General features: G+C 72.2%; 54 protein-coding genes and 1 pseudogene (1 of these 55 cut by a window edge). 41 read left to right on the top strand and 14 right to left on the bottom strand.

Features of this window, described 5'->3' with window-relative positions; all coding sequences use genetic code 11:
• Positions 1-536 (bottom strand): acyl-CoA dehydrogenase family protein (locus ACH495_RS28395; RefSeq protein WP_396860774.1); only part of this gene is annotated, 536 nt, incomplete at its 3' end.
• 123 nt (positions 537-659) lie between these two features.
• Here ACH495_RS28395 and ACH495_RS28390 point away from each other — a divergent pair.
• From ACH495_RS28390 to ACH495_RS28365, 6 genes are read left to right on the top strand one after another with little or no spacing between them, the layout of a single operon-like run.
• Positions 660-1,631: a nuclear transport factor 2 family protein gene (locus ACH495_RS28390; protein ID WP_396860773.1), complete on the top strand. Its 972-nt coding sequence runs from the start codon at positions 660-662 to the stop codon at positions 1,629-1,631.
• Positions 1,628-2,377 (top strand): nitroreductase family protein, encoded by a 750-nt coding sequence (locus tag ACH495_RS28385; protein WP_396860772.1) that lies wholly within the window; start codon positions 1,628-1,630, stop codon positions 2,375-2,377. The genes ACH495_RS28390 and ACH495_RS28385 overlap by 4 nt, the downstream gene beginning before the upstream one ends.
• A complete protein-coding gene (locus ACH495_RS28380; protein ID WP_396860771.1) occupies positions 2,374-3,084 on the top strand; it encodes a nitroreductase family protein in 711 nt (236 codons plus the stop codon). The genes ACH495_RS28385 and ACH495_RS28380 overlap by 4 nt, the downstream gene beginning before the upstream one ends.
• Positions 3,081-4,037, top strand: a complete 957-nt coding sequence (locus ACH495_RS28375; RefSeq protein WP_396860770.1) for a zinc-binding dehydrogenase — start codon at positions 3,081-3,083, stop codon at positions 4,035-4,037. The genes ACH495_RS28380 and ACH495_RS28375 overlap by 4 nt, the downstream gene beginning before the upstream one ends.
• Positions 4,034-4,756: an enoyl-CoA hydratase/isomerase family protein gene (locus ACH495_RS28370; RefSeq protein ID WP_396860769.1), complete on the top strand. Its 723-nt coding sequence runs from the start codon at positions 4,034-4,036 to the stop codon at positions 4,754-4,756. The genes ACH495_RS28375 and ACH495_RS28370 overlap by 4 nt, the downstream gene beginning before the upstream one ends.
• A gap of 37 nt (positions 4,757-4,793) precedes the next feature.
• On the top strand, positions 4,794-5,282 hold the full coding sequence (locus ACH495_RS28365) for a MaoC family dehydratase (RefSeq protein ID WP_396860768.1): 489 nt from the start codon (positions 4,794-4,796) through the stop codon (positions 5,280-5,282).
• A gap of 22 nt (positions 5,283-5,304) precedes the next feature.
• Here ACH495_RS28365 and ACH495_RS28360 read toward each other — a convergent pair whose 3' ends face one another.
• Genes ACH495_RS28360 through ACH495_RS28350 form a run of 3 tightly spaced genes read right to left on the bottom strand, consistent with a single transcriptional unit; the run spans position 5,305 to position 7,369 of the window.
• The gene (locus ACH495_RS28360) at positions 5,305-5,817 is read right to left on the bottom strand and encodes a flavin reductase family protein (RefSeq protein ID WP_396860767.1); all 513 of its coding nucleotides are present in this window, start codon (positions 5,815-5,817) and stop codon (positions 5,305-5,307) included.
• Entirely contained in the window at positions 5,817-6,635 is an 819-nt protein-coding gene (locus ACH495_RS28355; protein ID WP_396860766.1) for a VOC family protein, read from the bottom strand. The genes ACH495_RS28360 and ACH495_RS28355 overlap by 1 nt, the downstream gene beginning before the upstream one ends.
• The gene (locus ACH495_RS28350; RefSeq protein WP_396860765.1) at positions 6,632-7,369 is read right to left on the bottom strand and encodes an enoyl-CoA hydratase/isomerase family protein; all 738 of its coding nucleotides are present in this window, start codon (positions 7,367-7,369) and stop codon (positions 6,632-6,634) included. Before ACH495_RS28350 ends, ACH495_RS28355 begins: the two co-directional genes overlap by 4 nt.
• Before the next feature lie 191 nt (positions 7,370-7,560).
• On the opposite strand from ACH495_RS28350, the gene ACH495_RS28345 reads away from it, so the two are divergent.
• From ACH495_RS28345 to ACH495_RS28290, 12 genes and pseudogenes are all read left to right on the top strand, one after another.
• On the top strand, positions 7,561-9,084 hold the full coding sequence (locus ACH495_RS28345) for an ABC transporter substrate-binding protein (RefSeq protein WP_396860764.1): 1,524 nt from the start codon (positions 7,561-7,563) through the stop codon (positions 9,082-9,084).
• Between the two features lie 2 nt (positions 9,085-9,086).
• Complete coding sequence (locus ACH495_RS28340) at positions 9,087-9,932, top strand: ABC transporter ATP-binding protein (RefSeq protein WP_396860763.1); 846 nt, start codon at positions 9,087-9,089, stop codon at positions 9,930-9,932.
• Complete coding sequence (locus ACH495_RS28335) at positions 9,929-10,852, top strand: ABC transporter permease (RefSeq protein ID WP_396860762.1); 924 nt, start codon at positions 9,929-9,931, stop codon at positions 10,850-10,852. The genes ACH495_RS28340 and ACH495_RS28335 overlap by 4 nt, the downstream gene beginning before the upstream one ends.
• Positions 10,849-11,748, top strand: coding sequence for an ABC transporter permease (locus ACH495_RS28330; protein ID WP_396860761.1), 900 nt, complete (start codon positions 10,849-10,851; stop codon positions 11,746-11,748). The genes ACH495_RS28335 and ACH495_RS28330 overlap by 4 nt, the downstream gene beginning before the upstream one ends.
• A complete protein-coding gene (locus ACH495_RS28325; RefSeq protein ID WP_396860760.1) occupies positions 11,745-12,536 on the top strand; it encodes an ABC transporter ATP-binding protein in 792 nt (263 codons plus the stop codon). The genes ACH495_RS28330 and ACH495_RS28325 overlap by 4 nt, the downstream gene beginning before the upstream one ends.
• A gap of 17 nt (positions 12,537-12,553) precedes the next feature.
• A complete protein-coding gene (locus ACH495_RS28320; RefSeq protein ID WP_396860759.1) occupies positions 12,554-13,972 on the top strand; it encodes a zinc ribbon domain-containing protein in 1,419 nt (472 codons plus the stop codon).
• Complete coding sequence (locus ACH495_RS28315) at positions 13,962-15,146, top strand: acetyl-CoA acetyltransferase (protein ID WP_396860758.1); 1,185 nt, start codon at positions 13,962-13,964, stop codon at positions 15,144-15,146. Before ACH495_RS28320 ends, ACH495_RS28315 begins: the two co-directional genes overlap by 11 nt.
• Positions 15,143-16,054, top strand: coding sequence for an SDR family NAD(P)-dependent oxidoreductase (locus ACH495_RS28310; protein WP_396860757.1), 912 nt, complete (start codon positions 15,143-15,145; stop codon positions 16,052-16,054). Before ACH495_RS28315 ends, ACH495_RS28310 begins: the two co-directional genes overlap by 4 nt.
• 32 nt (positions 16,055-16,086) lie before the next feature.
• Positions 16,087-16,581, top strand: coding sequence for a VOC family protein (locus ACH495_RS28305; RefSeq protein WP_281940048.1), 495 nt, complete (start codon positions 16,087-16,089; stop codon positions 16,579-16,581).
• The gene (locus ACH495_RS28300) at positions 16,581-18,107 is read left to right on the top strand and encodes a class I adenylate-forming enzyme family protein (RefSeq protein WP_396860756.1); all 1,527 of its coding nucleotides are present in this window, start codon (positions 16,581-16,583) and stop codon (positions 18,105-18,107) included. Before ACH495_RS28305 ends, ACH495_RS28300 begins: the two co-directional genes overlap by 1 nt.
• Positions 18,104-19,146, top strand: a pseudogene (locus ACH495_RS28295) (AMP-binding protein); the annotation flags it as partial. The gene ACH495_RS28300 and the pseudogene ACH495_RS28295, both read left to right, overlap by 4 nt.
• 171 nt (positions 19,147-19,317) lie before the next feature.
• Positions 19,318-19,653: a hypothetical protein gene (locus ACH495_RS28290; protein WP_396860779.1), complete on the top strand. Its 336-nt coding sequence runs from the start codon at positions 19,318-19,320 to the stop codon at positions 19,651-19,653.
• 9 nt (positions 19,654-19,662) lie between these two features.
• Here the strand turns inward: ACH495_RS28290 and ACH495_RS28285 are convergent, their stop codons facing one another.
• On the bottom strand, positions 19,663-20,634 hold the full coding sequence (locus ACH495_RS28285; protein ID WP_396860755.1) for an MBL fold metallo-hydrolase: 972 nt from the start codon (positions 20,632-20,634) through the stop codon (positions 19,663-19,665).
• A gap of 80 nt (positions 20,635-20,714) precedes the next feature.
• Here ACH495_RS28285 and ACH495_RS28280 point away from each other — a divergent pair, with 80 nt between their 5' ends.
• The 11 genes from ACH495_RS28280 to npdG all read left to right on the top strand — a co-directional run bounded on the left by ACH495_RS28280 (position 20,715) and on the right by npdG (position 32,262).
• Positions 20,715-22,262 carry an AMP-binding protein gene (locus tag ACH495_RS28280; protein WP_396860754.1) on the top strand — a complete coding sequence of 516 codons (1,548 nt, stop codon included), beginning with the start codon at positions 20,715-20,717 and terminating at the stop codon, positions 22,260-22,262.
• A gap of 33 nt (positions 22,263-22,295) precedes the next feature.
• Positions 22,296-23,447, top strand: coding sequence for an acyl-CoA dehydrogenase family protein (locus tag ACH495_RS28275; protein WP_396860753.1), 1,152 nt, complete (start codon positions 22,296-22,298; stop codon positions 23,445-23,447).
• A 13-nt stretch (positions 23,448-23,460) separates the two neighbouring features.
• Complete coding sequence (locus tag ACH495_RS28270; RefSeq protein WP_396860752.1) at positions 23,461-24,492, top strand: acyl-CoA dehydrogenase family protein; 1,032 nt, start codon at positions 23,461-23,463, stop codon at positions 24,490-24,492.
• A 73-nt stretch (positions 24,493-24,565) separates the two neighbouring features.
• Entirely contained in the window at positions 24,566-25,663 is a 1,098-nt protein-coding gene (locus ACH495_RS28265) for an LLM class flavin-dependent oxidoreductase (protein WP_396860751.1), read from the top strand.
• Positions 25,660-26,667 (top strand): LLM class flavin-dependent oxidoreductase, encoded by a 1,008-nt coding sequence (locus ACH495_RS28260; RefSeq protein ID WP_396860750.1) that lies wholly within the window; start codon positions 25,660-25,662, stop codon positions 26,665-26,667. The genes ACH495_RS28265 and ACH495_RS28260 overlap by 4 nt, the downstream gene beginning before the upstream one ends.
• On the top strand, positions 26,664-28,226 hold the full coding sequence (locus ACH495_RS28255; RefSeq protein WP_396860749.1) for a class I adenylate-forming enzyme family protein: 1,563 nt from the start codon (positions 26,664-26,666) through the stop codon (positions 28,224-28,226). The genes ACH495_RS28260 and ACH495_RS28255 overlap by 4 nt, the downstream gene beginning before the upstream one ends.
• On the top strand, positions 28,223-29,233 hold the full coding sequence (locus tag ACH495_RS28250; protein WP_396860748.1) for an LLM class flavin-dependent oxidoreductase: 1,011 nt from the start codon (positions 28,223-28,225) through the stop codon (positions 29,231-29,233). Before ACH495_RS28255 ends, ACH495_RS28250 begins: the two co-directional genes overlap by 4 nt.
• Complete coding sequence (locus ACH495_RS28245; RefSeq protein WP_357305127.1) at positions 29,230-30,201, top strand: enoyl-CoA hydratase/isomerase family protein; 972 nt, start codon at positions 29,230-29,232, stop codon at positions 30,199-30,201. The genes ACH495_RS28250 and ACH495_RS28245 overlap by 4 nt, the downstream gene beginning before the upstream one ends.
• Positions 30,202-30,210: 9 nt before the next feature.
• Complete coding sequence (locus tag ACH495_RS28240; protein ID WP_396860747.1) at positions 30,211-31,194, top strand: LLM class flavin-dependent oxidoreductase; 984 nt, start codon at positions 30,211-30,213, stop codon at positions 31,192-31,194.
• Positions 31,191-31,526 carry a VOC family protein gene (locus ACH495_RS28235; protein ID WP_396860746.1) on the top strand — a complete coding sequence of 112 codons (336 nt, stop codon included), beginning with the start codon at positions 31,191-31,193 and terminating at the stop codon, positions 31,524-31,526. Before ACH495_RS28240 ends, ACH495_RS28235 begins: the two co-directional genes overlap by 4 nt.
• 73 nt (positions 31,527-31,599) lie before the next feature.
• Positions 31,600-32,262, top strand: coding sequence for an NADPH-dependent F420 reductase (gene npdG / locus ACH495_RS28230; RefSeq protein ID WP_396860745.1), 663 nt, complete (start codon positions 31,600-31,602; stop codon positions 32,260-32,262).
• A 419-nt stretch (positions 32,263-32,681) separates the two neighbouring features.
• Here npdG and ACH495_RS28225 read toward each other — a convergent pair whose 3' ends face one another.
• The gene (locus ACH495_RS28225; protein ID WP_396860744.1) at positions 32,682-33,365 is read right to left on the bottom strand and encodes an HAD family hydrolase; all 684 of its coding nucleotides are present in this window, start codon (positions 33,363-33,365) and stop codon (positions 32,682-32,684) included.
• A gap of 547 nt (positions 33,366-33,912) precedes the next feature.
• Here ACH495_RS28225 and ACH495_RS28220 point away from each other — a divergent pair.
• Positions 33,913-34,374: a hypothetical protein gene (locus ACH495_RS28220; protein WP_396860743.1), complete on the top strand. Its 462-nt coding sequence runs from the start codon at positions 33,913-33,915 to the stop codon at positions 34,372-34,374.
• A gap of 491 nt (positions 34,375-34,865) precedes the next feature.
• Here ACH495_RS28220 and ACH495_RS28215 read toward each other — a convergent pair whose 3' ends face one another.
• The 7 genes from ACH495_RS28215 to ACH495_RS28185 all read right to left on the bottom strand — a co-directional run bounded on the left by ACH495_RS28215 (position 34,866) and on the right by ACH495_RS28185 (position 40,539).
• Positions 34,866-35,507, bottom strand: coding sequence for a hypothetical protein (locus ACH495_RS28215; protein WP_396860742.1), 642 nt, complete (start codon positions 35,505-35,507; stop codon positions 34,866-34,868).
• A gap of 22 nt (positions 35,508-35,529) precedes the next feature.
• Positions 35,530-36,003: a RidA family protein gene (locus ACH495_RS28210; RefSeq protein WP_396860741.1), complete on the bottom strand. Its 474-nt coding sequence runs from the start codon at positions 36,001-36,003 to the stop codon at positions 35,530-35,532.
• A gap of 11 nt (positions 36,004-36,014) precedes the next feature.
• Positions 36,015-36,839: an ABC transporter permease gene (locus ACH495_RS28205; protein ID WP_281940219.1), complete on the bottom strand. Its 825-nt coding sequence runs from the start codon at positions 36,837-36,839 to the stop codon at positions 36,015-36,017.
• A gap of 3 nt (positions 36,840-36,842) precedes the next feature.
• Positions 36,843-37,622, bottom strand: coding sequence for an ABC transporter ATP-binding protein (locus ACH495_RS28200; protein WP_396860740.1), 780 nt, complete (start codon positions 37,620-37,622; stop codon positions 36,843-36,845).
• The gene (locus ACH495_RS28195; protein WP_396860739.1) at positions 37,607-38,701 is read right to left on the bottom strand and encodes an ABC transporter substrate-binding protein; all 1,095 of its coding nucleotides are present in this window, start codon (positions 38,699-38,701) and stop codon (positions 37,607-37,609) included. Before ACH495_RS28195 ends, ACH495_RS28200 begins: the two co-directional genes overlap by 16 nt.
• A 106-nt stretch (positions 38,702-38,807) precedes the next feature.
• Complete coding sequence (locus tag ACH495_RS28190) at positions 38,808-39,776, bottom strand: LLM class flavin-dependent oxidoreductase (protein ID WP_396860738.1); 969 nt, start codon at positions 39,774-39,776, stop codon at positions 38,808-38,810.
• Positions 39,769-40,539, bottom strand: a complete 771-nt coding sequence (locus ACH495_RS28185) for an N-acyl homoserine lactonase family protein (protein ID WP_396860737.1) — start codon at positions 40,537-40,539, stop codon at positions 39,769-39,771. The genes ACH495_RS28190 and ACH495_RS28185 overlap by 8 nt, the downstream gene beginning before the upstream one ends.
• A gap of 217 nt (positions 40,540-40,756) precedes the next feature.
• Between ACH495_RS28185 and ACH495_RS28180 the strand changes: the two genes are divergently transcribed.
• The 6 genes from ACH495_RS28180 to ACH495_RS28155 all read left to right on the top strand — a co-directional run bounded on the left by ACH495_RS28180 (position 40,757) and on the right by ACH495_RS28155 (position 47,466).
• Complete coding sequence (locus ACH495_RS28180; RefSeq protein WP_396860736.1) at positions 40,757-41,974, top strand: CaiB/BaiF CoA transferase family protein; 1,218 nt, start codon at positions 40,757-40,759, stop codon at positions 41,972-41,974.
• Positions 41,971-42,816: a cyclase family protein gene (locus tag ACH495_RS28175; RefSeq protein ID WP_396860735.1), complete on the top strand. Its 846-nt coding sequence runs from the start codon at positions 41,971-41,973 to the stop codon at positions 42,814-42,816. Before ACH495_RS28180 ends, ACH495_RS28175 begins: the two co-directional genes overlap by 4 nt.
• A complete protein-coding gene (locus tag ACH495_RS28170; protein ID WP_396860734.1) occupies positions 42,813-44,255 on the top strand; it encodes an MmgE/PrpD family protein in 1,443 nt (480 codons plus the stop codon). The genes ACH495_RS28175 and ACH495_RS28170 overlap by 4 nt, the downstream gene beginning before the upstream one ends.
• Positions 44,256-44,338: 83 nt before the next feature.
• Entirely contained in the window at positions 44,339-45,139 is an 801-nt protein-coding gene (locus ACH495_RS28165) for an IclR family transcriptional regulator (RefSeq protein WP_396860733.1), read from the top strand.
• 46 nt (positions 45,140-45,185) lie between these two features.
• Positions 45,186-46,571 carry a phenylacetate--CoA ligase family protein gene (locus ACH495_RS28160; protein WP_396860732.1) on the top strand — a complete coding sequence of 462 codons (1,386 nt, stop codon included), beginning with the start codon at positions 45,186-45,188 and terminating at the stop codon, positions 46,569-46,571.
• A gap of 31 nt (positions 46,572-46,602) precedes the next feature.
• Entirely contained in the window at positions 46,603-47,466 is an 864-nt protein-coding gene (locus ACH495_RS28155) for an amidohydrolase family protein (protein WP_396860731.1), read from the top strand.
• A 25-nt stretch (positions 47,467-47,491) separates the two neighbouring features.
• Here ACH495_RS28155 and ACH495_RS28150 read toward each other — a convergent pair whose 3' ends face one another.
• Positions 47,492-48,667, bottom strand: coding sequence for an MFS transporter (locus tag ACH495_RS28150; RefSeq protein ID WP_396860730.1), 1,176 nt, complete (start codon positions 48,665-48,667; stop codon positions 47,492-47,494).
• A 172-nt stretch (positions 48,668-48,839) separates the two neighbouring features.
• Here ACH495_RS28150 and ACH495_RS28145 point away from each other — a divergent pair, with 172 nt between their 5' ends.
• The 5 genes in view from ACH495_RS28145 to ACH495_RS28125 are tightly spaced (at most 13 nt apart) and all read left to right on the top strand, a layout consistent with a single transcriptional unit that may run on beyond the window.
• The gene (locus tag ACH495_RS28145; RefSeq protein WP_396860729.1) at positions 48,840-50,441 is read left to right on the top strand and encodes an ABC transporter substrate-binding protein; all 1,602 of its coding nucleotides are present in this window, start codon (positions 48,840-48,842) and stop codon (positions 50,439-50,441) included.
• A 13-nt stretch (positions 50,442-50,454) separates the two neighbouring features.
• Complete coding sequence (locus tag ACH495_RS28140) at positions 50,455-51,384, top strand: ABC transporter permease (RefSeq protein ID WP_396860728.1); 930 nt, start codon at positions 50,455-50,457, stop codon at positions 51,382-51,384.
• Positions 51,381-52,295 carry an ABC transporter permease gene (locus tag ACH495_RS28135; RefSeq protein WP_396860727.1) on the top strand — a complete coding sequence of 305 codons (915 nt, stop codon included), beginning with the start codon at positions 51,381-51,383 and terminating at the stop codon, positions 52,293-52,295. Before ACH495_RS28140 ends, ACH495_RS28135 begins: the two co-directional genes overlap by 4 nt.
• Positions 52,282-54,189 (top strand): dipeptide ABC transporter ATP-binding protein, encoded by a 1,908-nt coding sequence (locus tag ACH495_RS28130; protein WP_396860726.1) that lies wholly within the window; start codon positions 52,282-52,284, stop codon positions 54,187-54,189. The genes ACH495_RS28135 and ACH495_RS28130 overlap by 14 nt, the downstream gene beginning before the upstream one ends.
• Positions 54,159-54,658, top strand: partial view of a cysteine hydrolase family protein gene (locus ACH495_RS28125; RefSeq protein WP_396860725.1) — the 5' portion only. It continues 94 nt past the right edge of the window; 500 of the gene's 594 nt are visible here — the first part of the coding sequence; its start codon is at positions 54,159-54,161; the stop codon falls past the right edge of the window. The genes ACH495_RS28130 and ACH495_RS28125 overlap by 31 nt, the downstream gene beginning before the upstream one ends.

The raw sequence follows: 54,658 nt of genomic DNA, 5'->3' as shown, positions 1-54,658 counted from the left end.
GACCGGGCCGTGGGGTCGGTCACCGCGAAGACGGTGTAGTACTCGGAGACGCCCGCGTTGGTGATCCACCGCTTCACGCCGTTGAGCACCCAGTGGTCGCCGTCACGCACCGCCCGGGTGGTCATCGACGCCGCGTCACTGCCCGCCTCCGGCTCGGAGAGGCAGTAGGAGAACATCGCGTCACCCGATGCGACCGGCGTCAGGTATGTCCGCTTCAGCTCCTCGGAGCCGGCCAGCAGCAGCGGCATGGTGCCCAGCTTGTTGACCGCCGGGATCAGTGACGACGAGGCGCAGGCGCGTGCGATCTCCTCGATGACGATCGCGGTGGCGAGGGCGTCGGCGCCGGCGCCGCCGTACTCGACCGGGACGTGCGGCGCGTGGAAGTCGGCGGCGCGCAGCGCGTCGTAGGCGTTCTGCGGGAACTGGGCGGTCTCGTCGGCGATGGCGGCGTGCGGTGCGACCTTGTCGTCGCATACGTCTCGCACGGCCTCCCGCACCGCCGCGTGCTCCTCGGGCAGTTGGTACGCCTCGAACACCGCAAAGACCCCCTCGTCGCTGACCTGGCTCGGATAATACCATCCGGTCGGTATGTAGTACCCCCTTGAGTTGTCCGTCGCCGACGTGTTAGATACCCACCAGTCGGAATGTTGGAGGCCGGGATGACACGCGCGGTCCGGGCGGGAATGGACTTCATCTCCGCGCTCGACCGGGGGAGCCTCGGCGGCCTCGCTCGCCTGTGCGCCCCGGACGCGACCTGGTGGGTCGACACCGGTCCGGACCGGCGCGGTGGCGACCCGGACCTGGCGCCGACCGGCAGCGGGCGTTTCCCGCTGCACGGCGTCATGCGGATGGACGACAAGCTCGCGCTGATGCGCGCGCTCGGCCCCGGCGCGTTCCCCACCGGCTGCCGCCAGATCCCGCGTCGCGTCGTCGCCGGGGACGACACCTGCGTCATCGAGGTCGAGGGGTACGGCGTGCACGCCGGTGGGCTGGAGTACGCCAACCGCTACGGCTTCGTCTTCGACGTCGACCCGGCCGGCGCCGTGGTCGCGGTGCGCGAGTACCTCGACACCAGCCACGCGCAACACGTGGTGGGCGGCGGCGCGGCCGTCCCCCGCAGCAGCCTCGACCGCCGCCCGGCCCGCGCCGCGTCCGGTCCCGCCGCCGCGCCCCGGCCCCTGCGGGCCGCGCTGGCCATGTGGCCGGCCCTGGCCCGGGGCGACCTCGACGCGTTCGGCGCCCTCTTCACCGCCGACGCCACCTGGTGGACCGACTCCGGCCGGCACCGTGACCGGGGCCGGCTGCACGGGTGGGGCGATCTCGACGCCAACGGCCCGTTCCACGGCCGGGTGCCGATGACCGCGAAGCTCGCCGCGATGCGGGCACGTCTCGCCGGCGGCGCGTACCGGTCGGCCGCGGTCGAGGTGACCGCCGACCGGTGGGTCGTCGACGACACGCTCGTCGCCGTCGAGGCCCACGGCGACGCCACGCTCGGCGACGGGTCCCGCTACCAGAACCGCTACCTCTGGATCGTCGACGTGCGTGCCGGTGGCATCGCCGAGGTCCGGGAGTACTGCGACACCCTGCACATCGCCGACCTGATGGGCTTCGACGCGGAGGTCGGCCGATGACGCTGCCGTTCACCGACCTCAACCACGTGCTGACCACCACCCGGTCGGTGCGCCTACGCCTGGACTACGACCGCCCGGTGCCGATCGACCTGATCGGCGAGTGCCTGCAACTCGCCCTGCAGGCGCCCACCGGCGGCGGTGCCGAGGACTGGCGTTGGCTCGTCGTCGGCGACCCGGCGCTCAAGGCCGAGCTGGCGACGCTCTACCACGCCGCCTACCTCACGTATGTGCACGAGCCGCTGCACAGCGAGGCGGGCGCGGAGAGCGAGACCGTCCGGGGACGCCTCGGTGGTGTCGACGCGGACGGCACGGTCAGCGCCCGGACCGCGCGGATCCTGCGGGGCGCCGAGCACCTGGCGCGCACCATCGGCCGGGCGCCCTACCTCGTCATTCCCTGCGCGACCCGGCCCAACCCGGCCACCGGCGGACCCGGCACGAACTCCGCCCTCTACGGGTCGCTCTATCCGGCGATCTGGCAGTTCAACCTGGCCCTGCGGGCACGCGGGCTGGGCACGGTCATCACCACCCTGCACCTGCACCACGCGGCGTCCGCCGCCGCGCTGCTCGGCATCCCCGACGACGCGCTGCAGATCACCATGCTGCCGGTCGCCCACACCCGCGGCACCGACTTCAGGGTCGCGGCCCGCCGGCCGGTGAGCAGCGTCAGCTACCTCGACCGGTGGGGAGTGCCGTTGCCCTACCGGGACAAGCCCGTCGACCGCCTCACCGGGGAGGACCACGTATGAGTACCGCTGTGATCACCGACATCGACGAGGTGCTGACGACCACCCGGGCGGTGCGACACCGGATGGACTTCGACCGGCCAGTGGGCCGCGCCGTCGTCGAGGAGTGCCTGCGCTTGGCGCAGCAGGCGCCGATGGGCTCCAACCTGGAGGACTGGCGCGCCGTTGCGGTCGACGACCCGGCGCTGCGGCGGAAGCTGTCCGAGCTCTACACCGAGATCTGGTACGAGACGGTCGAGCGTCCGCTGGCCGACGGCGAGGCGGCCACCACCACCCGGCTGTCGCCGGCGGTCCGTGGCGACCCGTCGGCCCAGGCCCGGCAGCGCCGGGTCCTCGCCGCGGTGAAGCACCTCGTCGACCACCTGGCCGAGGTGCCCGTCCTGGTCGTCCTGTGCAGCACCAAGCCGATCCCCGAGCGACCGGTCGGCGGCGGCGCGTCCGGGTACTACGGCTCGATCTTCCCGTTCGCCTGGTCGTTCCAGCTCGCGCTGCGATCCCGGGGCCTCGGCTCGGTGCTGGCCACCGCCATGGCGCACCGGGCCACCCGGGTACGGGCGGTGCTCGGCCTGCCCGACGGATGGCGACCGGTCACGCTCATCCCGGTCGCGTACACCAAGGGTCTGGCCTTCCGCCCCGCGGCCCGGGCCGATCTCGCCGACGTGGCGTTCTGGAACGGGCCCACCGAGCGGGCCGGAACGGCGTCGGCATGAGAGCCGCCTACGTCGTCGAGCCCTCCGCCGACCACCCGGTCGACGCGCTGCGCGTCGGCGACCTCGACGCCCCGCCGGCGCCCGCCGGCTGGGTGAGCGTCGACGTGCGGGCCGGCGCGCTGAACATGCACGACATCTGGAGCCTGCGCGGTGTCGGCGTCCCACCCTCCGACGGTCCCCGCGTCCTCGGCAGCGACGCGGCAGGCGTGGCCGGGGACCGTGAGGTGATCGTCTATCCCGTGCTGCCCACCGCGCCGACCGGCCGGACCGTCACCCACGCGACTCTGCTGCCGGACGCCGGCCACGGCGTCCTCGCCGAGCGCGTCGTGGTGCCGGCGGCGCACCTGGTGCCCAAGCCCGCCGGGCTGAGCTGGGCCGAGGCGGCGAGCCTGCCCACGGCCTGGCTGACCGCGTACCGCATGTTGTTCACCCGGGCGGCGCTCTCGCCCGGGCAGGTGGTGCTCGTCCAGGGCGCGGGTGGCGGCGTCGCGACCGCCGCGACCTGCCTCGCCGTGGCCGCCGGCGCCATCGTCATGGTCACCTCCCGCTCCCCGGCGAAACGGGAGCGGACGCTGGCCCTCGGCGCGGCCGTCGCTCTGGACAGCGGCGAGCGGACACCCGAGTTGGCCGACGTCGTCGTCGAGACCGTCGGCCCGGCGACGTTCGCGCACTCGGTCCGCTCGACCCGGGCCGGCGGCGCCGTCGTGGTGTGCGGCGGCACGAGCGGCTTCACCGCCCACCTGGACCTGCCCCGCCTGTTCGCCCGGGAGATCACCGTCCACGGCTCGACCATGGGCACGCTCGACGAACTCCGGGCCCTGGTCGAGTTCGTCGACACCCACCACGTCCGGCCGGTCGTGGACAGCGTCGTCGACCTCGCCGACATCCACCGCCAGGCCGGTCGGATGCTCGCCGGCACCGGCTTCGGCAAGCTCTGCGTGAGTGTGTCGTGAGCTCCGTCGTGGTGACCCGCCGCGGTCCCGCCCTGTGGGCGCGGATCGACCGCGCCGGCGCCGGCAACGCCTGCGACAGCACGGTGCTGGCCGGTCTCGAAGGGTGGCTCGCCGGGGCGACCGATCCGGACGTCCGGGTGCTCGTGCTCACCGGGACCGGCCGGAGCTTCTGCGCCGGGGCCGACCTCGCCGAGGCCACCGGCCTGCTCGGCGATCTGCCCGCGCTGCTGGCCTTCCTCGACCGGGGCCGCCGCCTGGTCCGCCGGATGCGGGCGGCGGAGCTGCCCACCGTCGCGGCGGTCAACGGGGCGGCCTTCGGCGGCGGTCTGGAACTGCTGCTCGCCTGCGACATCGCGGTCGCCGCCGACAGTGCCCGGATCGGCGACCGGCACCTCGCCGTCGGCCAGGTGCCGGGCTGGGGATCCAGCGTGCTGCTGCCGCTCGCCGTCGGTCCGGCGCTCGCCCGGCGGCTGCTGGTCACCGGCGAGACCTGGTCGGCCGCGGAGTCCGCGCGCCGCGGCCTGGTCAGTGGGACTGTCGCCGACGACCAACTGGTCGCGCACGTCGACGCGCTGGCGGCGGCTGTCGCGGCCCTCGACCCGACGGCGGTCCGGCGGATGCTGCGCCTCGCCCGGCCCGTCGTCGCGGACGCGGCCTGGGAGCGCGAGTGGGCGACGCTCACCGCGCACGTCACGGCCCAGGCGACCGGCGTTGAGTGACACTTCCGGACCGACCATGCGAAACGGAGTCCCGCAGATGCGAGCCACCAGACGAACCACCGTACGCACGCCGAACGACCTGCTGGAGCTGGTCGGCGTGGAGCTGGGCGTCAGCGCGCCTCAGGTGGTGACCCAGGGGCAGGTCGACCAGTTCGCCGACGTCACCGGCGACCACCAGTGGATCCACGTCGACGTCGAGCGGGCGCGGTCCGGGCCGTTCGGCACCACTGTCGTGCACGGCTTCCTGACTCTGTCCCTGGTTCCCCGGCTGCTGGCCGACATCCTCGAGGTGCAGACGTTCTCGATGGGTGTCAACTACGGGCTGGACCGGGTCCGGTTCGTCAAGCCGTTGCCGCCGGGCGTCGAGATCCAGGGCGTCGCCACGCTCGTCTCGGCCGCGCCGATCCCCGCCCCGACGGCCGGAGGGGCCGCCGGGGTGCAGGCCAAGGCATCGGTGGCGGTGGAGTTCGTCGACGGGTCGCAGCCCTGCTGCGTGGCCGAGATCCTGTTCCGCTACTACGACTGAGCCCGCGCCGGCGGGCCGGCGCTCACTCGCTCGCCGCGCGCGACGGCGTGACGAACCGACCCCGGTAGAACGACAGCGCCGGCACGTCCGTCGGCTTCAGGTGGACCCGGTCGACGTCGAGCAGGAAGATCACGTGATCGCCGCTGGTGATCACCTCGTCGCGCACCCCGGCGAGGATCGCCGGGGTGCCGGGGAGCAGCGGTACGCCGTCCGGGCCGGGCACCCAGGACACACCGCTGAGCCGTTCGGCGCCGGACAGGCCCGAGGTGGCGAACCGTCGGGCCACGTCCTCCTGGTCCTGGCCGAGGATGTGGATGGCGATCCGGTCGGACCCCATCAGCACGGGGAAGCTCGACGAGTGGCTGGTGACGCAGAAGAGCACCTTCGCCGGTTCGAGCGAGACCGAGGTGAACGAGTTGACGGTCAGCGCGGCGACGGCGCCGTCCGCGGCCACCGCGGTCACCGCGGTGACGCCGGTGGGGAAGTGTCCGCACACCTGGCGGAACTCGGCGGAGTCGAACAGGGGCTCGGCCATCATCGGTTCACCGCCGGGTCGAGGGAGTCGTGGTCGGGCCGCAGCCCGTCTTCGAGCTGGATGAGGCAGAGCGTGTGTCCACCGGGGTCCTTCACCAGGTGCAGCCGCCCGTGCGGGCTGTCCACCGGTCCGACAGTCGGTTGCCCGCCCAGGGCGGCGACCCGGGCCACCGCGTCGTCGAGGGACGCGACCGCGAAGTAGGTGATCCACTTCGACGGGATCGGGTTGGGCCACTCGTTGTCGAGTTCGAGGACGCCGGCGACCGGGACGTCGCCGAGCATCAGCAGGGTGTAGGGCCGCGTGGTGGGTGAGTCGCCGCGCTGCCGGGTGGTGTAGCCGAACAGGGAGCGGTAGTAGGCCACCGAAGCGGCGGGCTCCCCGGTGTCCAGCTCGTTCCAGCACAACGCGCCGACCGAGTTCAGTGCCTGGACGCCGGCGCGGGATTCGCCCTGGTAGAGACCGAAGGCCGCGCCGAAGGGGTCGACGACCGCCGCGCCGGTGCCGGCCGCCGGCAGGTATCGGGGTGGCGTGACCAGTTCGCCGCCGAGCGCCACCGCCTGGCGGGTGGACCGGGTGATGTCGTCGACGGCGAAGTAGGTGATCCAGCCCCGGGGGCGGTCGCCGTGCAGCGCGGCGGCGTCGGAGATCCCGGCGACGTCGCGGCCGTCGACGCCGCACATCCGGTAGGTCGTGGCGCCCAGCCGTTCGGCGCGGATCGTCCAGCCGAGCAGCGAGCGGTAGAACGTCTCGACCCGCTCCGGGTCGGGGGTGCACAGCTCCACCCAGACCGCCTCGCCGGGCTGGAATCGATGGCTCATCCGGAGGCTCCCTGCGTGGTCGGGCCCGCGACGATGGTGCGGGCCGAGATGTCGTACGCCTGGTCGGCGGTGCCGGTGGCCAGGCTCGACTCGACGACGGCGACCACCGCCCGCAGTGTCGGTCCGGGCACGGCCAGCAGCGTGTCGACGAGGTCGTCCACCGCGTGGTCGAGGTCGTCGTCGTCGACCACCTCGACGACCAGTCCCCAGGCGAGCAGTTGCCGGGCGGTCGCGGTCGCCGCGCCGGTCAGCAGGTGGTAGGCGTGCTGGCGGGGTAGCGACCGGGCGATGGTGTGGCCGACGCCGGCGGGGGCGAAGCCGTACCGGGCCTCCGGGAGGGACAGCCGGGCGTCGGCCGCGGCGATCGGCAGGTGCACGGCGCTGAGCAGGCCGGCGCCGAAACCGATGATCCGCCCTCGGACGGCGGCGACGACGGGCACCGGGAGGCGCCGGATCCGGTGCAGCGCCGCGTCGCTGGCGCGTAGGTCGGCGGCGACCGTCTCCGTGGTGGCGCCGGCCAACGCGGCGAAGGCGGTGGTGTCCCAGCCGCCGCAGAAGTGTCGACCGGCCATGTCGAGCCGGATCACCACGCAGCGCTCGTCGGCGGCGGCGGTCTCCAGCGTGTCGACGAGGTCGTGCAGGCCGGCGTGGTCGAAGCAGTTGCCGCGCGCCGCGTTGTCGTAGCGGACCCGCGCGAGGCGGCCGTCGTGCCCATGGGTGAGGGTGATGGTCACGACAGGATCATACATACCGGTCGGTATGAAGACAACGTCGCTGGTTGGCCCGGCTCTGTCACACGAATGTCATGGACGGGATACCCGTGCGACCCGTTGACTTGATACCGGCTGGTCGGTACTTTGTGGCGAACGTCACCGCCGCCTCACGCGGAAGACATGACGGGTCCATCGCTGTGAAGGACACCACGATGATCATGAAGTCCTTGCGTTCCCGGCGCTTCCTGGCAGTCGCCACCGCCCTGACTCTCGCGAGCGCCGGCCTGACCGGATGCGGCGGCTCCGACTCCGACGACGCCGGCGCGTCCGGCACGGCCACCATCCGGGCTCTGCTCGCCGCCCAACCGGCGACGCTCGACCCGATCGTGGGCGCACGCTCCGCCCAGATCGTCTGGGCGACGATGCTCGAACCCCTGATCGACACCGGCGACGACCTGACGCCCACCGACACCGGCCTGGTGACGAGCTGGACCCGCACCGACGCCACCACCTGGACCTTCAAGGTCCGGCCGGACATCAGCTTCAGCAACGGCGAGAAGGCCGACGCGGCAGCGGTCGCCAACACCATCACGCTCACCCGGGACAGCGCCGCGTCGCAGCTCAAGTCCTACTTCGGCAACGTCACCGCGATCGAGGCGCCGGACGCCACCACCGTCGTGGTCAAGACGAAGACCCCGCAGTACGACATCCCCGACCTGCTCACCACCGTCTACCTGGTGCCGCCGAAGTACTACCAGGAGAAGGGCTCGGAGGGCTTCGCCGCCGCACCGGTCGGCACCGGCCCGTACGTCTGGGGCGGCGCGAACGCCGGCCGCGACATCTCGGTCAAGCGCAACCCCGACTACTGGGGCACCAAGGCGACGAACGAGGGCGTCACCTTCACCTGGGCGAACGAGGCCGCCCAGCGGCTCGCGTTGATCCAGAGCAAGAGCGTCGACGTCTCCTTCGACCTGCCGCCGGCGCAGGCGAGCGCGGCCAAGGCGGCAGGCGTGAACGTGGTGAGCACCGAGACCGCCATGAAGATCATCGCGTTCCTCGACTCGACAAAGGCGCCGTTCGACGACCCGAAGTTGCGCGAGGCGGCGGCGCTGGCCGTCGACCGCGACGCGATCGTCAAGGGCATCTTCGACGGCCAGGCGGTGCCCGACGCCGGCCTGCTCAACGTCCGACCCGGTCAGCAGCCGACGCAGAGCGTGACCGCCGACCCCGCCAAGGCCAAGGAGCTCGTCGGCGGCGCGACCCCGAGCGTGCAGATCAGCTATCCGGCGGCGCAGTACACCAACATCGAGGAGGTCTCGCAGGCCGTCGGCGGCAGCCTGGAGAAGGCCGGCTTCAAGGTGACCTACGTGCCGCTCGACTACGGCACGCTGGTCAAGCGGATCATCGGCCGCCAGGTGCCCGGCATCGCGATCTTCGCCGGCGTCCCGAACGTCGCCGTGCCGGACTACTTCGTCAGCGGCTTCATGAAGACGAAGTCGATCACCGGCAACTGCCCCGACCCGCAGATCGACGCGCTCGCCCAGCAGGCGTTGGAGCAGGACGGCGCCGAGCAGGCCACCCCGATCTACGAGCAGCTCAACACCATCGGCGTGGTCCAGAAGCACTGCTACGTCCCGCTCTACCGGCAGGTGTTCAACTACGCCACCGGCCCGGGTGTCTCCGGAGTGGTGTTCGGCCCGCTGAACACCGTGGACTTCACGAAGACGACCCGCTGACGATGGCCGAGGTAGTGGAGACGGGGGTGCCGGGCGACGTCGGCCGGCACCCCCGCACCCCGGCGGTGGACCCGCCCGTGCTGGTGGTCGACGACCTCGTGGTGGAGCACCGCAACGACCGCACCGGTGAGGTCTTCCGGGCCGTCGACCGGGTGTCGCTGCGCATCGGGGCCGGCGAGAGCGTGGCCGTCGTCGGCGAGTCCGGCTCCGGCAAGACCACGCTCGCGATGGCCGCCACCGGCCTGGGCCCGCGCGGCGGAGGCGACATCCGGCTGCTCGGCCACCCGCTGCACGCGACCAGCCGCAGCCAACTGCGTCGGCTTCGCCCCGACGTGCAGGTGGTGTTCCAGGATCCGCACGGCTCGCTGGACCCCCGCCAGTCGGTCCGGTCCGGGCTGCGGGAGCTGCGCTCGCTGCAACCCGAGCGGACCTCCTGGATCGGCGACGCCGACCTGCTCGGCCGGGTCCGGCTCGCCCCGGACCTGCTCGACCGCTACCCCCACCAGCTCTCCGGCGGTCAGGCGCAACGGGTCTGCATCGCCCGCGCCCTGCTCATGCGCCCGCGCCTGATCGTCGCCGACGAGCCGACCTCCGGCCTCGACGTCTCCGTCCAGGCCGACGTGCTGGCCCTGCTCCGGCAGATCCGGGCGACCACCGGCGCGGCACTGCTGATGATCAGCCACGACCTGGCCGTGGTCCGCTCGGTCTGCGACTCGGTGCACGTGATGTACCGGGGCCGGGTCGTCGAGGCCGGGCCCTGCGAGACGGTCTTCGGCACACCCGAGCACGACTACACCCGCGAACTGCTCGCCGCGATGCCCGGCGCGCGATGGAGGTCCCGCCGATGAAGGCCCGCACCGTACGCCGCGTCGGCGGCCGGCTCGCCTCGCTGTTCGCCTCCCTGCTCATCGCGCTCAGCCTGGCGTTCCTGCTCGGCCGCCTCTCCGGCGACCCGACCGCCACCATCCTCGGCCCGATGGCCCCGCCCGAGCAGCGCGAGGCGCTGCGCCACCAGCTCGGCCTGGACCTGCCCGTCGTCGTCCAGTACCTCGACTACCTCCGGGGCGTCTTCACCGGTGACCTCGGCCAGTCGCTGCAGTTCTACCAGTCGAACGTCTCGATGATCGCCGACCGGTTGCCGTACACGCTCCAGCTCGTCGGCGCCGGCATGGCGCTGGCACTGCTCGTCGGCGTCCCGCTCGGGGTGCTCGCGGCGACCCGGGAGGGCACCTGGTGGGACCGGGGGGCCTCCACGCTCGCGCTGCTCGGGCAGTCGGTGCCGGTCTTCTGGTTCGGGATGATGCTCGTGGTGCTCTTCGCCGTGCAGCTCGGCTGGTTGCCCGCCGGGCAGTCGGGCAGCCCGAGGCACCTGGTGCTGCCCGCCCTCACCATGTCGGTCTACCCGATGGCGCACATCGCCCGACTCACCCGGGCGTCGATGAGCGACGCGTTGGCGGAGCCCTACATCGACTCCGCCCGCGCCCGGGGCATCAGCGCCGGCCGGGTGGTGTGGCGGCACGCCTTCAAGAACGCCATGATGCCGATCCTGACCATCGTCGTGCTCCAGACCGGCATCCTGCTCTCCGGCGCGGTCGCGGTCGAGTACGTCTACTCCTGGCCGGGGCTCGGGCAGCTCGCGTTGCAGGCCATCCAGTTCCGCGACTTCCCGCTCGTGCAGGCCATCGTCGTCTTCGGCGCGCTGGTCTTCGTGCTGCTGAACCTGCTCGTCGACGTGCTGCACTCCATCGTCGACCCGAGGGTGCGGTGACCACCGTGAGCCAACTCGAACTCGACCCCGTCGCCGCCACCGTGCCGCCGCCCAGGCGGGCCGGCCGCCGCGGGCGTACCTCGGTCTTCTGGCTGGCGGTGCCGCTGGTGGTGGCCGCCGTCGCGGTGTTCGTGCTGCCCCTGACCGGCCTGCTGCCGGAGGCCGGTCAGGACCTGGCCGCGACCCGCCGGCCGCCGGCCTTCCTCGACGGCGGCACCTGGGCGCATCCGCTCGGCACCGACAAGCTCGGCCAGGACCTGCTCACCCAGTTCGTCTCGGCCGGCCGGCTGACCATCGTGATCGGCCTGGTCGGCGCGCTCGTGGCGATCGGCCCCGGCACGCTGCTCGGTCTGCTGGCCGGCTACTTCCGGGGCGGCGTCGACCGGGTCATCTCGATCCTCATCGACGCCCAGCTCGCCCTGCCGTTCATCCTGGTCGCCCTCGCCATCATCGCGAACCGGGGCAGCTCGCTGCCGGTGCTGTTCCTGGTGCTGGCGCTCACCGGCTGGGCGGTGTGCGCCCGGGTCACCCGCGCGGCGACGCTGGCGATCCGGGAACGCCAGTTCGTCATCGGCCTGCGCGCCGCCGGCGCCTCGGAAGCCCGGATCGTGTTCCGGCACATCCTGCCCAACCTGGCCGGCACCATCGTCGCGCTCGGCACCCTCCAGGTCGGCACCGCGATCCTGGTCGAGAGCGCGCTGAGCTTCCTCGGCCTGGGCGTGGTCCCCCCGATGAACAGCTGGGGCTCGATGCTGGCCTCCGGCCAGGACGAGCTGAGCCAGGCCTGGTGGATCGCGTTCTTCCCCGGCCTCGCCATCACAGTGCTGGTGCTCCTGGTGAACCTCCTCGGGGACGCGCTGCTCACCCACCACGACCCGCGGAAGAGGCGCCGATGACCGCACTGCTGGAGCTGTCCGGACTGTCCGTCACCGCCCGGCTCGCCGACGGCGAGCTGCGCCTGCTGGACGACGTCGACCTGCGGATCCGCCGGGGCCAGATCGTCGGCGTGGTCGGCGAGTCCGGCAGCGGCAAGACCACCCTGGCCCGCGCCGTGGTCGGCCTGCTCGACCGCAACGTACGGGTCGAGCGGGGCAGCATCGCGCTCGCCGGTGACGTGGTGGTCGCCCCCGGCGTCGACCGGACCGACCGGGTCCGGGGCAGCGCCGTGGGCATGGTCTTCCAGGACGCCTCCCGGTCGTTGAACCCGCTGATGAAGGTCCGCACCCAGCTCGCCGAGGTGCTGCGTCGCCACGTCCGCGACATCACCCGGGCCGAGGTCGAGCGGCGCTCGGTGGAGGTGCTGGCGCAGATGCGCATCACCGACCCCCCACGCGTCCTGGACAGCTATCCCCACCAGCTCTCCGGCGGGCTCCGGCAACGGGTCGCCATCGGCCTCGCCGTCGTCACCCGCCCCGCGCTGGTGATCGCCGACGAGTGCACCACCGCCCTGGACGTGACCACCCAGACCAAGGTCGTCGACCTGTTCCGCACCCTGGTCGACGAGCTCGGCATCGGCCTGCTGTTCGTCACCCACGACCTGATGCTGGCCAGCGACCTCTGCCACCGGATCGCGGTGATGAGCGGCGGCCGGGTCGTCGAGCAGGGCGACGCGACGGACGTGCTGGACCACCCGCGGCAGGACTACACCCGGCGCCTGCTCGCCGCCATTCCCTCGTGGAGCTGAAGGAGAACGCGCGCCCCATGTCCGAACAGCCCGGCATCGACGCCTACGCGGCCTACCTACCGGCGTACGCGCTCGACGACACCAGACTGGACGCGACCGAGCCGCCGCGTGCCGGTGGCCCGGTCCGCGGCGTCGCCGCGTACGACGAGGACGCCGTCACCATGGCCGTCGAGGCGTTGCGGCACATCGCCGCCGACACCCCGGCGGGCCGGCAGCTGCTGCTCGCCACCACCAGCGCGCCGTACGAGGCGAAGACCTCGGCCGGGATCGTGCACGAGGCCCTGGGACTGGACCCCGGCGTGACCGCGCTCGACCTGCGCGGCCACCGCGCCGGCGCGTCCGCCCTCGACCTGGTGCTGCGGGCCGGCGCCACGGCGGCGCTGGCCGACGTGCGGACCACCCGGCCCGGCGCGCCCGACGAACTGGCCCAGGGGGACGCCGCCGCGGCGTTCGTCGGTGGCCTTCGGGCCGCCGTGCTCCTCGCGCGCGTCGGCCGGACCGCCGAGGTGCTGGACCGGTGGCGGCTGCCCGGGGAGCGGCACGACCGGGTCTGGGACGAACGGTTCACCGCCGAGATCCTCGTCGCCGCCGGCCTCGACGCCGCCCGCCGGGCCTTGGCCGAGGCGTCCCTCGACACGGTCGACCAGGTGGTCGTGTCGTCGTCGAACCCGCGGGCCGCGACGGCGCTGCGCCGGGCGCTCGGCGGCTCGGGGCAGGACGCGGCCATCGAGCGGGCCACCGGCTTCACCGGCGCCGCCCACCCCGGGCTGCTGCTCGCCGCCGCGCTCGACGAGGCACCGCCCGGTCAGAGCATCCTGCTGCTGTCCGCCACCGAGGGCGCCGATGCGTTCGTGCTGCGGGTCGGTGCCGGGGTGCGCGCGGCGCGCGGCGGGCCGTCGGTACGCGCGCAGCTCGCCGCGCGGCAGCGCCTCGGCTACGGCCGCTACCTGCGGTGGCGCGGGCTGCTCGACGTGCAGGGACCGGCCCGGCCGGCGGCGCCGGCGCCGGCCGCCCCGCCGATGCACCGGCGGGCCGGCTGGAAGTACCGGCTGGAGGGCAGCCGGTGCGACACCTGCGGCCGGGTCACCACGCCGCCCGGTCGGGTCTGCGCGTCCTGCGGCGTCGACGGGTCGGGCGCCGCGACCGCGAAGGTCTCGCTGCGCGACCGCACTGCCCGGGTGGTCTCGGCCACCCGGGACCACCTGACGACCATGCCGGAGCCGGAGGTCGCCATCGTCGTCGCCGACTCCGACGGCGGCGGCCGGCTCAGCGCGTACGCCACCGACGTCCCGCCCGGCGACGTCGTGGTGGGCATGCCGATGACCCCCACCTTCCGGCGGCTCTGGACCACCGACTCGATCCACAACTACTTCTGGAAGCTCCGCCCGGCCCGTCCGGAAACCGCGCCAGGGAAGGACACCGCTGATGGCCAGTAGGCGTACCGCGCAGGACGTCGCGATCGTCGCGATGGGCTGCACCCCGTTCCGGGACCACTGGGACCGCTCCGCCGACGACCTGCTCGTCGACGCCGTGCGGGAGTGCGTCGGCTCGCTGCCCGACGTCACGCTCGACGACGTCGACGCGTTCTGGGTCGGCACCCAGGGCTCGGGCATGTCCGGGCAGACCCTGGCCCGCCCGCTGCGGCTGGTCGGCAAGCCCGTCACCCGGGTCGAGAACTACTGCGCCACCGGGTCGGAGGCGTTCCGCAACGCGGCGTTCGCGGTCGCGTCCGGGGCGTACGACATGGTGATGGCGACGGGGGTGGAGAAGCTGAAGGACTCCTCGTACTCCGGCCTGTCGGCGGTGTTCCCGCCGGCCGACGGCACCGACGTGGACTGGACCGCGCCGGCCGGGTTCTCCCTGCTCGCCCCGGCCTATCAGGAGGCGTACGGGGTGGACGCCGGGCAGATGCGGGGCGCGCTGACGAAGGTCGCCATGAAGAACCACGCCAACGGCGCCCGCAACGAGCGCGCCCAGTTCCGCAAGGCGGTCTCCGCTGAGACCGTGGAGAACTCGCCGCGGATCGCCGGGCCGCTCGGGGTGATGGACTGCTCGGGCGTCTCCGACGGCGCGGCGGCGGCGATCCTGGTCCGGGCCGAGGACGCCCACCGGTACACCGACAAGCCCGTCTTCCTGCGGGGGATGAGCTTCGTCGCCGGCTCGGGGGCCGGGCTGGCCGCCGACGGCTACGACTTCACCACCTTCCCCGAGGTGGTCGCCGCGGCCGGCGAGGCGTACGCGCAGGCGGGCGTCACCGACCCGGCGTCGGAGATCTCGCTGGCCGAGGTGCACGACTGCTTCACCCCGACCGAGGTGGTGCTGATGGAGGATCTCGGCTTCTCCGCGCGCGGCAAGGCGTGGCGCGACATCCTCGACGGCCGCTACGACCTCGACGGGGCGCTGCCGGTCAACACCGACGGCGGCCTGAAGTCGTTCGGCCATCCGATCGGCGCGACCGGGCTGCGGATGATGTTCGAGTGCTTCACCCAGCTCCGGGGGGAGGCCGGTCCACGGCAGGTGCCCGACGCCCGGCTGGCGGTCGCGCAGAACCTCGGCGGGCAGCCGGGCTCCTGCGTCGCGTTCGTCGCGGTCCTGGGGAACCAGCGATGAGCGGCCGGGTCACCCTCGACGGCCGGGTCGTGATCGTCACCGGCGCCGGCAACGGCATCGGCCGGGCGCACGCGCTGGCCCTCGCCGAGCGGGGCGCCTCGGTGGTCGTCAACGACCTCGGCGGCACGGTCCACGGCTCGGGTTCCTCGGGCGCGGCCGAGCGGGTCGTCGCGGAGATCCGCGCGGCCGGCGGTGTCGCCGTCGCGTCGACCGACTCGGTGGCCACCGCCGCCGGGGGCGCCGACCTCGTCGGCCGGGCGATCGACGGGTTCGGCCGGATCGACGCGGTCATCCACAACGCCGGCATCCTGCGCGACCGGACGCTGGCCAAGATGGCCGACGAGGACGTACGCGCGGTGCTCGACGTGCACCTGGCCGGCGCGTTCCACGTGCTGCGCCCCGCCTGGCCGCACCTGGTCGAGCGGGGGTACGGCCGGATCGTGCTGACCAGTTCGTCGTCCGGCCTGTTCGGCAACTTCGGCCAGGCCAACTACGGGGCCGCCAAGACCGGCCTGATCGGTCTGATGAACGTGCTCGCGTTGGAGGGCGCCCGCCGGGGCATCCTGGTCAACGCGATCGCGCCCACCGCGGCGACCCGGATGACCGAGAACCTCCTCGGTGAGCTGACCGACCGGTTCGACCCGCGGCACGTCGCCGCGGTGGCCACCTTCCTCGCCTCCGAGCAGTGCCGGCTCAACCGGCACATCCTCACCGTCGGGGGCGGCCGGGTCGGGCGGATCTTCCTGGGCGTCACCCCCGGCTGGTACGGCGGGACCGAGCCGGCCTCGCCCGACGACATCCTCGACGCCGTCGACGACATCTGCCGGCTCGACGACTTCATCGTCCCGGACAGCGGCGCCGACGAGGTCACGCTGATCCAGCGGGTCCTCGGCGGGCCGTCCGCCTGAGACGACGCGGACCACACAGAAAGCGAGTCATCATGCCGGTCAGCGAAGTGCACCACGTGGCCATGACCGTCTCCGACGTCGACCGCGCCGCGGACTTCTACGAGCGGGCGCTGGGCTACCGCCGGACGTTGCGTACCGAGGTCGGCGGCCCCGGGATCGAGGTGTCGCTGGGGCTGCCCGCCGGCACCACCGGCCGGGTCCAGTACCTCCAGGGGCCCAGCCGGATCGGGCAGCTCGAACTCATCGAGTGGAACGGCGTCAAGACCCGCACGGCCACCGCCGGGCACCTGGAGCTGGGCACCTTCCTGCTCAGCTTCGAGGTGCCGCGCGACGAGCTGGACGAGCTGCACCAGCGGCTGGTCGACCTGGGCGCGGAGTGCCTGTCCGCGCCGAACCGGGTGCTGCTGGAGAACTACGGCCACATCACCGCCTTCGCCGCCCGCGACCTCGACGGCAACCTGCTCGAGTTCGTGTCCCTGCCGTCCCGGGAGGAGATCCTGGCCCGGCGGCGGGGGAGCGACGACTGATGGCCGGCAGCAACGTCACCGAGACGCTGCGCCGCCAGGCGTTGCGCCGCGCCGACTCCGAGGCGCTGGTCGACGGCGACGCCCGCTGGACGTACGCCGAGCTGGACGCGGACGTCGACCGGCACGCGGCGGCGCTGCGGGACGCCGGCCTCGGCGACGGTGACCTGGTCGGGGTGCTGGGGCGCAACACCGCCACCTACGTCATCGAGCTGCTGGCGCTGAGCCGGCTCGGCGCGATCTCGGTGCCGCTGAACTGGCGGCTGCACGTCGACGAGCAGGCGTACGTCATCACGCAGGCCGGCATCACCGGCCTGCTCTACGACGACGACTTCGCCGACGACGTGGCCCGGTTGGCGACCGCGACCGGGCTGCGGACCCTCGTCGCCAACGGCGATCGGGTGGTCGCCGGCGCCCGGCGGCTGGCCGACCTGCGGGACCGGCAACCGTCGGGGGTGCGGGTGGCCGACGCGGAGAAGGGGCCCGCCGACATCCACCGGCTGCTCTACACCTCGGGCACCACGGCGCGGCCCAAGGGCGTCATCCACACCTGCGGGAACCTCACCGCGAACCACTTCGCGCAGATCCTCGAACTGGAACTCACGTCCGCCGACCGGATCCTCGTCTCCGCGCCGCTGTTCCACGTCAGCGGGCTGGAGGCGCCCGGCCTGGCGACGTTCGTGGCCGGCGCGACGATGGTGCTCACGCCGACGTTCACGCCGGCCGACATCGCCCGGATCGCGGCCGGGGAACGCGTCACCGGCATGGTCCTGGCCGCGCAGATCCTGTTCGGACTGCTCGACCTCGACGAGCCGCCGGACCTCTCGTCGCTGCGCTACCTGCTCTTCGCCGGCGTGGCGCCCGGCGTGCGGCGCGAGGTGAAGCGCCGGCTGCCGCACGTGCGCCTGGTCGACACGTTCGGCATGACCGAGCTGTGCAACGGGGTCTGCTACCTGGACGCCGCCCACGAGGAGTCCAAGCTGGGCGCGCTGGGGGCGCCGTTCCCCGGCGTGCACATCCGGATCGTCGACGAGCACTTCCGGCCGGTCGGCCCCGACGTCGAGGGGGAGATCATCGTGCGGGGGGAGAAGGTCTCTCCCGGCTACTGGAAGGACGACGAGGCCAACCGGCGTACCCGGCGTGACGGCTGGTTCCTCACCGGCGACATCGGGCGGATCGACGCCGACGGCTACCTGTGGTTCGTCGACCGCCGCGCCGACCTGATCAAGTCCGGCGGGGAGAACATCGCCGGCGCCGAGATCGAGCGGGTCCTCGCCCAACACCCGGACGTGGCCGAGGTCGCCGTGATCGGGGTGCCGGACCCACGGTGGGACGAGGTCCCCAAGGCGTTCGTCATCCTCACCGAGGGGGCGGTCACCACCGCCGACGAGTTGCGCGAGCACTGCCGGGCCAGCCTGGCCCGGTACAAGGTGCCGAAGTACGTGCAGATCGTGGCGTCGCTGCCGCGAAACGACTCCGGCAAGGTCCTGAAGAAGGGCCTGCGCGAGGCCGAGGCGGCCCGGGGATGAGCACCGCGAACCTCGCCGCGATGCTGGCCGGCAACGCCCGCCGGTTCGCCGACGCCGACGCGCTCGTCTTCGAGGGCCGCCGGTGGACCCACCGGCAGCTCGACGACGACGTCAACGCCCTGGCCGCCGGCCTGTCGGCCGAGGGCGTACGCCGGGACAGCCGGGTGGCGATCGTGGCGAACAACGTGCCCGAGTTCCTGCTCCTGTCGCTGGCGCTGGCGAAGCTCGGCGCGGTCTTCGTGCCGCTGAACTATCGGCTCACGCCCGCCGAGTGGCCCAACTTCTGGGGCACGCGCGGGTCGAGGCGGTCGCGACGGTGCCGGAGTACGCGGGGCTCACCGGCGCCGCCGTCGCCGGCCTGCCGGACGTACGCCGGTTCGCGCTGGAGCCGATCGACGGCGGCTGGCTCGACCTGCGGGCCCTCGTCGAGGCGAACCGGGGTGCCCGGGTCGCCGACGCCGACCTCGACGACACGGCGCTGCAACGGATCGTCTACACCTCCGGCACGACCAGCCTGCCCAAGGGCGTCCTGCTCACCCACGGCAACGTGAACATGAACATGCACGCCCAGATCGTCGAGCTCGGGCTGCGGCCGACCGACCGGGTCCTGAACGTCGCGCCGCTCTACCACGTCGGCGGCACCGACCTGCCCGGCTACGGCATCTGGCACGTCGGCGGCTGCATGGTGCTGCACCGGCGGTTCGAGCCGGCGGCGGTGCTGCGGGCGATCGAGACGGAACGGATCACCGGCATGGTGCTGGCGGCGACGATGCTCGACATGGTCCGCCGGGAGGCGACCGCCGGGGCGGACCTGTCGTCGGTGCGGTGGCTCATCTACTCCCAGGTGACGTCCGCGTTGTTCGGCGTGGCGCGGGGGCTGTTCCCGAACGCCCGGCTGATCGAGGGCTACGGCCTCACCGAGACGTGCAGCGGGCTGACCTATCTCGACGCCGCGCACCAGGAGTCCAAGCAGGGCTCGGTCGGCATTCCGGTGCCGTGGGTGCAGGTCCGGGTGGTCGACCCGGACGGCGACGACGTGCCGGTCGGCGTGGACGGCGAGGTGGTCGCGCGGGGACCGAAGGTGAGCCCCGGCTACCTCGACGACCCGGAGGCGACCCGCGGCGCGTTTCGGGACGGCTGGTTCCACACCGGTGACATCGGCTGCTTCGACGCCGACGGCTACCTCTACATCCGCGACCGGCTCAAGGACATGATCCGCAGCGGCGGGGAGAACATGTCCAGCGCCGAGATCGAGAACGTGCTCGCCGACCATCCGCTCGTGCTGGCCGCGTCCGTGGTGGCGGCGCCGCATCCGGTGTGGCTGGAGGTCCCGGCCGCGTTCGTGATCGGCCGGCCGGGGTTGAGCCCGGAGGCGCTGATGGCGCACGCGCGGCAGCGGCTCGGCCGGTTCAAGCTCCCGAAGGAGGTCTACCTGGTGCCGGAGTTCCCGACCAACCCGTCGGGCAAGGTGCTCAAGCGGGCGCTTCGGGAGCTGCGGTCCTCGTTGCGGCCGGACTGGACGTACGACGAGGCCCGGCGGGACTGAGCGGTCCGGTCACCGGGCGGTGTTCGCGGCGTGGCGCAGCAGCGCGAGCGTGTGCACGAGCGCGAACCGCCGGGTGCCGCGACCCAGCTCGTCCCACGGCTTCTTCCAGGTCGTCCGCCGCGCGAGGTCCCAGGCGGTCGCGCCGTCGCCGATCAGGCCGCGCACGGCCTCGACCTCGTCGCGGTGGAAGGCCGCGAGCGCGTCGGCGCGGGCGGCGACGTCCCGGTACGGGAACTGGTGCGCGGGGCAGGCGATCTCGGCGCCGAGGTCCCGGATGCGTCGGAGCGACCGGAACAGGTCCGCGGCCGGGTCGTCCTCGGGGCGGCTCACGATGGCGAGCTGGGTGGGTCCCTCGGCCATCATGGTGTCGCCGGTGAAGACCAGGCCGCGGGTGTCGAAGTAGACAGTGTGCCCGTAGGTGTGCCCGGGGGTGGGCACGGCGTGGATGGTCACGTCGCCGAAGCGGAACTCCGTCCGGCCGGTCAGGCCGACGTCGAGGCGCAGGCTCTCGTGGTGCACGGCGACCTCGACCGCGTCGGCGTACATGCCGTCGACGACGTCGGGTGGGGCGCCGGTGAGGCCGAGCGCGGTCCGGAGCTGCTGGAGGAAGCTGCCGCGGCGCCGGTGCATGGTGGCGAAGTCGTCGGCGCCACCCATGACGATCCGCGCGCCGGAGACGGCCCGCAGCCGGTCGGCGAAGCCGACGTGGTCCGGGTGGTTGTGGGTGAGCAGGACGGTGGAGATGGCGTCGACCCGGTGCCCGATGGACGCGAGCGACCGCTGGAACGACGCCCAGCAGCTCGGGTGGTCGTAGCCGGCGTCCACGAGGACCGGGCCGTCGCTCGTGTCGACCAGGAAGACGGTGATGGACCGCAGGGCGCTGCCGTGCAGGGGGACGGGGACGGCCCAGACGCCGTCGACGACCTCGGTGGGGGCGGGCACCTGGCGGGCTCGCCAGCTGGCGGCGTGTACGTCGCTCACGGGTATGGACATCGTCCGGGGGCTCCCTTACTGTGAGGCATCAACATACCGGATGGTCGGAATCTAATTCAAGGAGTCCGATGAGCGAGGAGCGGACCGGGTTTCGGTTGTGGGCGACCGCGGAACCGGACCTGTGCGCGATCGTGACCGCCGATGACCGGCGCATCTCCTACCGGGAGCTGTACGCCGAGGTGAACCGGATCTCGCACGGCCTGCGTACCCGGGCGGGCCTGCGGCCCGGCGACACGGTCGCGGCGGTGATGACGAACAGCGTCGGCCTCGTCGCGCTGTACCTGGCCGCGATGCAGTCGGGGCTCTACCTGGTGACGCTCAACTACCACCTCACCGAGCCCGAGGTGGCCTACATCCTCACCGACAGCGCCGCCAGGGTGGTGGTGGGCTCCGAGCGGGTCGAGGACGTCGTGGTGGCCGCCGCCGCTGCCGCGCCCGGCATCCAGGTCTACCTCGACGGCACGCCCGCCGGTGACCGGGCCCGACCGCTGTCGGCGCTCACCGAGGGCATGCCCGCGACGAGCCCGCCGGACACGCCGGCCGGGTCGCTGATGATGTACACCTCGGGCACCACCGGCCGGCCGAAGGGCGTCAAGCGCCCGCTCAGCGGCGTCGACGCGGACACCGGCGCGCTCACCTACGTCTGGCTGTTCCGGGAGTTCGGCATGGAGCGCGGCGCGTTCGCGTCCTGGCTGGTCTCGGCGCCGATGTACCACTCGGCGAACATCACCCCGGCGATGGGCGCGCTGCACGCCGGCGGCACCATGGTCCTGATGGACGGCTGGACGCCGGAGGGCTTCCTGCGGCGGGTCCAGCAGCAGCGGGTGACCGGGACCAGCATGGTGCCGACCCACTTCTACCGGCTGCTGCAACTGCCCCAGCCGGTACGCGACGGCTACGACCTCTCCTCGCTGCGCTACGTGCTGCACGGCGCCGCGCCCTGCCCGCGCGAGGTCAAGCAGCGGATCCTCGACTGGTTCGGCCCGGTGGTCTACGAGTACTACGGCTCCACCGAGGTGGGCACCACAGTCGCGCGCCCGCACGAGTGGCTGGCCCACCCGGGCACGGTCGGGCGTCCGGCCTCCATCTCGACCCTGCGGATCCTCGACGAGATGGGCAACGAGGTGCCCGTCGGGCAGACCGGCATCGTCTACATGCGCCAGGGCGACGACCGGGTCGAGTACCACAACGACCCGGGCAAGACCGACGGCGCGCGCCGCGACGGCCTGATGACCGTCTGGGACGTCGGCCACGTCGACGCCGACGGTTTCCTCTACATCACCGGGCGCGCGGCCGAGCTGATCCTGGTCGGCGGCGTCAACGTCTACCCGGCCGAGATCGAGGCGGCGCTGATGGGCCACGACTGGGTCGCCGACGCCGGCGTGGTCGGCGTGCCCGATCCGGAGTTCGGCGAGGTGCCCCAGGCCCACGTCGTGCTGCGGGACACCGCGCCGGATCCGGACGCGGCCGTCGAGGAACTGCGCCACTACCTGGCGGGCCGGTTGGCGAAGCCGAAGCGCCCGCGGTCCTACGTCCTGCGCGACGCCCTGCCGCGGGACCCGAACGGCAAGCTCTACAAGGCCCGGCTCACGCGCGTCGAGGAGCCCAGCGCGTGACCGGCGTGACCGACGACCCGCTGGGAGGTGGGCATGGACTTCGCTGACAGCGACACCGACCTGGCGTTCCGGCGCGAGGTCGGCAGGTGGCTCGACGAGGCGCTGGCGGACGTGCCCGACCAGGAGGAGCTGTCCCAGGAGGAGCGCGAGCACTGGTCGCGGGTGTGGCAGGACCGGCTGTGCGCCGGCAACTGGGCCGGCCTGTCCTGGCCGGTCGCGCACGGCGGCCGGGGGCTGGACGCGCTCGCGCAGGCCATCTTCAACGAGGAGGCCGCGGTACGCGGGGCGCCGTACCCGCTCAACGGCGTCGGCATGATGCTGGCCGGGCCGACGATCATCGCGCACGGCACCGACGAGCAGCAGGCCCGGCACCTGCCCGGGATCCTGCGCGGCGACGAGTACTGGTGCCAGGGCTTCAGCGAGCCCGGCTCCGGTTCCGACCTGGCCAGCCTGAGCACGGCGGCGACCCGGGTCGAGGGCGGCTGGCGGATCAACGGCGCCAAGATCTGGACGTCAAACGCGCACAACGCGTCGAAGTGCCTGCTGCTGGCGCGTACCGACACCGACGCGCCGAAGCACCGGGGCATCACCTACTTCCTCGCCCCGATGGACGGGTTCACCGTCCGGTCGCTGGTGATGATCAACGGGGACACGGAGTTCAACGAGATGTTCCTCGACGACGTGTTCGTCCCCGACGCCGACGTGCTCGGCGGCGTCGGCAACGGTTGGCAGGTCGCGCTCACCACGCTCGCGTTCGAACGCGGCAGCATGGCGTTGAACCTCTGGGTGTGGGCCCGCCAGGCGGTCGACCGGGTGGTCGACGTCGCGCTGGAGCGGGGCACGGCCGACGACAGCGCGTTCGTCGACGCGGTGGGCGCGTTGCAGTGCGACGCCGAGGCGGTCCGGATCGGCTCGATGCGGATGCTCGGGGAGAGCCGCGCCGGCGGGGTCCCCGGGCCGGAGACCTCGGCGTTGAAGAGCCTGTGGGCCGGCGTGGTGCAGCACGCCAACCGGCTCGCCGTACAGCTCGACGACGCCGGCGGGGTGCTCGTCGACGGTGACGGCGCCGCCGCCCGGATCCGCCGCTACCTGCGGGCCCGCGCCCACACGATCGAGGGCGGCACGGAGGAAGTCCAGAAGTCGATCCTCGCGGAGCGGGTGCTGCACCTGCCCCGCTCACGCTGAGCGGAGTCGCCGGATGCGCGCAACATTCACCCAGGAGCAGCAGGAGATCGGCAAGACCGTGGGCTCGCTCGCGGACGGCGCCGGCGGCACGGCCCGCGACGCGCTGTCCGGCCCGTGGCGGGCCCCGGCGTGCGACGGACCGCTGCTGCGGGACTTCGCGCTGCTCGGGGTGCCCGAGTCGGCCGGGGGCGTCGGGTCGAGCCTGATCGACCTGCTGGTCGCCGTCGAGGCACTCGGCGAGCGGCTGGCGCCGAGCCGGTTCCCGGCGCACGCGGCGGCCGTCCAACTGTTGTGCGGCGACGGGCGGCGTACCGACGCGCTCCCCGACGGGGTGCTGGACGGTGGCCGGGTGCTCACCCCGGCGATCGACGTGCCGGGTGGTTCCGGTTGGGCGGACCGGTCGTCACCGGACCGGCTGGCCCGGACCCTGGTGCCGTACGCGGCACAGGCGGACGGTGTGGTCGCCCTCGGTCCCGACGGGGTGTGGGTCGCCGACCCGGCCCGGGTGACCGCGCGGCAGTCGCTCGACCCGTCGATGCCGTTGTCGGACGTCGCGCTGGCCGCGCCCGAGCGGACGCGGCCGGTCGGGACCGGCGCGTGGCGGGCCACGCTCGTGGTGGCCGCGCAGTTGTGCGGGGTGGCCCAGGGCGCCATCGACCTGGCCGCCGAGCAGGCGCGGACACGCCGGCAGTTCGGGCACGTGATCGGGTCGTTCCAGGGGGTGGCGTTCCCGCTCGCCGAGGCGGCCACCGCGCGCAAGGCGGCGTGGGACCTGACGCTGTACGCCGGGTGGGCGGTCGACAACGGCCGTCCGGACGCCGAGATCCAGGTGCACGCCGCGAAGGCGGCGGCGGGGCGGGCGGCGATCTTCGCGGCGGAGCGGTGCATCCAGGTGCACGGCGGGATGGGCATCACCATGGAGGCGGACCCGCACCTGTTCCTGCGTCGCGCGTTCGTGTTGGACGCCTGGTGCGGACGGGGCTCGTGGCATCGGCGGCGGACCGGGGAGCTGCGCATCCGGGCGCGCCGGACAGATCGCGCCTGACCTGCGGAACCCTTGCCCGGCTTCGGCCGGAGCAGTAACATACCGGCTGGTCGGAATAAATGAGGAGAAGGCCGTGAAGTTCGGAATCATGAACCTGTTCCCGGTGGCCGACGGCGCATCGGACCACCAGGTGCTTCGAGAGACCCTCGAGGAGATCCAGCTGGCCGACGAACTCGGCTTCGACTCGATCTGGCTCGCCGAGCACCACTTCTCGAAGTACGGCATCCTCGGCAGCCCGCTGAACTTCGGCATGGCGGTCGCGGAGCGGACCACGCGGATCACCATCGGCACCGCCGTCCTCGTGCTGCCGCTGCACCACCCGCTGCGGCTGGCCGAGGACATCGCGGCCCTCGACGTGCTCAGCGGCGGCCGGGTCTCGATCGGCGTCGGCCGTGGCTACCAGCCCGCCGAGTTCGCCGGCTTCGGCGTCCCGCTGGCCGAGTCGAAGCAGCGCTACCAGGAAACCCTGGACATCCTGCGGCTCGCCCTGTCGCAGGAGAACTTCTCCTACCACGGCGAGATCTTCCACTACGACGGCGTCACGACCTATCCGCGGCCGTTCACCCCGGGCGGCCCGCCGATCCTGCAGGGCACGGTCTCGCCGGAGAGCTTCCGGGACCGCGGCGCGGTGGGCGAGTCGATCATCACCTCGCCGAACTTCACACCGTTGGGCATCATGCAGAAGAACTTCGACCTCTACCGGCGGAGCATGGGGGAGAACGGCTTCGACATCTCCACCTACGACCTGCCGTTCATGCAGCAGGTCTGGTGCGGCGACAGCCGGGAGGGCCTCCGCGAGGCCGCCCAGGCGGCGATGAACTACTACAAGTCCGTCGGCAAGGTCATCCCGGGCTCGGCGGAGGCCATCGAGAAGGAGCGGTCCTACTACGCGGCGGTCGCCAAGAACATCGAGCTGCTGACGCTGGAGCAGACGCTCACCCACGGCGGCAACTTCGGCTCGGCCCAGCGCGTCATCGAGACCATCGAGATGCTGCGCGAGCAGCTCGGCATCAACCACTACATCGGCTGGCTGCGTATCCCGTCGCTGGACCGCCGGGAGGCGCTGCGGTCGATGGAGGAGTTCGCCGACAAGGTCATCCCGCACTTCCGGGCCCAGGGCGCCGACCGTGCCGCGGTGAGCGCGCCCGCCGCCGAGGCGGTCCTCGGGTGAAGGTCAGCTGCTTCCTGAGCGCCCAGTTCGACCCGTCGGCCTCCGCCACCGAGGGCATCGACGGCGTGCTGGCCCAGGCGGTCGCCGCCGAGGCGGCCGGCTTCCACGCCGTCTACCTCGGACACCACTTCCTGGCCCGGTCGGCGTTCGTCCAGCCCGTCCCGTTGGCCGGCTACCTGGCCCACGCCACCGGCCGGGTCCGGATCGGGTTCGGGGTCCTGCTGGCGCCGCTGCTGAACCCGGTAGCGCTCGCCGAGGACCTGGCCTCGCTCGACGTGCTCTCCGGCGGCCGGCTCACCGTCGGCATCGGCGCCGGCTACCGCCGCCGCGAGACCACCGCGTTCGGGGTGGCCTGGGAGGACCGGCTGCGGCGCCTGCGGGAGTACGTCCCGATCCTGCGATCGCTGTGGAACGGCGAGACGATCGACATCGCGGGTAGCTGGGGCGAGGTGCCCGGCGCGCACCTGGCGCTGCGCCCGGCGCAGGCCGGCGGTCCACCGCTGTGGATCGGCGCGTTCGCCGAACCCGCGGTGCGCCGCGCCGCACGACTGGACGCCCCGTGGCTGATCGGCCCGAAGGGCGACGACGACGAACTGGCCCGGCTGCTCGCCCTCTACCGGGCCGAGCTGACCGAGCGTGGCTTTCCCCTGGAACGGGAGTACCCGATGAGCCGCGAGGCGTACCTCGGCGACAGCTATCCGGCGGCCGTCGCGGCCGTCCGCCCGCCCCTGCAACGCCAGTACGCGGGCTACAAGTCCTGGGACGACGCCCAGTCCCTCGACCTCGACCGGTATCTGGCCGAGGACTGCCTGGTCGGGTCCGCCGACGAGATCGTCGCCAAGTTGCGCCGCTGGGAGACCGAGCTGGGCATCACCGAGGTCTCGCTGCGGCACCAGTTCGTCGGCGCCGGGCAGGACGAGGCGATGGAACAGCTCGCCCGCTTCGGCGCCGAGGTCATCCCGCGGGTCAGCACCCCCGCCGCCGCCCCCGAGGCCCTCCGGTGACTGCCGCCAACCTGGCCCGGATCCTCGAAGGCCGGCACGCCGACCGGGGCGACCGGCCCGGCCTGTACGGCGAGGACGGCCGGTCGTGGACGTTCGAGCAGATCGACCTGCTCGCCGGCGGCGTCGCCACCGCGCTACGGGCCGAGGGCGTCACCGCCGGCGACCGGGTCGCCTGCTACCTCACCAACGGCCCCGAAATCGTGTTCTTCCTCTTCGGGGCGTGGAAGATCGGCGCGGTGCCGGTCACCGTCAGCAGCCTCTACAACGCCGCTGAACTGGCCGAGTCGACCGCGAAGACCGCGCCCCGGCTCCTGCTCGTCGACGACCGTCGCCCGGACGTCGTGGCCGACCTGCTCGGCGCCGCGCCGGACGGCGTACCGTTCCCGGTCCGCTCCGTCGCCGGCGCGCTGCCCGGCGCCCCGGAACTGCCCTGGCGGCGGGAGGTCCGGGTGCCCGGCGTCGACGTCGCGCCCGAGGCGGAGGCCTGCATCCTGTTCACCGGCGGCACGACCGGACGGCCGAAGGCGGTCAGTGTCACCCACGGCGGTACGCGTGAGTCGCTGACCCGGCTCGCCCGGGTGACCACCGGCACCGACGCGGAGGGCACCGCGGCCCGCGACGCCAAGCCCAACCTCATCGCGTTGCCGCTGTTCCACAGCGGCGGCCAGCACTCGCTGTTGTTCGCCTTCTTCGTCGGCCGGCCGGCGGTGGTCTGGGAACGCTTCGGCGTGGACCGGCTCGCCGACCTGATGGCACGGTTCGCGTTCGACAACTTCTTCTTCCTGCCCACGATGGTCTACGACATCGTCCACGCCGAACGGGACCTGCCGTTCCAGGGCGTCAAGTCCGTCCTGGTGGCCGGCCAGGCGATCGCGTGGCCGGTGCGGCGTGCGTTCGAGCAGCGCTACCACGTGCCCATCCTGGTCAACTACGGCTCCACCGAGGCCGGTCACATCGCCGGCTGGACCGGGCGGGACATGAAGGCCGGCCGGTGGAAGCCGGGCTCCGCCGGCCGGGTCTACCCGGGCGTCGAGCTGGAGATCCGCGACGACGCGGGTGCCGCGCTGCCGACCGGCGCGGAGGGCGAGGTGGTGGTCCGGTCCGCGCTGACCCGGGGCTACGTCGACGACGCCGAGGCGTCCGCCGAGCTGGTCCGCGACGGCTGGGTGCACACCGGCGACATCGGCTACGTCGACGACGACGGCGTGCTCTTCCTGGTCGGTCGCAAGCGGGACATGATCAAGTGCGGGGGCTTCCAGGTGTGGCCCGAGGAGATCGAGGACGAGCTGCGCGGGCATCCGCTGGTGCGCGACGTCCGGGTGCTCGGCCGGCCGGACGACCGGCTCGGCGAGATCCCGGTGGCGCTGGTGGTGCGCGAGGACGACGACGCGGTCGGCGACGACGCGCTCGCCGACCGGCTCGTCGCGTACGCCCGGGACCGGCTGGCCCACTTCAAGGCGCCCCGGCGGATCGAGTTCGTGCCCGCCCTGGAGCGCAGCACGACCGGGAAGATCAGCCGCGTGTCGGCTGCCGTGCCGGACGGAGGCGTGAGCCGATGAGGTTCGGCATCATGGCGTCGCACCAGTACCCGCACGGCGACGACCTCGGCAGGCACCTGAACGACCTGTTCGGCACCGTCGAGCTGGCCGCGGAGCTGGGCTACGACTCGGTATGGACGATCAACCACTTCCAGTCCAACCTGGCCACCCCGCAGCCGATCTCGATGATGGCGAGCCTGATCCCGCGCTCGGGCGACATGATGCTCGGCACCGGGATCCTGCTGCTGCCGATGTTCCACCCGGTGCACATCGCCGAGGAGTTCGCCACGCTGGACCACCTCTCCGGCGGGCGGGTGGTCCTCGGCGTCGGCGCGGGATACCGGGAGAACGAGTTCGCCGCCTTCGGGGTCGACCCGGAGACCCGGTTCCGCCGCTTCGACGAGAGCCTGCGGCTCATCCGCGCGCTCTGGACCGGGGCGCCGGTCACCCACGAGGGCGAGTTCTATCCGCAGGTCGACGCCACCATCGGGGTGCGGCCGCTGACCCCGGGCGGCCCACCGATCTGGATCGGCGCCGGCGGCAAGAAGGCGGTCCGCCGGGCCGCCCGGCTCGGCGACGCCTGGTACGCGCCGGGCAACTCGCCGAGCCGCCGGTTCCTCCCCGAGCACCTCGCCGTCTACGACGAGGCGCTGGCCGAGTACGGCCGCGACCCGGCGACGGTGCAACGGCCCGTCGGCGTCGAGCTGTACTGCGCGCCGAGCACCGAGCAGGCCGTCGCGGAGGCGTTGCCGCACGCCCGGGTCGAGTACTCGACGTACGCCGAGTATCCGGCGCTGCGGTGGCAGCGGGACCGGTTCGACGAACTGGTCCGCAACACGCTGCTGCTCGGCTCGCCGGAGTTCCTCATCGAGCGGATCTCCGCCCTGCGGGACCTGGGCTTCGACCACCTCATCTTCCGCCCCGGCTGGCTGGGCATGCCGACCGAGAAGCTCCGCGCCTCGCTGCGGTTGTTCGCCGCCGAGGTGATCCCCGCCTTCCGCTCCACCCGAGAAGAGGAATCGCCGTGAAGAAGACCGAAGCCGAGCTGCTGGAGAACCAGTGGGACGTGGCGAACATGGAGGTCGACCCCGAGGTTCTCGCGACGTACGTGCGCTACGACGTCGACGAGCAGCGGGCCGTCGCCACCATCACCTTCGACCGCCCCGACCGGCTCAACGCCATCCCGGTGGCCGCCTTCGAGCGGGTCGGTGACCTGGTTCGGGAGGCCGAGACCGACGACCGGGTCAAGGTCATCGTGTTCAAGGGGGAGGGGGAGCACTTCGGGACCGGCGCCGACGCCGCCGAACTCGGCCACTACATCGGCTACAAGACCGGCACCGACAAGGCGTCCCGGCGCCGGCCGGCGCAGCGCCAGCGCATCCTGCCCGACCGCAACGTGCTCAGCTCCGGCTTCACCCGCCCGATCATCGAGTCGCTCAAGGCGACCATCTGCCAGGTGCAGGGCTACTGCTACGGCGGCCACTTCCAGATCGCGCTCTCCGCCGACATCGTGATCGCCTCCCCGGACGCCCGGTTCACCCACCCGGCGTTCCGCTACCTCGGACCCGCGCCGCAGGACATGTACCACTGGATCGAGAAGGTCGGCCTGACCACGATGAAGGACGTCATGCTCACCATGCGGGCGATCGGCGCCGAGGAGGGTGAACGCAAGGGCCTGGTCACCAAGGTCGTCGAGCGCGACGAACTGCAACGGTGGGTCGACGACTACGCCGACGCGATCGCGGTCATGCCGCTCGACTCACTGATGATGGGCAAGTCGATGATGCAGGTGGTGATGGAGGCCCGGGGCAAGGGCCTGGGGGCGATGACCGGCTGGGTCGGGCACGGCTGGGCCACCAACGTCAGCTTCGCCGACGGCGACTGGAACTTCCTCAAGGAGCGGCGGGAGAAGGGCATCGCCCAGGCGCTGGCCGACCGGGACCGGCTGGTCGCGCCGTACTTCCGGCTCAGCGACGCCCGGTCGCGGGAAGAGTAGGCGACCGACGTGAAGTTCGGCATCCTGCTCGACCACCAGTACGCCCCCGGCGACGACCTGCGCCGGCGGGTCGACGAGACCGTCGAGTACGTCCAGCACGTCCGCGACCTGGGCTACGACTCGGTGTTCGGCATCCACCACTACCTGTCGTCACTGAGCACCCCGCAACCGCTGCCGCTGCTGAGCCGGCTCATCGACCACTCCGGGACGATGCAGCTCGGCACCGGGATCCTGATCCTGCCGCTGGGCCACCCGGTGCACTGGGCCGAGGAGATCGCCACCATCGACCAGATGTCCGGCGGCCGGTTCGTGCTCGGCATCGGCTCCGGCTACCGCGACGTCGAGTTCGCGTCGTTCGGCATCGAGCGGCGTACCCGGGTCTCGCGGATGACCGAGGCCCTCGCGGTGATGCAGCGGTTGTGGACCGGCGAGACAGTCCACCACGAGGGCCGGCACTTCCGGCTCGACGGGGTGCGGTGCAGCGTGCTGCCCGCGCAGCGGCCGCACCCGCCGGTCTGGGTGGGCGCCAACGGCCCGGCGGGGATCGCCCGGATCGCCCGGCAGGGGCTGCCCTGGCTGGCCCCGTCGAACGTGCGGCGCAACTGGGCGGTCGGCAACCTGACCGACTACCGCGAGCAGCGCCGGGCCGCCGGCTTCGACGAGGAGGGGGCGGTCTTCCCGATCCACCGCGACCTGTGCGTCGCGGATTCGTTCGACGACGCGTACGCGACGGCCGGGGACGCGGTCCGCCGCTCCTACGGCGAGTACGTCCAGTACGGCATGGACTTCTTCGAGTCACAGTGGGACGCGATCAAGGAGAAGGCGTTGTTCTTCGGCTCGCCCGACGACATCGCGGCGAAGATCCAGGACTTCGCGGACGCCGGCTACAACCACTTCGTCTTCCGGGCCCAGTGGCTCGGCCTGCCGATCGAGCGGTCGATCGAGATCGTCGAGCGGTTCGCCCGCGAGGTCATGCCGAGGTTCCGCCGATGAGGGTCGGACACGTGATCGTTCCCGCCGACGACCTGGACGCCCAACTCGACTTCTACACCCGTCTCGGGCTGACGGTGCGGTTCCGCGACGGCGACCGGTACGCCGCGGTCACCGACGGCACCGTGACCATCGGCCTGGCCGATGCCTCCCAACAGCCAGTCGCCGGCCGGACCCTGCTCAGTGTCCAGATCGACGACCTGGACGCCTGCGTGACGCGGCTGGTCGCGGCCGGCGCCACCGTCACGGCGCCGGTGACCGGACCGCACGAGCGGCGGGCGCTGGTCGTCGACCCCGGCGGCAATCCGCTTGTCATCTACGAGCGGCTGACCTGACCCATCGCCGTCGCCGGGCCGGCCGGCGACGCCACCACGTCCCACCCGCCACCGGGTGAGGGAAGGACATCACATGACCGTCAGCGAGGCGCTCCGTGGCCGCACCGTCGCCGTCCTCGGCGGCACCGGCCCGCAGGGGCGTGGCCTGGCCCGGCGCTTCGCCGCGGCCGGACTCGACGTGGTGCTCGGCTCGCGTGCCGCCGAACGTGCGGCGGAGGCGGCCGCAGCGTTGCCCGGCCGCGTGCGGGGGTTGTCGAACGCCGACGCGGCGGACGCCGGCGACATCGTCGTGGTCGCCGTGCCGTGGGCGGGCCACGCTGAACTGCTCACCGAACTCGCCCCGGCGCTGGCCGGGAAGATCGTGGTCGACTGCGTGAATCCGCTGGGCTTCGACAGGCAGGGCGCCTACGCCCTCGACGTGCCGGAGGGCTCCGCGGCCCAGCAAGCCGCCACGATCCTGACCGCATCACGGGTCGTCGGCGCGTTCCACCACGTCTCCGCCGTGATCCTGGAGGATCCCGCCCTCGACACCGTCGACACCGACGTCCTCGTGCTCGGTGACGACCGCGAGGCCACCGACCTGGTCCAGGAACTCGCCGCCGCGATCCCCGGCGTCCGCGGCGTCTACGGCGGCCGGCTGCGCAACGCGGGTCAGGTAGAGGCGTTCACCGCCAACCTCATCTCGGTCAACCGGCGCTACCGGGCCCACGCGGGCCTGCGTGTCACCGACGTGTGACCCCGGCACAAGGAGCACGCCTGACGGAGTTCGCCCGCCGGCCGGCGTGCGGGAGGACAGCAGCTTCACGGCCCGACAGTCCGCAGGCACGTCGGCGAAAGCCGTCACACCGTGCGGCCGTCAGGCGTTGAGGTCGGCCCGCTGTGCGGAGGTCAACAGTTGTACCCGGGCGTTGTCGTGCCTCCGGGAGTAGACCGCCAGCCACCGCGGGGACCGGCCGTCGGACAGGACGTCGATATCGGTTGCTGCCGCGGCCATCGCCGCCACGACTGCGGGCGGCGAGTGCTCGGCCGCGACGTGCAGGGCCGAGTCATGCCGAGCGGCATGCAGCGGTCGACTCCCGCCGCTTGACGAGCCCGCACCGGCGACCTCGCTCGCCTGGTCGGCCGTTGACGGAGGACCGGGCGTCCGACGGCGTGCTAGCCAGCAGACGTCGGCAGTGAATGCTGGTCGAGATGCTCGACCGCGTCGACGATGTCGGGAAAAGCGTCGATGAAGGCATCGACGTAGCGGGGATCGAAGTCCGTCGGCTTCCGGACCCCGCTCTGCAGGCAGCCGACGAAGTGCATGCCGGCGCCCCCGGCGGCTAGTGCGTCACCTGGTGAATCCCCGACGTAAACGCACTGCCCGGGTGGTATGTCAGTCGCTGCGAGCAATTCATCGAAGGCGCGCGGATCCGGTTTGCGGAAACGCGTGTTGCCGGCGTGGTAGATGCCGCTGACCCGCTCGGCCAAGACATGATCCGGCTCCAGCATGTGCCGAACCTCGTCCTCGGTCCGCGACGTCAACAGGAACACCGACCGGCCGGTCATCACGAATTCGTCCAGCGCACGCAGGTTCTCCGGGGGAATCAGATCCAGACGACCGTCGGCGATGTACGCTTCCAGCGCGCTCTGATAGAGCGTCGAGAACTGCGCCAGGTCCAGACCGGGTGAACGTCGGGGCATGGCGTCGAGAAGCGGCTCGCCCCAGGTGGATAGATGCACCTCCCGTCGCATGGGGGGCCGGCCCATCGCCGCCAGGATTTCATTCTCCAGAGCGAACGAGGCGGCCTGAGTGAGGCACAGGGTGTCGTCGACGTCCACGATCACAGCGCGAATCACGAGCCAAGCCTAACGGCCCCGGCGGTTGCCCACACTCATCGGGAAGCGGAGTTTCCCGGTCCGTCTGCCGCGTCAGGACGGCGGCGAGCCGGGGCTCCTGCGGCAGCTACCGGGACGCGATGCCGCTGTGCCTGGGGAGCGTCATGTCGACAAAGGTACGTGCCAGCGACCGATGGCCGCACCGCACCCCTGCCGGGTACGAGATCCGCCTCGGTCGACGGTCGCCGCGCCGATTGTCGCCGGCGGCAGATTCCCGATCTTGCACGTGTGGCGGCACCTCCCGCCCGGATTCGGGCTGTCGAGGGCCACCGCGCACCGCCAGCCACCTGCTTCTGCCTGACGGCGGCAAGACCCGCCTGCGCGCCGACCGGATCGCCGCTGACCTACCCGCCACAAGAGACCCTCGTCCTGCACCACGTCGAAACCAACCGCTACGCAGATGAAGATGGCTGAATTACGACGGCGCTCGGGAATGGCCGCGATATACAATCGCGGCAAGGTGGAGCCAAGGCCGAGATTCCGGCACCGGTGTGAGGGAGGGGGCAGGATGTTCGGCAGGATGTTCGGCAGGATGATTGATTCGACGAACAACATCAACGATCTGAGGGACCAGCTCAGACCCGACCTGAGTCGGGAATCGCTCGGCGTCGGGCCCGACTTCCCCGGGATCGCCCCGAACCCGCTGCTGAGCAGTGATGCGCGGAAGCGCAATGCGGAATTGCGTTCGGGGGCGCTTGCGCTCGGCGTTCTCGTCGACTGGCGGGAGGTGAACAGCAACCCTCGCGTGGTCCTGATGTTCGACGTGGAGACCGCCGACGGCATCTCGTTCCGCGGCATCGCAGACGAAGACCTCACGATCACCGAGCTCACCCGACTCGCCCCGGGGCAGACGTTGCCCGTGCGCTACCGGCCGGCGGTCATGGACCACTACGTCGCCCTTGCCCGGGACGCGGACCCCGCCCATGTGCAGCAGCTCTCTGACGAGATCGCGAGTCGCAAGCGGACCTGATCCGAAGCCACTGAGCGTGAGCATGCCGCTGGGCCACCGGACTACTGGGGGTCAAGGGGTCGTCGGTTCGAATCCGGCCGTCCCGACAGTAAACGAGCAGGTCAGGGTCTTGATTCACTTCGGTGGGTCGAGGCCTTCTTGCTGTTCCGCCTCGACGTTCCGCACCACGAGCTGGCGGCGGACCGCGACGTCCAGCGCGGTGCGGAGTCGGCCGAGCGTCAGGCGGACCGACGGGACGCCCGATCCGGTCCCTGGCTTACCGCCCCGGCGTCGACCCTTCGTGAGCCCCTCACCGCCGCCGAGTGCACCGCCGACGAGCCCACCATCGCCAGCGCCCCTACCAACAGATCCCCGCCGTCCTCAACGCCGAACCCGACGGCATGCGCGCCGAGGACATCTACCTCGCCCTCGGCATCGGGCCCTCAGCGGAACACGTCAAAGGCGCCCGCGCGAAGCTCAAGGGCATGGTCAACCGACTCCGAACCGCCCTCTCAGCCCTCGGATTCGGGGCTGGCGCGCCGCCACAACCACACACCCGTCAGGACGCAGGCGGCTCCAGCCACCGCGATGCCAACCTTTGCCGCACCGGAGACGTCGTCCAGGAAGGGAAAGGCGCGGGAGGCTGCCAGCGCCAGGAACGCGACGACGAAGAGAACGAGGGCAAGAGCGCGCTGACCGGTCATGGGTGCCTTCCGGGGGGTCGGGACATGCTCGGCCACGTCGGGGTCGCCCCGGCGCGCGGGCATCTCGTCACCATGATCGCAGGTGTGCGATGGGAGGACGGCCCGAGGCTTGCGCTTGCTGGACGCGCACGAGCGATGGTCAATACCCGGCACGTCACCGCGACGGGGATTCCGTCGGCGGCCAGCTCGTTCACGAGCGGGCGGAGGCTTCGCGCCAGCATCGATGTCGGCTTGGCGCAGCCACGTGGACCACGTCATCGGATGGACTCCGAAGTCCTTCACGATCTGCTCGACCGTCACGCCCGGATCACTGTCACGGGCCACCCGCACGACATCGTCACGGCACTGTCGTACCTTCCGGATGTCGACCACGGCCGTCGGCGTGCAGACCCGGCGGCGCGGCCGGTCGGCGCGGTGCGGGTGGACATCGGCAGTCGCGTTCGCCGCCACGGACCTGGCGCACGCGCCAGGGTCAGGACCGCAACGGGCGCACCTCGACGATCATCTCCGTCTCGCAGCAGATGTCCAGCGTCAGCGCGGCGACGGTGACCGCCGAGCGGGCATGCCGTCCGCGCTCGCCGTACAGGTCCATGAGCAGGTCCGAGCAGCCCTCGGCGACCACCGACGGTTTGTTGAAGCCGGGTTCGCCGTAGACGTACGCGTTGATCTTGACGATCCGGACCACGTCGTCCAGGTCACCGATCTCCCGGCGCAGCGAGGAGAGCAGCGCGAGCGCGTTGTAACGGGTCGCCGCCCGCGCCTCGGCGACGCCGATGGCCACGCCGACCGGGCCCTTGAAGGGATAGCCCCCCTCGTGGAACGGACCGTGGCCGGCGAGGTACACGAGGTTGCCGGTGCGGACCGCGCGGACCCGGCGGGTGCCCGGCTTCTCCGGCAGCACCGGCAGCTCCAGGCCGAGCTCCGCGATCTTCTTCTCGATCTCCATGTCGCTGCTCCTCAGTTCCCGTCCCAGAAGACGATCCGCTTGCGGGCCAGCTCGATCAGCTTCGTCATGCCGATGCCCATCAGCCCGAGCAGGATGAGGATCGCGAAGACGGTGGCGATGTCGAGCCGGAAGTTGGCCTGGAGGATCAGCACGCCCAGCCCCATCTGACCGCTGACGAACTCGCTGACGATGGCGGCGATGACCGCGTACACCGCGGCGATCTCCAGACCGGCGAAGATGAACGGCAGGGCGCTGGGCACGATCACCAGGCGGATGGTGAGCGCCCGGCCCGCGCGGAGCGAGCGCATGAGTTCGAGCCGCTCGGCCGGCACCGAACGCATCCCCGACACGGTGTTCACGAAGATCGGGAAGAACGTGACGAGGACGGCCAGCGCGACCTTCGACTCGATGCCGAAGCCCAGCCAGACCACCATCAGCGGGGCGATCGCGATCTTCGGTACCGCCTCGATCATGACGATGTACGGGCGGATGATCGCCTGCGCGGTGGGGGAGATGGCGACCAGGCCGCCCAGCAGGAGGCCGATGACCACGCCGCCGCCGAACCCGAGCAACACCTCCTGGAGCGTGCGCCAGAAGTGCGGGTAGAAGCTGGCCGGGCCGGTCTGCGCGAGCCCGCGCCAGAGCGACTGCACGACGCTGACCGGGGTGGGGACGAGCACCGAGTTGACCTGGGTGACCCGGACCGCGACCTCCCAGCCGACGATGATCAGCACCAGGGAGACCGGAAACCAGAGTCGCGCGGTGAGGCGTCGCTCGGCCGGCTCCGCGCCGCCGGGGAGTTTGCGGGCGGACAGGACTTTCTCCGACACTGCCATGCGTCACTCCGGTCGGTCGAGAAGCTTGCGGATCTGGTTGGTGTACGCGCCGAAGTCCGCCGAACCGGTGACCTCGAGTTCGCGCGGCCGGGGCAGGGTGACGTCGACGATCTCGCGGATCGTGCCGGGGCGTCCGGTCATCACGATGATCCGGTCGGAGAGGAACACCGCCTCCGCGATGCTGTGCGTGACCAGCAGGATGGTCTTGCCGGTCTGCTGCCGGACCCGCTCCACCTCGAGGTTCATCTGGTCCCGGGTCATCGCGTCCAGCGCCCCGAACGGCTCGTCGAGCAGCAGCAGCCGGGGATCCTGCAACAGCGAGCGGGCCAGTGCGGCGCGTTGCTGCATGCCGCCGGAGAGTTCGCCGGGGTACTTCTCGGCGAATCCGTCCAGCCCGACCATCTCGATCAGGGTCCGGGCCCGGGGCCGGACGTCCCGGAACCGGCGTCCGGCCACGATCCCGGGCAGGGCGACGTTCTGTTCGACGGTCCGCCACGGCAGCAGCACCGCCTGCTGGAACATCAGGCCCACGTCGGTTCCCGGCCCGGCGCCGGCGGCGTTGACGTCCACCGTGCCCTCGGTCTCGCCGGTCAGGCCGGCGACGATGCGCAGCAGGGTCGACTTGCCGCACCCGGACGGGCCGAGGATGGCGACGAACTCGCCCTCGGCCACGTCGAACGACACGTCCTGGAGGGCGACGACCGGGGTGCCGGTCCGGGTGCCGTACACCTTGGACAGACCCCGGGCCGACACCACCGGCGTCCGGGTCACGAGGTCGGCCACGAGGTCGCCTTGGCCTGGACCGCCGCCGCGTCGATCGCGCCGATCTTGGCGGCCACGTCGTTGGTGTAGAACGCCGAGACGTCCTTGACCTTGTCCTGGACGCCGAGGAACTGGACGTACGCCTGCCACGACTCCGCGGTGAACTGGCCGTACGGCTTCTCCGCCGAACCGTCGTCCTCGATCACGTCGATCCGGCGTTTGAGCACCGGCAGCGCGGCCTGCATGGCCTTGGCCCGGTCGCCGGTGGGGGCGAACTGCGGGTACTGCTCCCAGTGGATACGGATGGCCGCCTCCGGGTTCGCCTTGGCGAACAGCACGGACTTGGTGTAGGCGCGGGCGTATCCCGCCGCCGCCTCGGGGTTCTCGGTCAGCCAGGCGTTGCGGGCCAGCAGCCCGGCACCGAAGAGGTTCGCTGTCACGCCGGGCTTGTCGAGGTAGCGGAACTGGTATCCGGCGGCCTCCAGCGCGGCGTACCGCACGTCGTTGATGACCAGCGCGTCGATGTCGCCCTTCTTGAGCGACTCGGCCGCCGCCGCCTCGGTGCCGACGGCGACGAAGTCGACCGAGGCCGGGTCGACGCCGGCGGCGCGCAGGCCGGCCTTGGCGAAGAGTTCGAAACTGCCGCCCAGCGAGGCCAGGCCGATGGTGGCGTCCTTCAGGTCGGCGAAGGACCGGACCGGACTGTCCGGCAGGACCGTCGCGTCGAAGAGGAACTTCGGTGCGACCTCGTAGAAGTACCGCAGGTCGAGGTTGCGCCCGTCCGCGGCGGCCTGCACCAGCACGTCCGGGCTGGGCGCGGAGATGTCGGCCTGACCGGCGGCGAGCAGTTGCAGGCAGGCGCCGGTGCCGCCGGCGACGGGCAGCATCTCGAGGGAGATCTTCTCCTCGGCGAAGTAGCCGAGTTTCTCGCCGATCCAGAACGGCGCGCCGCTGGCGGCGAGCGTCTCGGCGCAGTAGACGTAGCGGACCTTGCTGACTCCGTTCGCGTCGGTGCCGCCGCCCGCGCCGTCGTCGCCGCACCCGGTGGCGGAGAGCGCCACGGCGAGCACGCCGGCGAGGAACAACCGCTTTCTGATCATCCGACTACCTCCACGACCGTTCCGGATGGGCCCCCGACTGTCATGTTCCGTTTAGTGGAACATCGTTTCTATGGATGATGAAGCTAGGGAGTGGTCGGGATCGCTGTCAAGACATCGCCCGGACGGCGGTGGCGAAGTCGGCCATCTGTGCCAGCGCGTCGTCGCCGCTGATCCGACCGGCGAACTTGACCACCAGATCGGTCACCCCGACCTCGGTCTCCAGTCGCCGCACCCAGTCGACGCAGGTGGCGAGGTCGCCGACCACGTACCGGTCCGCCAGCCGGCTCGCGAAGTCGCCCACGCTGGCCTGGGTCACCATGGGATTGCCCCGCAGCAGGTGCAGCTCGTGCGAGACGCGCAGGTACTCCTCGGCGTCCCGCCGGGCCTGCCCGTCCGTCTCGCCCAGCACCACGTGCCGGACCAGCGGGCGGAACGCGGCCGGTGGTCGGCCCGAGGCGGCCCGGTGCTGGTCCACGGTCGCGAAGCCCCGGACGACCTCGTCCACGGTGAGCGCCGCGTCCGGGAACCAGGCCTCGCCGTGGCGGGCGGCCCGGCGCATCGCGGCGACCGACCGGCCGCCGACCCAGACCGGGACCGGCCAGGCGGGACGGGGGGAGAGCGTGAAGTCGGCCAGGGTGCGGTCGTCGTCCCGGTAGGAGACCGACTCCTGGTGCCAGAGCCGGTCCATCAGGGCCAGGTGGCGGTCGGTGACGGCGCCCCGCCGGCGGGCGTTGGCGCCCAGCGCGGCGAACTCCGGCTCGTCCCAGCCGATCCCCGCGCCGAGCACCGCCCGGCCCTCGCTGAGGTTGCTGAGCAGGGCGAATTCCCCGGCCAGCCGGACCGGGTCGGCCAGCGGCAGGATCAGGATGTTCGTGCCCAGCCGGACCCGCTCGGTCCGGGCCGCGACCGCTGCCAGCACCAGCTGTGGCGAGGGCCAGTAGGTGGGGTAGCCGTGGTGCTCACCGAGCCAGACCGAGTCGTACCCCATGGCCTCGGCGGCGACCGCCTGGGCGACGGTACGGCGCACGTCCGACCCGCCCTCGGGCAGCCGGACCCCGAGCCGGAGCCTAGCCACGGTCCACCGCCGGGTAGCTGGCCTGGTCGAACACCCGCATGTCGTGGCCGGGGAGCACCACGTCGGCGTGTTCGGCCAACCGGTCGAAGGACCGGTAGTAGTCCGCCAGGTCCACGTGGGTCCGGGACGGGACCACCCGGTAGGGCCCGGCGCCCCGCCAGTTCTCGAACTGGGCGCAGTGGTCCCCGGCGAGGGCGTACCGGCCGGCGGCGGTGTCCACCACCAGGGCGGTCATGCCGGGCGTGTGCCCCGGGATGTGCAGCAACCGCAGACCGGGACGGAGCGTGACGTCACCCTCGATCAGCCGCGTCCGGTCCATGGTGGCCAGCCAGCGGGGGGTGAAGCCGAGCGCCGGGGCCTCGTAGGCGGCCTGGTGCACCGGGTACGGCGCGATGGCGTACGCGACCTCGCTGCGCTGCACCACGAACTCCGCGTTCGGGAACAGGTGGTTGTTGCCGCAGTGGTCGTAGTGCAGGTGGCTGAGCACGACCGTCCGGACCGTGGCCGGGTCCACGCCGGCGGCGGCGAGCGCCGCGGCCGGTTCCTCCTCGGCGGTGCGCTCGAACGGCCGGTGGTGCCGGGTCACCCACTCCGCGTCCGGCGAGCCGGTGTCCAGGACCGTCACCTCGCCCCGGTCGTCCCGGACCACCCAGATGATGTGCGGGCTGTCCACCGTCTCCCCGGGGTGCTGCCCCCAGAGCAGGTCGGCGCGTCGGATGCCGGGGGCGCGGCCCACCCGTACCGGCACGATCTGCGATGTCATCGTCCTCCCGTCCCGACGGGCCACCCGCCGATTGCTCAACGTCGGACCGGTTGGTGGAACACCATTCCGGAGAGCGGTACCGTAACAGCGCGGGAGGGCGAAGCCCAGGGCTGGCGGATCGCCGCTTCATCTCCTTGACCAGCGGGTCCGGCACTCGGTACGGTTTGAGGAACGACGTTCCTGCTAACGGAACGACCAAACGACGGGAGTGGGCCGGGTGGGTGGGCAGGAGTCGCGGAGCCGGCGGGCGCTGGACGGTGTCCGGGTGCTCGACGTGTCGACGATCCTGGCGGGTCCGTTGACCTGTCAGATCCTCGGCGACTTCGGCGCCGACGTGATCAAGATCGAACACCCGCGGCACGGGGACGGCATGCGGGGCCACGGCCTCAGCAAGGACGGCGTCGGCCTCTGGTGGAAGATGATCGGCCGGAACAAGCGGACCGTCGGGCTCTACCTGGGCGACCCGGATGGTCAGGAGATCTTCCGGGAGCTGGTCCGCACCGCCGACGTGGTGGTGGAGAACTTCCGCCCCGGCACGCTGGAACGCTGGGGCCTGGGCTGGGCGGACCTGCGGGCGCTCAACCCCGCGCTGGTGCTGCTGCGGGTCACCGGCTTCGGGCAGACCGGCCCGTACGCCGCCCGCCCCGGCTTCGGCACCCTCGCCGAGTCGATGAGCGGCTTCGCCCACCTGACCGGGGCGCCGGACGGACCGCCGATGCTGCCCGCCTTCGGGCTGGCCGACTCCATCGCCGGGATCACCGGCGCGGCGGCGGTGCTGACCGCCCTCTACGCGCGGGCCACCGGCGACGGCACCGGCCAGGAGATCGACCTCGACATCCTGGAGCCGATCATGACGGCGGTCGGCCCGAGCGTCATCTACGTCGACCAGCTCGGCGTGGTCCAGCAACGGACCGGCAACCGGTCGCTGAACAACGCCCCGCGCAACACGTACCGGACCGCCGACGGGCACTGGGTGGCCATCTCCACCTCGGCGAACTCCATCGCCGAGCGGGTGCTGACCCTGGTCGGGCACGCCGAGGTGATCGGCGAGGAGTGGTTCGCCACCGGCGCCGGCCGGGCGCGGCACGCCGACCTGCTCGACGGGTACGTGGCCGACTGGATCGGCGCGCGGACCCGGGCCGAGGTGATCGAGTCGTTCACCGCCGCCGGGGCCGCCGTCGCGCCGGTGTACGCGCCTGACGAACTCCTGGCCGACCCGCAGGTCAGGGCGCTGGACATGATCACCCAGGTGCCCGATCCGGACCTGGGCCAGATCCGGATGCAGAACGTGCTGTTCCGGATGAGCGCCACCCCCGGTGAGATCCGCTTCACCGGGCGGGGCGTGGGGGCCGACACCGACGAGGTGCTCGGCGACGAACTGGGCATCGGCGCGGAACGACTCGCCGAGCTGCGAGACCGGGGAGTGCTGCGATGACCGTGGAGACCATCGGAAGCGAGCGGCGCGGCGACGTCCTGCTCGCCGCCGTCGAGGCGGGCATCCGGGTCTTCGACCTGGGCCGGCCGCTGCGCATCGGCATGCCCCAGTCGCCGAACCACCCGCCGTTCTGGCACACCCTGCCCCGCCGGCACGGCGACAGTTACCGGGCCGACGGGATGTCCGCCGCCAACGACCTGATCTCGCTGGGCACCCACGTCGGCACGCACATCGACGCCCTCGCACACGTCTCCGTCGACGGCCGGCTGCACGACGGCAGCGACGCGATGCGGGCGCAGACCGGCGGTGGCTTCACCACCGGAGCGATCGACGAACTGCCCCCGCTGGTGGGACGCGGGGTGCTGCTCGACGTACCGGCCGCGCTCGGGGTGCCCGTCCTCGACCCGGCGTACGAGATCACGCCCGCCGACCTGGACGCCACCGTCGCCCGGCAGGGCACCCCGGTCGGACCGGGCGACGTGGTCCTGGTGCGCAGCGGCTGGGGGCGCCGCTACGACGACCGCGAGGCCTACCTCGGACACGCGACCGGGGTGCCCGGCGTCGGCGAGGCCGGGGCCCGGTGGATCGCCGCCCGCAACGTGCGGCTGGCCGGTGCGGACACGATCGCCTTCGAACGCCTCGCCGCCGGGTCCGGGCACGCCCTGCTGCCCGCGCACCGGGTGCTGCTCGCCGAGCACGGGATCAACCTCATCGAGGCGATGGCCCTGGAGGAACTGGCCGAGTCCGGGGTACGGGAGTTCACAGTCGTCCTGGCGCACCTGAACATCGTCGGCGCGACCGGCAGTCCGGTCCGCCCGCTCGCCCTGGTCGTGTCCGGATGACCGCCACGTCGCCGGTGGCCACCCTGGGCGGGCAGCTCGCCGAGTTCGCCGCGGCCCACGGCCCGGCCGGCGTTCCCCTGCCCCCGCCGGTGGTGCGCAGCGTCGCCCAACGGGTGCTGGACGTGCTGGGCATCGCGGTCGCCGCCACCACGCTGCCCACCAGCGTGGCCGTGCTCGACCTGGTCGCCGAGCGGGGCGGCCGGCCGGACGCCCGGGTGATCGGGCTGCGCCAGCGGGTGCCGGCCAGCGAGGCGGCGTTCGCCCACGGTGTGCTCGCCCACTCGCTCGACTACGACGACACCCACCTGCCGTCGGTGCTGCACCCCAGCGCCAGCGTGGTCCCGGCGGCCCTGGCCGTCGCCGAGCGGACCCGGGCCACCGGCGCGGAGGTCGTCGCCGCCATCGCGGTCGGCCTGGAGATCTGCGTACGGGTGGGGATGGCCGGTTACGACGCCGCCACCGGGGCGAACCGGTACTTCGACCGGGGACAGCACGCCACCTCGATGTGCGGGGCGGTCGGCTCGGCCGCCGCCGCCGCGAAACTGCTCGGTCTCTCCGCCGACGGCGTGCTGCACGCCATGGGCATCGCGGCCAGCATGGCCTCCGGGATCATCGAGAGCAACCGCACCGGCGGCACCGTCAAGCGGATGCACTGCGGCTGGGCCGCGCACGCCGGCGTGTACGCCGCGCAGCTCGCCCAGCGCGGGATCACCGGCCCGGCGACCCTGCTGGAGGGGCGCTTCGGCTTCTTCCAGGCGTTCCTCGGCGGCGAGTTCGACGCCGGGGCGGTCACCGACGGGCTCGGCCGGCGGTGGGAGGTGCCGGGGATCTTCTTCAAGCCGTACCCGGCGAACCACTTCACGCACGCCGGCATCGACGCGGCGCTGGCGCTGCGGGACGCCGGCCTGCGCCCGGCCGACGTGGCCAGCGTCGAACTGGCCGTGCCGACCGCCACCGTCCGCACCATCGGTGAGCCCCTCGACGTCAAGCAGGCCCCGGAGACCGGCTACCAGGCGCAGTTCTCCGGCCCGTACACCGTCGCGGCCGCGCTGCTCGGCGGCGGCGGTCTCGGTCTGGGTCTGGACGACTTCACCGACGACCTGGCCCGCGACCCGGTCCGGCGGCGCCTGATGAGCCGGGTCACCGTGGTCGCCGACCCGCGCTGCGACGCGATCTTCCCGCACCAGTTCCCGGCCGTGCTGCGCGTGCGCACCACCGACGGCCGGCTGCTCGAGGAGGCCGTGCTCGCCAACCGGGGCGGATCGCGCCGCCCGCTCACCGACGACGAGGTCGCCGGCAAGTTCCGCGACAACGCCGGTCGGGTGTTGCCGCCGGAGCGGGTGACCGCGGTCGCCCGGGCCGCCCGGGCGCTGCCCGACGCGGCCTCGGTGGATGACCTGCTCAGCCCGCTGATGTTCGAGAACGGCATTCCGCTGTGAGGAACTACGTCGCCCTCGGCGTACAATCTCGTTCGCCGCGTCACGGACCGGAGTGGTCCGACGCCGCAGCGGAAGGACTCTCAGTGACCGAGACCAGCAAGACGATCCTCACCGTGGGCCGTGCGATGGAGGTGCTCACCCTCTTCACCGAACGGAGGGAGTCCACCCTCGGGGTCACCGAGATATCCAAGGCGCTCGGGCTGTCGAAGGCCGTCGTGCACCGGATCCTGTCGACCCTGCTGGAGAAGGACTACATCCAGATCGAGCCGCAGACCCGCCGGTACGCGCTCGGCCACGCGGCCCTCAAGCTCGGCCTGACCTACTTCGAGGGCATCGACGTTCGTCGAATGGCGCAGCCGATCCTGCACGAGCTGGTCACGGCCACCCAGGAAACCTCCACCCTCTCCATCCGCAGCGGCTGGACCCGGATCTACATCGACCAGGAGACCCCGCCCACCGACATCCGCATGTCGGTGCGGCTCGGCCATCCATACCCGCTGCACGCCGGTTCGTCGTCGAAGGCGCTGCTGGCCTTCCTCGACCCCGAGGAGCAGGACGCCTACCTCGCCACCGGCCCGTTCGAGCGGCTGACCGACACCACCATCACCACGCCCGAGCAGCTCCGCGCCGACCTGGACCGCATCCGCAAGCGCGGGTACGCCCGGTCGCTGGGGGAGCGCCAGGCCGACGCCGCCTCGGTGGCCGCCCCGGTCTTCGACCACCGGGGCAAGCCGACCGCGGCGATCAGCGTGTGCGGCCCACTGCGCCGCTTCGAACCGAAGATCGACGAGGCGGCCGACGCGCTGCTGGACGCCGTACGGCGACTCTCGGCCCTGATGGGCCACCGGGAGTCGGAGATCATCGGGCAACGCTCCACGGAGTGATGCCCGCCAGCGGTGGGGCCGGACTGCCCCGCGGGAGGGAACAGCGGTGTCGGTGCCATCCGCGCTCGACCCATCGGGCGACTCGGTGCTCTACGCGGACCCCGGCGAGGTGGACCGGCTACGTGACCCGCTGATCGCGGCGCAGGTCCACCTGCTGGCCCGGCACCACCCCCACTACCGTCGACTCTTCGCGCGCACCGGCGTCGACCCGGACCGGGTACGCGGGGTCGCGGACCTCGGCCTGCTTCCGGTCACCGGCAAGCAGGACTTCCTCGGTGACCCCGAGTCCTTCCGGTTGACCGCCCCGGCGGACCTGCCGGTCGCCGAACGCACCCTCGCGTACGTCATCTACACCACCGGCACCACCAGCGGCGCGCCCGCCCCGCTCTACGTCACCACCAGCGACGACTGGGCCTACCTGCTGCACGCCCGGCGCTGCGCCCGGCTGCTCGGTCTCGGCGCCGACGAGGTGATCGCGAACCTCTTCCCGCTCACCCCGTTCCCGATGGGCGCCCGGATCCGCGCCGACCGGACGGCGGCGGCGATCGGGGCGACCATCTTCCAGGGGCACACCGGCCGCCCCTCGCCGGACTGGCCGGTGCACCGCCGGCTCGACGAGGCGATCGACCTGGTGGCGGCACACGGCGCGACGGTGCTGTGGGGGGTCGCCGGGTTCGTCCGCCGGGTGCTGATCCGGGCCGCCGAACGCGGGCTGCGGCTGCCCACGGTCCGCTGGTGCTTCGTCACCGGCGAGGCGACGAGCGCCGCCGGCGTCGAGGATCTGCGCGCCCGGCTGCGCGCGGTGGGCGCGGAGACGGCCCGGGTGGCCAACCGCTACGGCTCGACCGAGGGCTGGTCGATGATCGAGTGCGGGGAGGGGGCGGGTTGGCACAATCCCACCCCGGGCCTGATCCACCTGGAGACCGTCGACGCGGCCAGCGGGGAGCCGGTGCCCGACGGGGAACCCGGGCTGCTGCTCATCACCCACCTGCGGGCCCGGGGCACCGCCTTCCTCCGGTACGCCGTCGGCGACATCGTCCGGCTGACCCGGGAACGGTGTGCCTGCGGGCGGACCGCCGAGCGGATCGTCTCCCAACCGGTCCGCACCAAGGACCTGGTCAAGGTCAACGGCACCCTGGTCAACCTGACAGTGCTCGGCGACGCCCTGGTCGACCTGGCCGGCGTCGCCGAGTACCGGGTGGTCCTCGACCACCTGCGCCCCGGCGACGCGCTCTCCGGCGACGGCGTGGTGGTCGAGGTCGCCCCGGTCGCGGGCCGGGACGCCGACGCGCTGGTCCGGGCCGTACGGTCGCGGATCCGCGACCTGACCCATCTCACTCCCGAGGTGCGGGTGGTCGGCGTGGACGACATCTACGACCCGCTGGCCGACGCCAAACCCCGTCGTCTCGTCGACCGCCGTCACGTCGGCTGACGTCGTCGACACGTAGCTGTTCAGAGAGGTCGTGACCGTGTACACCGGTGCCATCGACGTGGTCGTCAATCCCTACACACCCGAGATCGTGGCCGCGCGACCGGCCTGGTCGAAGGACTTCCTCGGCCGCAAGATCGGCGCCGGGGACCGGCTGCCCGGGACGACGATCGAGGAATATCTGGCCAAGATGGACCGGGCCGGGATCGCCCGGTCCTTCCTGATCGCCGCGAAGCTCGGCCCGGCCGGTGACGTCAACAGCTTCGCGCTCCAGGTCGAGACCGTCGCCGAACTGGTCGCCGCGCACCCGGACCGGTTCAGTGGCCTGGTCGGGCTGGACCCGACCGCCGGCATGGCCGAGCTGCGGCACCTGGAACGGGCGGTCACCGAGTACGGCTTCGTCGGCGCGCACTCGTACCCGCACTGGTTCGGGCTGCCCCCGGACCACCGGCGCTACTACCCGATCTACGCCAAGTGCGCCGAGCTGGACGTGCCGATCCAGCTCCAGGTGGGCCACTGCCTGCGCTACGACGACGCCCGGCCGCTGCGCAGCGTCGGCCGGCCGATCACCCTCGACACGGTCGCCTGCGAGTTCCCCGAGCTGAAGCTGGTCGGCATCCACACCGGGTGGCCGTGGACCGAGGAGATGATCGCGGTCGCGTACAAGCACCCCAACGTGTACATCGGGGTGGACGCGTACGCCCCGAAGCACTGGCCGGCCGCCTTGGTGCACTACATGAACACCTTCGGCCGGGAGAAGGTGCTCTTCGGCACCGACTACCCGGTGATCGACCCGGAACGCGCCATGACGGAGTTCGCCGAGCTGGGCCTGCGGCCGGAGTCGGCCACGGCGGTGCTGCGCGACAACGCCCTGCGCCTCTACGGACTCACCGACTGACCCACCCCGTCGCCGGGGGCGTGCGTCACCGACGCCGGCCGGCCGCGGTGAGGGCGACCAGCGCGACCGCGGCGGCGGCGCCGCCGACGGAGAACGCGGCCATCGGGCCGACCACGCCGACCAGCAGCGCGCCCAGGGCGGGCCCGGTGGACTGGCCGAGCCGGGAGGACGCCGACCACGCGCCGATGAGCATGCCCCGGCCCTCGACCGGCTGCCGGGAGACGGCGTGCACGGAGGCGTTGTACGCGCAGCCCACCCCGACGCCGAGGAGCACCACGGCGACCGCCACCACCCACACGGCCGGGGCGGCGGCGGTGAGCAGCAGGGAAACCGCGCACAACCCGAGCCCGATCCGGGCGACGTGCCGGTCGGCGGTCCGGCCGGCGAGCAGGGCCAGGGCCGCCGAGGCGGCGAGACTGCCCACGTTGCCGAGTCCGACGAGCAGACCCCGGGCCGCCAGGGGCACCTCGAAGACCCGGTCCAGGGCCAGCGGCAGCATCGCCGCGGTGGCCGCGGTCATCAGGCCGATGACGACGGTGGTCAGGGTCAACGCGCCGACCACGGTGCGCAGCTCGCCGGCACGCCGCAGGTCGGCCAGGAGCCGGGCGGAGCGGTGGTCCCGGGTCGCCCGCCGGCCGGGGCCGAGCCCGAGCACCCGGACGGTCCCGGGCACCAGCAGCGCGCCCAGCGCGTAGAGCCAGAACGCGGCGCGTGGGTCGCCCAGGCTCGCCACCGCGCCACCGGCCATCGGTCCGACGGTGGAGGCGGTGGTCAGCACGAAGGTGTTGACCGCGAGGCCGCGCTGCCGGGCCGCGCCGGTCAGGGTCTCGCCGATCACGGTCGGGGGGATGGTGAGCAGGCCGGCGAAGCCGATCCCCTGGACCGCCCGGAGCGCGACGGCCGTGCCGAACGAGTCGACGAGCGCGCAGGCGGTGCCGGCGACGGAGAACAGCAGCAGGCAGCCGAGCGCCACCCGACCGCGGCCGAGCCGGTCGGAGAGGCCGCCCAGCGCCACGGTCAGCACGATGCCGGGCACCGCGATCACGCCTTGGAGGAGCCCGACGGCGGCCTCCGAGACCTGGTACGCGGCGGCGAGTTCCGCCATCGCCGGGGCGAGCGTTCCGTAGCCGGTGGCGCCGACCGCGGACAGGGCGGTGACGGTCAGGATCCCGCCGGTACCGAGCGGTAGGGAAGGCGCCACAGGCGGTCCATTCAGCGGAACGATGTTTCGCTGAACGTACCGTAAACCCGAGGATGGGTCCATAACGGCACGTCAGGCCGTTGACACTGCGGAGAACCCAGACCTAGTGTGTAGAAACGCTGTTCCGCTAAGCGGATCGAATGTGCGAATCGCATGGGAGAGGGGTGCCGGGATGAGTCCGAAGACGGGAGTTCTCGGCCGGTTCAGAGCCCTGAAGGTTTCTGCTCTGGTCGGGGTGGTGGCCCTCCTGGCCACGGCCTGTAGTTCGTCCAACGGGGACAGTGCGGCGGAGGCGGACTCCTCCCCGGGAGCAGCCGGGGCGGACATCGTGGTCGGGGTCGGGGTGATCAACCCCGACCTGGACGCATTCTCCGCCACGTCCCCGCCGCGTTCCTTCTACGCCTACCCGGTCTGGTCCCTGCTGACCCGGGTCGACACCCTCGGCGAGGGTGCCAAGGTGGTCCCCGGCGTCGCCGAGTCGTGGACCCGAGTCAACGATCTGACCTGGCAGTTCGTCCTCCGCAAGGACCTGAAGTTCGCCAACGGCGAGCCGGTCGACGCCGCCGCCGTCGTCTACTCCACCAAGTTCATGCTCGACCCGAAGAACGAGGCGAGCATCCGCGGCAAGCTCGGCATCATCAAGCAGGTCGAAGCGGTCGACGCCAACACCGTCCGGTTCACCATGAGCGCGCCGGAGGCGATCCTGCCCCGACTGCTCGGCGCGATGCCGATCGTCCCGCCCAAGGAGCACGCACGGGTGGGCGCCAAGGCGTTCAACGCCAAGCCCATCGGCACCGGCGCGTTCATGGTCGAGAAGTTCGTCCCCGGCAAGGAACTCGTGCTGGTGCCGAACCCCAACTCCGGACAGGGCAAGGCGCTGCCGGCCTCGATCACCTTCAAGGCGATCCCGGAGGACGCGGCCCGGGTGGCCGCCCTGCGCGCCGGTGACGTCGACATCATCACCAAGGTCCCGATCGACGGGATCAAGCCGCTGGAGTCCGGCGCCTTCACGGTCTACGACGCGGTCGAGCCCCGCACGTACGTGGTGGACCTGTTCACCGACTCCGGGCCGCTGACCGACGTGCGGGTCCGGCGGGCCATCGCCCAGTCCCTCGACCTGGACGCGCTGGTCCAGGGCGTGATGGGCGGCAAGGGTCAGGTCGGCCAGGGCCAGTTGGCGCCGAGCTTCATGTCCGGCTACTGCAAGGACGTCACCCGGTACCCGTACGACCTGGCCGCGGCCAACAAACTGATGGCCGAGGCCGGCGTCTCCGGGCTCAAGCTGAAGTTCCAGACCTCGCAGGGGTTCATCCTCAACGACACGCTGCTGGCCCAGGCGATCGGCGAGATGGTCAACAAGCTGGACGCGGTCGAGTCGGTCGAGATCGCCCCGATGGAGTTCTCCAACTACCTCGACGTGTACTACAACCGCACCGAACGGGCCGACTTCTTCGCCTGGGGCATGAGCAGCTCACCCTTCGTGGACGCCTCCGTGCAGCTCGAGCGCCTGGTCACCGGCTACCCCCAGCACAACATCGGCTACTCCAACCCGAAGTACGACGAGTGGTTCGGCAAGCTGCGCTCGGCCGAGGAGGGCACCCCGGAGCGGCAGCAGGCGTTCTGCGAGTTGTCGAAGATCTACAAGGAGGACGTCCCGTCGGTGGCGGTGATGACCATGCCGGACGTCTGGGCCAGCTCCGACAAGATCCGGGGATTCAAGGTGGACCAGGCGGGCAACCCGGCCTGGGAGCTGATCACCAAGGTGACGGGCTAGACGGGGTCCGACCGTGACGAAGCTTCTGCGACAGCGGCTCCTGCAGCTGGTCCTGGTCATCCTCGGACTGTCCAGCCTGGTGTTCTTCCTGGTCCGTATCTCCGGCGACCCGGCTTCGGCCATCGCCGGTGCGGACGCGGACCCGGAGACCCTGGCGGCCATCCGGAGCAACCTCGGGCTGAACGAACCGGTGCTCGTCCAGTACGTGCGGTTCCTCGGCGACCTGCTGGTGCTCGACTTCGGCGACTCGTACCAGTACCGCAGCGACGCGATGGCGTTGGTGCTGGACCGGTTTCCGGCGTCGGCGCTGCTGACCATCCTCGCGATGCTCATCGCGGTCGGACTCGGCGTACCGGCCGGGGTGCTCGGTGCCGTGCACCGGGACGGGCTCCTCGGCCGGGCCGTCAACGGCCTCGCCATCCTCGGGCAGAGCGTGCCGAACTTCGTGCTCGGTCTGGTGCTCATCATGATCTTCGCAGTCAGCCTGGGCTGGCTGCCGAGCTTCGGCGGGGAGGGGGTGATGAGCCTGATCCTGCCGGCCGTCACCCTCGCCGCCTTCATCTGCGCCCGGCAGATGCGGCTGGTGCAGGCGTACACCCTGGAGGAACTCGGCAAGGGGTACGTGCGGACGGCGAACTCGCTCGGCTACCGCCCCCGGCGGATCCGCTACCGGCACATCCTGCGCAACGTCAGCGTGCCCATGCTCTCCCTCGTCGGGCTGGAGCTCGGCCAGTTCATCGCCGGTTCGGTGGTGGTCGAGTCGGTGTTCTCCTGGCCCGGCCTGGGCCGGTTGATGGTCGAGTCGGTCACCGCCCGCGACTACCCGGTGCTCCAGGCGGGCGTGTTCGTCATCGGCGTGCTCGTGGTGCTGATCAACTTCATCGTCGACCTGCTCTACCAGGTGGTCGACCCCCGACTCAAGGCGCAGTTGGTGACCCGATGAGCACAGTGCTGACCGTTCCCGAGCCCGGCGGGGCCGAACCCGTCGCCGAGGTCGTCCCCGCGCCCCGCCGGCGCCGCCGACGCCTCCTGCCGAGACACTTCGGCGCCCGGATCGCGCTCGGCTTCCTGATCGTCGGCGTCCTGGCCGCCATCTTCGCCCCGGCCGTCGCGCCGTACGACCCCAACGACCAGTCCCTGCTCAACCGGCTCGCCGCGCCGTCGCTGTTCGGCGGCGAGGGCGCACACCTGCTCGGCACCGACGAACTCGGCCGGGACCTGCTCAGCCGCGCCATCTACGGAGGCCGGGTCAGCTTCACCGTCGGTTTCGTCGCGGCCACCTTCGCCGGCCTGCTCGGCACCGTGCTCGGCGTCGTCGCCGGCTACTACCGGGGCATCGTGGAGTCGGTGATCATGCGGACGGTCGACATCCTCACCGCGTTCCCGTTCCTCATCGTCGCCCTTGCCGTGGTCGCCGTCTTCGGCGCCAAACTGTCGGTGCTGATCATCGTGCTGGTGCTCTGGGAATGGGTGCCGTTCACCCGGCTCGCCCACGCCAAGACGCTGAACGTGGTCTCCACCGACTACTTCCGGGCAGCCGTGGCCATCGGCCGTCGGGGTGCCGGCATCCTCGCCCGGCACGTGTTGCCCAACATCGCCGGTCCGCTCATCGTCGTCTGGACGTTCGTGGTGGCCCGGTCCATCGTCATCGAGAGTTCGCTCAGCTTCCTCGGGCTCGGGGTGCCGCCGCCCACCGCCACCTGGGGCGGGATGCTGAGCGCCAGCCGTGGCTACCTCGACACCGCCTGGTGGATCCCGCTGGTCCCCGGCGTGGCCATCACCCTGGTCGTGCTGAGTGTCAACGTCGTCGGTGACTGGCTGAGTGAGAGGTGGGATCCGCATGGCCGGCGCTGACGCCGTACCGCTGCTCGAGGTCGAGGGGCTGGACGTCACCTTCGACACCCCCCGGGGGCCGGTGCACGCCGTCCGGGGAGCCACCTGGTCGGTGCGGCAGGGCGAGACCCTTGTGGTGCTCGGCGAGTCCGGCTCCGGCAAGAGCGTCTCGCTGCACGCCGTCGCCGGGCTGCTGCCGGCCAACGGCCACACCGCCGGCCGGGTCCGCTTCCAGGGCCGTGACGTGCTCGGGCTGCGCGGCGCGCGGCTGCGCCGGTTCTGCGCCGAGAACTACGGCATGGTGTTCCAGGACCCGATGAGTTCGCTGGACCCCAGCTTCACCGTCGGCGACCAGATCGCCGAGATCCTGCGGGTGCACCGGGGCGCGTCGGCGAAGGACGCCTGGGAGCGGGCGGTCGAGCTGCTGGGCGTGGTCCGGATCGACGACCCGGGCCGCCGGGCGAAGCAGTACCCGCACGAACTCTCCGGCGGCATGCGCCAGCGCGTCATGATCGCCATGGCGATCGCCCTGGACCCGCCGCTCTTCCTCGCCGACGAGCCGACCACCGCGCTGGACACCAGCGTCCGGGGCGCGGTGCTGGAGACCATGATCGAGCTGCGGGACCGCCTGTCGATGGGGGTCGTCCTGATCACCCACGACATCGGCGTGGCGGCGGCCGTCGCCGACCGGGTCGCCGTCATGTACGCCGGCCGGGTCGTCGAGTACGGCACCGCGGAGCAGGTGCTGCACCAACCCGGTCACCCGTACACCGCCGCGCTGCTCGGGTCGCTGCCCCGGTTGCGGCGGCTCCGGTCCACACTGACCGCCATTCCCGGCGCGCCACCGAACGCGGCCCGGCTGCCGGCCGGCTGCTCCTTCCATCCCCGGTGCCGGTTCGCCACCGACCGCTGCGCCGAGGAACTGCCGGTCCTGCAACCGAGCGGCGCCGGCCAGGTCGCGGCCTGCCACTGGACCGGCCGGCTGACCGCCGACGGCGACCTCGGCTACTGGCGCGAGGGCGGCGAACCGCTCGTCGACGCCCGGCCCGGCGACGCGGAACAACCGTTCGTGGTGGTCGAGAAACTGGTCAAGGAGTACCCGCTCGGTTCCGGCCGTAAGGCCCGGGTGCTGCGGGCGGTGGACGACGTCTCCTTCACCATCCCGAAGGGCACCACGCTCGGCCTGGTCGGGGAGTCCGGGTCCGGCAAGTCCACCACCGCCATGATCATGTCCGGGCTGCTCGCCCCCACCTCCGGACGGGTGGTCATCGGCGGCGTCGACATCGCCCGGCTCTCCGGCAAGGCCATGCGGGACGTCCGCCGTGACCTCCAGGTGGTCTTCCAGGACCCGTACTCCTCGATGGACCCCCGGATGACCGTCGGGCAGATCGTCGACGAGCCGCTGCTGGTGCACAAACGCGGGTCGAAGGCCCAGCGACGGGACCGGGTCACCGAACTGCTCGACCTGGTCGGGCTGGACGGCGACTACGCCGGACGCTTCCCGCACCAGCTCTCCGGCGGGCAGGCCCAGCGGGTCGCCATCGCCCGCGCGCTCGCGCTGGAACCCGCGCTGATGGTGCTGGACGAGCCGGTCGCCGCGCTGGACCTGTCCATCCAGGCGCAGATCCTCAACCTGCTGCGCGACCTGCAGGCCCGGCTCGGCCTGACCTACCTGTTCATCGGGCACGACCTGGCGGCGGTGGCGTACATCTCCGACCGGGTGGCGGTCATGTCCACCGGGAAGATCGTCGAACTGGACCGGGTCGACGCGATCTACCAGCGGCCGGCGGCGGCGTACACCCGGCAACTCCTCGACGCGGTGCTCGACCCCGAGGCCGACCTCGGCCGATACCGGGACCGCCCGACGACCCGGAGGGAGGAGCCGTGCGTCCCCTCGGCCCCGGCGACGCCCTGATCGTCATCGACGTCCAACGCAAGTACGTCACGGGTCCGCTGGCCGTCCCGGACGCCGCCGGGCTGGTGGACCGGATCACCCGGTTCGCCGACGCGGCCCGCGCCCGGGACGTACCGCTGGTCTGGGTGACCCGCGAGCTGCGCCCCGGCGTGTCGATGGGCGCCGCCACCACCGCCGGGTACGGTGCGGCGGTCGACGAGCTGTTCCGGAGCCCGGCCGCCGACCTGCATCCCGGCCTCGGCGCCCGCGACGACGAGATCCGGGTGGTCAAGCCCCGCCAGTCGGCGTTCTACGGCACCGACCTGGAGGTGGTGCTGCGCACGCTCGGCGCGGACCGGGTGGTGCTCACCGGCGTGACGACAAACATCTGTGTCCAGGCCACGGCCCAGGACGCCCGCGCCCGCGACCTCGACGTGCTGGTGGTCGCCGACCTGACCGCCGCGCTGCCGGTCACCGCCGCCGGCTTCGA

Source organism: Micromonospora sp. NPDC018662, from assembly GCF_044391475.1.
GTDB lineage: Bacteria > Actinomycetota > Actinomycetes > Mycobacteriales > Micromonosporaceae > Micromonospora.
Note: the sequence above shows the minus strand (reverse complement) of the source record. Positions and strands in the feature narration are given on the sequence as shown.

Bases quoted from the DNA above. Each gene is read 5' to 3' on its own strand.
- ACH495_RS28390 (WP_396860773.1), top strand. From the start codon at position 660: ATGACACGCGCGGTCCGGGCGGGAATGGACTTCATCTCCGCGCTCGAC.
- ACH495_RS28385 (WP_396860772.1), top strand. From the start codon at position 1,628: ATGACGCTGCCGTTCACCGACCTCAACCACGTGCTGACCACCACCCGG.
- ACH495_RS28380 (WP_396860771.1), top strand. From the start codon at position 2,374: ATGAGTACCGCTGTGATCACCGACATCGACGAGGTGCTGACGACCACC.
- ACH495_RS28375 (WP_396860770.1), top strand. From the start codon at position 3,081: ATGAGAGCCGCCTACGTCGTCGAGCCCTCCGCCGACCACCCGGTCGAC.
- ACH495_RS28365 (WP_396860768.1), top strand. From the start codon at position 4,794: ATGCGAGCCACCAGACGAACCACCGTACGCACGCCGAACGACCTGCTG.
- ACH495_RS28360 (WP_396860767.1), bottom strand. From the start codon at position 5,817: ATGGCCGAGCCCCTGTTCGACTCCGCCGAGTTCCGCCAGGTGTGCGGA.
- ACH495_RS28355 (WP_396860766.1), bottom strand. From the start codon at position 6,635: ATGAGCCATCGATTCCAGCCCGGCGAGGCGGTCTGGGTGGAGCTGTGC.
- ACH495_RS28345 (WP_396860764.1), top strand. From the start codon at position 7,561: ATGATCATGAAGTCCTTGCGTTCCCGGCGCTTCCTGGCAGTCGCCACC.
- ACH495_RS28340 (WP_396860763.1), top strand. From the start codon at position 9,087: ATGGCCGAGGTAGTGGAGACGGGGGTGCCGGGCGACGTCGGCCGGCAC.
- ACH495_RS28335 (WP_396860762.1), top strand. From the start codon at position 9,929: ATGAAGGCCCGCACCGTACGCCGCGTCGGCGGCCGGCTCGCCTCGCTG.
- ACH495_RS28325 (WP_396860760.1), top strand. From the start codon at position 11,745: ATGACCGCACTGCTGGAGCTGTCCGGACTGTCCGTCACCGCCCGGCTC.
- ACH495_RS28320 (WP_396860759.1), top strand. From the start codon at position 12,554: ATGTCCGAACAGCCCGGCATCGACGCCTACGCGGCCTACCTACCGGCG.
- ACH495_RS28315 (WP_396860758.1), top strand. From the start codon at position 13,962: ATGGCCAGTAGGCGTACCGCGCAGGACGTCGCGATCGTCGCGATGGGC.
- ACH495_RS28310 (WP_396860757.1), top strand. From the start codon at position 15,143: ATGAGCGGCCGGGTCACCCTCGACGGCCGGGTCGTGATCGTCACCGGC.
- ACH495_RS28305 (WP_281940048.1), top strand. From the start codon at position 16,087: ATGCCGGTCAGCGAAGTGCACCACGTGGCCATGACCGTCTCCGACGTC.
- ACH495_RS28300 (WP_396860756.1), top strand. From the start codon at position 16,581: ATGGCCGGCAGCAACGTCACCGAGACGCTGCGCCGCCAGGCGTTGCGC.
- ACH495_RS28290 (WP_396860779.1), top strand. From the start codon at position 19,318: ATGATCCGCAGCGGCGGGGAGAACATGTCCAGCGCCGAGATCGAGAAC.
- ACH495_RS28280 (WP_396860754.1), top strand. From the start codon at position 20,715: ATGAGCGAGGAGCGGACCGGGTTTCGGTTGTGGGCGACCGCGGAACCG.
- ACH495_RS28275 (WP_396860753.1), top strand. From the start codon at position 22,296: ATGGACTTCGCTGACAGCGACACCGACCTGGCGTTCCGGCGCGAGGTC.
- ACH495_RS28270 (WP_396860752.1), top strand. From the start codon at position 23,461: ATGCGCGCAACATTCACCCAGGAGCAGCAGGAGATCGGCAAGACCGTG.
- ACH495_RS28250 (WP_396860748.1), top strand. From the start codon at position 28,223: ATGAGGTTCGGCATCATGGCGTCGCACCAGTACCCGCACGGCGACGAC.
- ACH495_RS28235 (WP_396860746.1), top strand. From the start codon at position 31,191: ATGAGGGTCGGACACGTGATCGTTCCCGCCGACGACCTGGACGCCCAA.
- npdG (WP_396860745.1), top strand. From the start codon at position 31,600: ATGACCGTCAGCGAGGCGCTCCGTGGCCGCACCGTCGCCGTCCTCGGC.
- ACH495_RS28220 (WP_396860743.1), top strand. From the start codon at position 33,913: ATGTTCGGCAGGATGTTCGGCAGGATGATTGATTCGACGAACAACATC.
- ACH495_RS28210 (WP_396860741.1), bottom strand. From the start codon at position 36,003: ATGGAGATCGAGAAGAAGATCGCGGAGCTCGGCCTGGAGCTGCCGGTG.
- ACH495_RS28205 (WP_281940219.1), bottom strand. From the start codon at position 36,839: ATGGCAGTGTCGGAGAAAGTCCTGTCCGCCCGCAAACTCCCCGGCGGC.
- ACH495_RS28195 (WP_396860739.1), bottom strand. From the start codon at position 38,701: ATGATCAGAAAGCGGTTGTTCCTCGCCGGCGTGCTCGCCGTGGCGCTC.
- ACH495_RS28185 (WP_396860737.1), bottom strand. From the start codon at position 40,539: ATGACATCGCAGATCGTGCCGGTACGGGTGGGCCGCGCCCCCGGCATC.
- ACH495_RS28175 (WP_396860735.1), top strand. From the start codon at position 41,971: ATGACCGTGGAGACCATCGGAAGCGAGCGGCGCGGCGACGTCCTGCTC.
- ACH495_RS28170 (WP_396860734.1), top strand. From the start codon at position 42,813: ATGACCGCCACGTCGCCGGTGGCCACCCTGGGCGGGCAGCTCGCCGAG.
- ACH495_RS28145 (WP_396860729.1), top strand. From the start codon at position 48,840: ATGAGTCCGAAGACGGGAGTTCTCGGCCGGTTCAGAGCCCTGAAGGTT.
- ACH495_RS28135 (WP_396860727.1), top strand. From the start codon at position 51,381: ATGAGCACAGTGCTGACCGTTCCCGAGCCCGGCGGGGCCGAACCCGTC.
- ACH495_RS28130 (WP_396860726.1), top strand. From the start codon at position 52,282: ATGGCCGGCGCTGACGCCGTACCGCTGCTCGAGGTCGAGGGGCTGGAC.